The organism is Skermanella stibiiresistens SB22, from assembly GCF_000576635.1.
GTDB classification, from domain to species: Bacteria; Pseudomonadota; Alphaproteobacteria; order Azospirillales; family Azospirillaceae; genus Skermanella; species Skermanella stibiiresistens.
Map to the genome: position 1 here is coordinate 55652 of NZ_AVFL01000003.1, position 56601 is coordinate 112252.

Annotated in this window: 55 protein-coding genes (2 of these 55 only partly in view); 28 read left to right on the forward strand and 27 right to left on the reverse strand. The window is 68.2% G+C overall.

All coding sequences use genetic code 11. The features are described from left to right. The 4 genes in view from N825_RS05400 to N825_RS05415 are tightly spaced (at most 21 nt apart) and all read left to right on the forward strand, a layout consistent with a single transcriptional unit that may run on beyond the window. On the forward strand, nt 1-649 hold the 3' portion of the coding sequence (locus tag N825_RS05400; protein WP_037448626.1) for a 2-keto-3-deoxygluconate permease. 380 nt of this gene lie to the left of the window's left edge; 649 of the gene's 1029 nt are visible here — the last part of the coding sequence; its start codon lies beyond the left edge, outside the window; the stop codon is at nt 647-649. A gap of 1 nt (nt 650) precedes the next feature. Continuing rightward, a complete protein-coding gene (locus N825_RS05405; protein WP_037448056.1) occupies nt 651-1895 on the forward strand; it encodes a four-carbon acid sugar kinase family protein in 1245 nt (414 codons plus the stop codon). Beyond that, complete coding sequence (gene pdxA / locus N825_RS05410; RefSeq protein WP_037448058.1) at nt 1892-2896, forward strand: 4-hydroxythreonine-4-phosphate dehydrogenase PdxA; 1005 nt, start codon at nt 1892-1894, stop codon at nt 2894-2896. Before N825_RS05405 ends, pdxA begins: the two co-directional genes overlap by 4 nt. Nucleotides 2897-2917: 21 nt before the next feature. Further along, the gene (locus N825_RS05415) at nt 2918-3676 is read left to right on the forward strand and encodes a DeoR/GlpR family DNA-binding transcription regulator (RefSeq protein WP_037448062.1); all 759 of its coding nucleotides are present in this window, start codon (nt 2918-2920) and stop codon (nt 3674-3676) included. Nucleotides 3677-3688: 12 nt separating this feature from the next. Here the strand turns inward: N825_RS05415 and N825_RS05420 are convergent, their stop codons facing one another. The 9 genes from N825_RS05420 to N825_RS05460 form a co-directional block, all read right to left on the reverse strand. After that, entirely contained in the window at nt 3689-4651 is a 963-nt protein-coding gene (locus tag N825_RS05420; RefSeq protein WP_037448066.1) for a GlxA family transcriptional regulator, read from the reverse strand. 179 nt (nt 4652-4830) lie between these two features. Continuing rightward, nucleotides 4831-5172 (reverse strand): nitrile hydratase accessory protein, encoded by a 342-nt coding sequence (locus N825_RS05425; protein ID WP_037448067.1) that lies wholly within the window; start codon nt 5170-5172, stop codon nt 4831-4833. Between the two features lie 24 nt (nt 5173-5196). After that, on the reverse strand, nt 5197-5817 hold the full coding sequence (gene nthA / locus N825_RS05430; protein ID WP_037448069.1) for a nitrile hydratase subunit alpha: 621 nt from the start codon (nt 5815-5817) through the stop codon (nt 5197-5199). 38 nt (nt 5818-5855) lie between these two features. Further along, complete coding sequence (gene nthB / locus N825_RS05435) at nt 5856-6605, reverse strand: nitrile hydratase subunit beta (protein WP_037448071.1); 750 nt, start codon at nt 6603-6605, stop codon at nt 5856-5858. Between the two features lie 53 nt (nt 6606-6658). After that, nucleotides 6659-7171, reverse strand: coding sequence for a DUF1097 domain-containing protein (locus N825_RS05440; RefSeq protein ID WP_037448073.1), 513 nt, complete (start codon nt 7169-7171; stop codon nt 6659-6661). Nucleotides 7172-7229: 58 nt separating this feature from the next. Next, on the reverse strand, nt 7230-8207 hold the full coding sequence (locus tag N825_RS05445) for a CobW family GTP-binding protein (protein ID WP_037448076.1): 978 nt from the start codon (nt 8205-8207) through the stop codon (nt 7230-7232). A gap of 345 nt (nt 8208-8552) precedes the next feature. Beyond that, the gene (locus N825_RS05450) at nt 8553-9572 is read right to left on the reverse strand and encodes a DUF808 domain-containing protein (protein ID WP_245613017.1); all 1020 of its coding nucleotides are present in this window, start codon (nt 9570-9572) and stop codon (nt 8553-8555) included. A 148-nt stretch (nt 9573-9720) separates the two neighbouring features. After that, on the reverse strand, nt 9721-10722 hold the full coding sequence (locus tag N825_RS05455; protein ID WP_037448082.1) for a catalase family peroxidase: 1002 nt from the start codon (nt 10720-10722) through the stop codon (nt 9721-9723). A gap of 147 nt (nt 10723-10869) precedes the next feature. Then, the gene (locus N825_RS05460) at nt 10870-11559 is read right to left on the reverse strand and encodes an SDR family oxidoreductase (RefSeq protein ID WP_037448086.1); all 690 of its coding nucleotides are present in this window, start codon (nt 11557-11559) and stop codon (nt 10870-10872) included. 234 nt (nt 11560-11793) lie between these two features. Between N825_RS05460 and N825_RS05465 the strand changes: the two genes are divergently transcribed. The 5 genes from N825_RS05465 to N825_RS05485 all read left to right on the forward strand — a co-directional run bounded on the left by N825_RS05465 (nt 11794) and on the right by N825_RS05485 (nt 19060). Next, on the forward strand, nt 11794-12837 hold the full coding sequence (locus N825_RS05465) for a cytochrome c3 family protein (RefSeq protein WP_198038191.1): 1044 nt from the start codon (nt 11794-11796) through the stop codon (nt 12835-12837). Next, a complete protein-coding gene (locus N825_RS05470) occupies nt 12837-14738 on the forward strand; it encodes an FAD-dependent oxidoreductase (protein WP_051511587.1) in 1902 nt (633 codons plus the stop codon). Before N825_RS05465 ends, N825_RS05470 begins: the two co-directional genes overlap by 1 nt. Nucleotides 14739-14766: 28 nt before the next feature. Beyond that, entirely contained in the window at nt 14767-15726 is a 960-nt protein-coding gene (locus N825_RS05475; protein ID WP_037448092.1) for an ethylbenzene dehydrogenase-related protein, read from the forward strand. Further along, complete coding sequence (locus tag N825_RS05480; RefSeq protein ID WP_051511588.1) at nt 15723-16772, forward strand: DmsE family decaheme c-type cytochrome; 1050 nt, start codon at nt 15723-15725, stop codon at nt 16770-16772. Before N825_RS05475 ends, N825_RS05480 begins: the two co-directional genes overlap by 4 nt. A 74-nt stretch (nt 16773-16846) precedes the next feature. Next, the gene (locus tag N825_RS05485) at nt 16847-19060 is read left to right on the forward strand and encodes an MtrB/PioB family decaheme-associated outer membrane protein (protein WP_037448094.1); all 2214 of its coding nucleotides are present in this window, start codon (nt 16847-16849) and stop codon (nt 19058-19060) included. A 21-nt stretch (nt 19061-19081) separates the two neighbouring features. On the opposite strand, the gene N825_RS05490 is transcribed toward N825_RS05485, so the two are convergent. The 8 genes from N825_RS05490 to N825_RS05525 form a co-directional block, all read right to left on the reverse strand. Then, nucleotides 19082-19831, reverse strand: coding sequence for a class II aldolase/adducin family protein (locus N825_RS05490; protein WP_037448635.1), 750 nt, complete (start codon nt 19829-19831; stop codon nt 19082-19084). A 35-nt stretch (nt 19832-19866) separates the two neighbouring features. After that, on the reverse strand, nt 19867-20649 hold the full coding sequence (locus N825_RS05495; protein ID WP_037448096.1) for an MBL fold metallo-hydrolase: 783 nt from the start codon (nt 20647-20649) through the stop codon (nt 19867-19869). Between the two features lie 37 nt (nt 20650-20686). After that, on the reverse strand, nt 20687-21808 hold the full coding sequence (locus N825_RS05500) for an ABC transporter substrate-binding protein (protein WP_051511589.1): 1122 nt from the start codon (nt 21806-21808) through the stop codon (nt 20687-20689). 42 nt (nt 21809-21850) lie between these two features. Beyond that, on the reverse strand, nt 21851-22306 hold the full coding sequence (locus tag N825_RS05505; protein ID WP_037448098.1) for a hypothetical protein: 456 nt from the start codon (nt 22304-22306) through the stop codon (nt 21851-21853). A gap of 28 nt (nt 22307-22334) precedes the next feature. After that, nucleotides 22335-22787 carry a hypothetical protein gene (locus N825_RS05510; RefSeq protein WP_037448100.1) on the reverse strand — a complete coding sequence of 151 codons (453 nt, stop codon included), beginning with the start codon at nt 22785-22787 and terminating at the stop codon, nt 22335-22337. Nucleotides 22788-22824: 37 nt separating this feature from the next. Beyond that, the gene (locus N825_RS05515) at nt 22825-23829 is read right to left on the reverse strand and encodes a dimethylarginine dimethylaminohydrolase family protein (RefSeq protein ID WP_037448103.1); all 1005 of its coding nucleotides are present in this window, start codon (nt 23827-23829) and stop codon (nt 22825-22827) included. Between the two features lie 61 nt (nt 23830-23890). Next, nucleotides 23891-24634 (reverse strand): SDR family NAD(P)-dependent oxidoreductase, encoded by a 744-nt coding sequence (locus N825_RS05520; protein ID WP_037448106.1) that lies wholly within the window; start codon nt 24632-24634, stop codon nt 23891-23893. Beyond that, nucleotides 24627-25301, reverse strand: coding sequence for a TetR/AcrR family transcriptional regulator (locus N825_RS05525; protein WP_037448107.1), 675 nt, complete (start codon nt 25299-25301; stop codon nt 24627-24629). Before N825_RS05525 ends, N825_RS05520 begins: the two co-directional genes overlap by 8 nt. A gap of 271 nt (nt 25302-25572) precedes the next feature. Between N825_RS05525 and N825_RS05530 the strand changes: the two genes are divergently transcribed. From N825_RS05530 to N825_RS05550, 5 genes are read left to right on the forward strand one after another with little or no spacing between them, the layout of a single operon-like run. Further along, nucleotides 25573-26706 (forward strand): ABC transporter substrate-binding protein, encoded by a 1134-nt coding sequence (locus N825_RS05530; protein ID WP_037448109.1) that lies wholly within the window; start codon nt 25573-25575, stop codon nt 26704-26706. A gap of 14 nt (nt 26707-26720) precedes the next feature. Next, on the forward strand, nt 26721-27566 hold the full coding sequence (locus tag N825_RS05535) for an ABC transporter permease (protein ID WP_063833633.1): 846 nt from the start codon (nt 26721-26723) through the stop codon (nt 27564-27566). 26 nt (nt 27567-27592) lie between these two features. After that, a complete protein-coding gene (locus tag N825_RS05540; protein WP_245613018.1) occupies nt 27593-28363 on the forward strand; it encodes an ABC transporter permease in 771 nt (256 codons plus the stop codon). 36 nt (nt 28364-28399) lie between these two features. After that, nucleotides 28400-29320, forward strand: a complete 921-nt coding sequence (locus N825_RS05545; RefSeq protein WP_198038192.1) for a polysaccharide deacetylase family protein — start codon at nt 28400-28402, stop codon at nt 29318-29320. Nucleotide 29321: 1 nt separating this feature from the next. Continuing rightward, nucleotides 29322-30473 (forward strand): ABC transporter ATP-binding protein, encoded by a 1152-nt coding sequence (locus N825_RS05550; RefSeq protein ID WP_084164386.1) that lies wholly within the window; start codon nt 29322-29324, stop codon nt 30471-30473. 121 nt (nt 30474-30594) lie between these two features. Here N825_RS05550 and N825_RS05555 read toward each other — a convergent pair whose 3' ends face one another. Continuing rightward, entirely contained in the window at nt 30595-31734 is a 1140-nt protein-coding gene (locus tag N825_RS05555; RefSeq protein ID WP_037448114.1) for an ROK family transcriptional regulator, read from the reverse strand. A 264-nt stretch (nt 31735-31998) separates the two neighbouring features. Here N825_RS05555 and N825_RS05560 point away from each other — a divergent pair, with 264 nt between their 5' ends. The 10 genes from N825_RS05560 to N825_RS05605 all read left to right on the forward strand — a co-directional run bounded on the left by N825_RS05560 (nt 31999) and on the right by N825_RS05605 (nt 42796). Next, entirely contained in the window at nt 31999-33231 is a 1233-nt protein-coding gene (locus N825_RS05560; RefSeq protein ID WP_037448647.1) for an urea ABC transporter substrate-binding protein, read from the forward strand. 7 nt (nt 33232-33238) lie between these two features. Then, nucleotides 33239-34861, forward strand: a complete 1623-nt coding sequence (urtB, locus tag N825_RS05565; protein ID WP_198038193.1) for an urea ABC transporter permease subunit UrtB — start codon at nt 33239-33241, stop codon at nt 34859-34861. Beyond that, nucleotides 34858-35958 carry an urea ABC transporter permease subunit UrtC gene (gene urtC, locus N825_RS05570; RefSeq protein ID WP_051511590.1) on the forward strand — a complete coding sequence of 367 codons (1101 nt, stop codon included), beginning with the start codon at nt 34858-34860 and terminating at the stop codon, nt 35956-35958. Before urtB ends, urtC begins: the two co-directional genes overlap by 4 nt. Further along, a complete protein-coding gene (gene urtD / locus N825_RS05575; protein WP_037448121.1) occupies nt 35955-36698 on the forward strand; it encodes an urea ABC transporter ATP-binding protein UrtD in 744 nt (247 codons plus the stop codon). Before urtC ends, urtD begins: the two co-directional genes overlap by 4 nt. Before the next feature lie 3 nt (nt 36699-36701). Then, nucleotides 36702-37418: an urea ABC transporter ATP-binding subunit UrtE gene (gene urtE, locus N825_RS05580; protein ID WP_037448123.1), complete on the forward strand. Its 717-nt coding sequence runs from the start codon at nt 36702-36704 to the stop codon at nt 37416-37418. An 18-nt stretch (nt 37419-37436) separates the two neighbouring features. Further along, nucleotides 37437-38423, forward strand: a complete 987-nt coding sequence (locus tag N825_RS05585; RefSeq protein WP_051511591.1) for an acetamidase/formamidase family protein — start codon at nt 37437-37439, stop codon at nt 38421-38423. A 438-nt stretch (nt 38424-38861) separates the two neighbouring features. Next, nucleotides 38862-40007 carry an ABC transporter ATP-binding protein gene (locus N825_RS05590; protein ID WP_084164388.1) on the forward strand — a complete coding sequence of 382 codons (1146 nt, stop codon included), beginning with the start codon at nt 38862-38864 and terminating at the stop codon, nt 40005-40007. Between the two features lie 31 nt (nt 40008-40038). Further along, a complete protein-coding gene (locus N825_RS05595; RefSeq protein WP_037448127.1) occupies nt 40039-41085 on the forward strand; it encodes an ABC transporter substrate-binding protein in 1047 nt (348 codons plus the stop codon). Nucleotides 41086-41112: 27 nt separating this feature from the next. Further along, nucleotides 41113-41970 carry an ABC transporter permease gene (locus tag N825_RS05600; protein WP_037448130.1) on the forward strand — a complete coding sequence of 286 codons (858 nt, stop codon included), beginning with the start codon at nt 41113-41115 and terminating at the stop codon, nt 41968-41970. 13 nt (nt 41971-41983) lie between these two features. Next, nucleotides 41984-42796, forward strand: coding sequence for an ABC transporter permease (locus N825_RS05605; protein ID WP_037448655.1), 813 nt, complete (start codon nt 41984-41986; stop codon nt 42794-42796). A gap of 20 nt (nt 42797-42816) precedes the next feature. On the opposite strand, the gene N825_RS05610 is transcribed toward N825_RS05605, so the two are convergent. Continuing rightward, a complete protein-coding gene (locus N825_RS05610) occupies nt 42817-43182 on the reverse strand; it encodes a hydroxyisourate hydrolase (RefSeq protein ID WP_037448132.1) in 366 nt (121 codons plus the stop codon). Between the two features lie 47 nt (nt 43183-43229). Between N825_RS05610 and N825_RS05615 the strand changes: the two genes are divergently transcribed. From N825_RS05615 to N825_RS05630, 4 genes are all read left to right on the forward strand, one after another. Beyond that, on the forward strand, nt 43230-44600 hold the full coding sequence (locus tag N825_RS05615) for an amidase (RefSeq protein WP_037448135.1): 1371 nt from the start codon (nt 43230-43232) through the stop codon (nt 44598-44600). After that, nucleotides 44593-45321, forward strand: coding sequence for a GntR family transcriptional regulator (locus N825_RS05620; RefSeq protein ID WP_245613019.1), 729 nt, complete (start codon nt 44593-44595; stop codon nt 45319-45321). Before N825_RS05615 ends, N825_RS05620 begins: the two co-directional genes overlap by 8 nt. Nucleotides 45322-45333: 12 nt before the next feature. After that, on the forward strand, nt 45334-46089 hold the full coding sequence (locus tag N825_RS05625; protein ID WP_051511592.1) for a maleate cis-trans isomerase family protein: 756 nt from the start codon (nt 45334-45336) through the stop codon (nt 46087-46089). A gap of 219 nt (nt 46090-46308) precedes the next feature. Next, nucleotides 46309-47295, forward strand: coding sequence for an NHL repeat-containing protein (locus N825_RS05630; protein WP_198038194.1), 987 nt, complete (start codon nt 46309-46311; stop codon nt 47293-47295). A gap of 142 nt (nt 47296-47437) precedes the next feature. Here the strand turns inward: N825_RS05630 and N825_RS05635 are convergent, their stop codons facing one another. The 8 genes from N825_RS05635 to N825_RS05670 form a co-directional block, all read right to left on the reverse strand. Further along, a complete protein-coding gene (locus tag N825_RS05635) occupies nt 47438-49135 on the reverse strand; it encodes a hypothetical protein (protein ID WP_157618998.1) in 1698 nt (565 codons plus the stop codon). Further along, nucleotides 49128-50246 (reverse strand): protein-glutamate methylesterase/protein-glutamine glutaminase, encoded by a 1119-nt coding sequence (locus N825_RS05640; RefSeq protein ID WP_037448143.1) that lies wholly within the window; start codon nt 50244-50246, stop codon nt 49128-49130. Before N825_RS05640 ends, N825_RS05635 begins: the two co-directional genes overlap by 8 nt. Nucleotides 50247-50254: 8 nt before the next feature. Next, nucleotides 50255-51115 carry a CheR family methyltransferase gene (locus N825_RS05645; RefSeq protein WP_037448147.1) on the reverse strand — a complete coding sequence of 287 codons (861 nt, stop codon included), beginning with the start codon at nt 51113-51115 and terminating at the stop codon, nt 50255-50257. Then, nucleotides 51116-51607: a chemotaxis protein CheW gene (locus tag N825_RS05650; protein WP_245613020.1), complete on the reverse strand. Its 492-nt coding sequence runs from the start codon at nt 51605-51607 to the stop codon at nt 51116-51118. Nucleotides 51608-51640: 33 nt separating this feature from the next. Beyond that, nucleotides 51641-53788, reverse strand: coding sequence for a HAMP domain-containing methyl-accepting chemotaxis protein (locus N825_RS05655; RefSeq protein WP_037448152.1), 2148 nt, complete (start codon nt 53786-53788; stop codon nt 51641-51643). An 88-nt stretch (nt 53789-53876) separates the two neighbouring features. After that, nucleotides 53877-54353, reverse strand: a complete 477-nt coding sequence (locus N825_RS05660; RefSeq protein ID WP_051511593.1) for a chemotaxis protein CheW — start codon at nt 54351-54353, stop codon at nt 53877-53879. Between the two features lie 4 nt (nt 54354-54357). Further along, nucleotides 54358-56340, reverse strand: coding sequence for a chemotaxis protein CheA (locus N825_RS05665; RefSeq protein ID WP_245613028.1), 1983 nt, complete (start codon nt 56338-56340; stop codon nt 54358-54360). A gap of 2 nt (nt 56341-56342) precedes the next feature. Then, nucleotides 56343-56601, reverse strand: the 3' portion of a protein-coding gene (locus tag N825_RS05670; protein ID WP_037448157.1) for a response regulator. It continues 107 nt past the right edge of the window; 259 of the gene's 366 nt are visible here — the last part of the coding sequence; the start codon falls outside the window, past its right edge; the stop codon is at nt 56343-56345.

The window sequence follows — 56601 nt, forward strand, 5'->3', positions numbered from 1 at the left end:
GCTCTACATGGCGCTGATGGGCCAGTACGGCAGCCCGCGCGATGTCGGCGCCTATACCGTCATGTCGCTGGAGTCGGGGCCGTTCCTGACCATGGTGACCTTGGGCGTGGCCGGGCTTTCGGCGTTTCCCTGGCAAACCCTGGTCGGCAGCATCCTGCCGCTGATGGTCGGCATGCTGCTGGGCAACCTGGACCGGGAAATGCGCGACTTCCTCAAACGCGCCATTCCGGTGATGATCCCGTTCTTCGCCTTCGCCCTGGGGACGGGGCTGGACCTCTCCAAGATCTGGCAGGCCGGGTTGCTCGGCCTGGGGCTCGGCGTCGCGGTTGTGGTCGTCACCGGCATCCCGCTGTTCCTGGCCGACCGGCTGACCGGCGGAACGGGAGTGGCCGGCGTGGCGGCCGCCTCGACCGCCGGCAACGCGGCGGCGGTGCCCGCCATCGTGGCGGCCGCCAACCCGGCCTATGCCGAGTCCGCGGCGGCGGCCACCATCCTGGTGGCGGCGACCGTGGTCGTCACCGCCATCCTGGTGCCGCTGGTCACGGCCTGGACCGCGCGCGTCTTCGGCCAGCCGCAGGAGCGCGACAAGGGAACCGAGGAGGCGGAGGCCGACGCCGCTTTCGTCCCCGTCTCTCCGGGGAGCCGGTGATATGGCGGGCCGCTGGCTGATCGTCGCGGACGACCTGACGGGTGCGGCCGACTGCGCCATCGCCTTCGCCAAGCGGGGGCTCGCCTCGACGGTTGGTTGGGGCGACAATGAGGGGGGCTCGCCGGTGGTCTCGTATGACGCGAACAGCCGCGGCATGACCGCGGCGGAGGCGGCGGCGACGCAAGCGGCGGCTTTGGAAAGGTTGCTCGGCGCGGAGCGGGTGCTGTTCAAGAAGATCGACAGCACCCTGCGTGGCCAGCCCGCCGCCGAGACGGCCGCCAGCATCGGCGCGCTGCGGGAGTGGTCGGGTTCGGCCTTCGGCATCCTGGCGCCGGCCTTCCCGGCGACCGGCAGGACGACCGAGGGGGGACGCGTGCTGGTCGGCGGCGCTCCGCTGGAGGAGGCGGAGGTTTGGGGGCGCGACCACAGCTATCCCAGCGCCGATCTGGTCGAGGTGCTGGCCATCGCCGGGGTCGTGGGGGAGACGGTATCGCTGGAGACCATCCGCGGCGGCGAGGCCGGCTTGCGCGCCGCCTTCGCGGCACTGGCCGCCAAGGGTGATGTCGTGGCGGTCTGCGACGCCGTGACGGAAGACGATTTGGACCGCATCGCGGCGGCCAGCCTGCCGGCGGGACCGGGCGTGTTCTTCATCGGCAGCGCCGGGTTGGCGCACGCGCTGGCGGCGGCCACGCCCGGCGAGCGGGCGGAGGCGATCACGCTGCCGGTCACGGCGCATGGCGCGCTGATCGTGGTCGGTTCGTTGGCGGAGGCTTCGCGGGCGGCGGCGCGGGATCTGGCGGCGCTGCCGGGCGTGCTGCATGTTCCGGTGGAGCCGGCGGCGTTGCTCGATCCCGGCGCGGACCGCTCGGCGGTCGGGCGGGTGGTGACCGAGGGGCTGGCTTCCGGCCGCGACGTGCTGGTCGAGATCGTCATGGGCGATGACCCGGATCTTGGGATCGGGCCGCGGCTGGTGGCGGCGCTGGGCGAGACGTTGCGGCCGGCCGCCGCCCATATGAGCGGTCTGGCCGCGACCGGGGGTGAGACCGCCGCGGCGCTGCTCGCCAGCTTCGGGGTGAATGGCATCCGGCTGGTGGATGAGATCGAACCGGGAGTGTCGCTGGGCCTGACGCTCGGCGGGGTATCGCTCCCGGTGGTCACCAAGGCGGGCGCGTTCGGCGACCGGGGCAGCTTGACCCGGATCACCGAGCGCCTGCGACACATTGGACAGAAGGGAATACTGGCATGAGCCGTCCGACCATCGCGATCACCATGGGCGATGCCTCCGGCATCGGTCCCGAAGTCATCATGAAGGCGCTGTCCCATCCGGAGGTGCGCGAGATGTGCGACGCGCTGGTGGTCGGCGACGCCGAGCGCCTGCGGACCGCCGGCGCCATCGTCGGGTCGACGCTGCGGGTCGATGGCCTGGACGACGCTGTTCAGGCGCGCTTCGCGCCGGACGCGGTGCAGTGCGTCGACCTGAAGCTGATCCCGAAGGACCATCCGTTCGGCCAGGTCTCGGCTGTGTCAGGCGAGGGCGCGTTCCGCTACATCGAGCGGGCGGTCCGGATCGTCGAGGCGGGACAGGCCGACGCGATCTGCACGGCACCGCTGAGCAAGGAGGCGCTGCACGCCGCCGGTCACAAGTATCCCGGCCACACCGAGCTGCTGGCGATGCTGACGGGCACGCCGGAGGTGTCGATGATGCTGGTGTCGCCCAAGCTGCGCGTGATCCACGTGACCACCCATATCGGGCTGATCGACGCCATCGCCAAGATCGAGCCGGGGCTGGTCGGGCGGGTGATCGGCCGGGCGCACGACACGCTGGTCAAGGCCGGCGTCGCCAACCCGAAGATCGGCGTCTGCGCGATCAACCCGCATGCCGGCGAGAACGGGTTGTTCGGCCATGGCGAGGAGGCGGAGAAGATCACCCCGGCGGTCGAGGCCTGCAAGGCCAAGGGTTGGGACGTCCACGGGCCACTGCCGGCCGACACGCTGTTCTTCCTGGCTGGGCGCGGCGACTATGACATCGTGGTGGCGATGTACCATGACCAGGGCCATGGTCCGATCAAGGTGCTGGGGCTGGAGTCCGGGGTTAACATCACGGTCGGGCTGCCGGTGATCCGGACCTCGGTCGACCACGGCACGGCGTTCGACATCGCGGGCAAGGGCATCGCGGACGAACGGAGCCTAATCGAGGCGCTGCGCCAGGCGGTCGATCTGGCGCCGAAGACCAAGCGCGCCGCCTGACATGGGCGAGGAAGCCTGACGATGCGCGGCAAGGAACGGCGGGCGCTGCTGCTGGAGACGCTGCGGACGGGGGAGGTCGATGTCGACGATCTGGCGCGGCGCTTCGGCGTCTCCGCCTCGACCGTCCGGCGCGACCTCCAGCACCTGTCGAGCGCCAAGGCCGTGCGGCGCACCTATGGCGGGGCCATGCTGGCGCACCCGGTCGCCGAGGAGAGCCTCAACCAGCGCCAGGCGATCAACGGCGAGAGCAAGGCGGCGATCGCCAGGGCGGCGCTGGAACTGGTCGCCGAGGACGACATCCTGATCCTGGACGCCGGATCGACGGTGTCGGCGTTCGGCGGCCTGCTGAAAGGGCGCCGGCACCGGATCATCACCAACAACCTCGCCTTGCCGCCGATGCTGGCGGATGGGCCGGGGATCGAGCTGGTGGTGCTGGGCGGCGACCTGCGCGCCACCAGCATGGGCACCGTCGGGCCGCTGGCGATGGACGCCCTGCGCAGGATCACGGCGGACAAGGTGTTCCTGAGCGCCGACGGCGTGGTGGCGGGGCGCGGGCTGTGCGAGGCGAGCCTGGATCAGGTGGCGCTGAAGTCGCTGATGATGGAGCAGGCTCGCGAGGTCGTGGTGCTGGCCGACGCCACCAAGCTCCAGCGTTCCACCCAATCCGCCTGGGCGCCGCTGCCGCGGGGATGGACGCTGGTGACCGACTGGCGGGCGACGGACGAGGACATCGGGACCTTCGAGGCGGCGGGCGCCCGCGTCATCGTGGCGGAGCCCTGAGCCGGTGGCTTATCACGCTGTCAGCCAAGCGCTGTGGAAGCGCTTGCGGTAGTCGAGTGGGCCGATCGAGAGCTGGCGGAGGAAGACCCTGCGCATGCTGTTGACGTCGCCGAAGCCGCAGACATGGGCGATCCGCTGGATCGGCATGGTGGTGTCGACCAGCAGCCGGCGGGCCTCGTCCAGGCGGGCGGCCTCGACGAAATCGGCGGGCGTCGAGTTCGCCTCGCGCCGGAAGACGCGCGAGAAGTTGCGCGTGCTCATGCCGGCGCGGACCGCCAGCTCATCGACCGACAAGTCGGCGGCGAGGTTGGCGAGGACGTATTCCTGGATCTTCTGGATGCTGGTCAGGCTGGAGACCTGGGCCGCGAGGTGGGCGCTGAATTGCGACTGCCCGCCCGGCCGCTTGAGGAACATGACCATGTAGCGGGCGACCAGCAGCGCCAGTTCCCGGCCATGGTCCTCCTCGACCAGCGCCAATGCTAGGTCGATCCCGGAGGTGACGCCCGCCGCCGTGCACAGCGCCCCCTCGCGGATGAAGATCTGGTCGGCGTCCACGGTCAGCGAGGGGTATTCCAGCTCCAGCTTGTCGGCGCATTCCCAATGGGTCGTGACGCGCTGGCCGTCGAGCAGTCCGGCGCCGGCCAGCAGGAAGACTCCCGTGCAGATCGAGCCGAAACGGCGGACGGTGGGCACGCGGCGCCGAAGCCAGGCGGTCACGTTGGTGTCGATCACCTCAAAGCTGGGATCGCCGGCCACCAGCAGGGTGTCGATCGGCTGGTCCTCGTCGAAGATGGTGCGGTCCGACAGGAAACGGATGTTTCCGGTGCCGCGGATCGGCCCCTCCTCCGTCCCCATGACTTGGACGTCATAGGCGGCGGGGTCCTCGAGGCGGCGGGCCGCTTCCCAGAACACCTCGGCCGGCCCCACCACATCGAGCGACTGGACACCCGGAGGCGCTAGAATCACGATCCGCATGGCGTGGCCCCATTTCTTCTTGGTCGCGTGAGACAGGAAATGCTGATGGCTCCAAGATCATCAGCAAGGCCCGTGCCAGCGGCCCCGATGGGGAGCGGAGCCGGTCGGCGGGGGCCAGGGGCGGCGGCGATGCCGACAAAGCGTCCGATCGGCCTCTCGTGCCGCCTGTTTCGAAGGCGTTATCCAGAAACGGCGCTGGCGCTGGCGCCGATGGCGAGGTCGTCCGGTGCCGCGAGGCCGGCTTGCACGAGGGTGGCCTCCAGGGCGGTCAGCCAGTGCTCGTAGTAGTTCCAGGCCGGGCGGCCGGGGTCGTCGTCGCGCTCCCAGGCGCCGATCGACGCGATCAGGTTCTGGCGGAAATCCTCCCATTCGAAGTGACCGGCGCGGGCCAGAGCGAGGGCGACACCGAAGGACTGCCGCTCCCAGTCCTCGGCGAAGCACAGGGTGCCGTTGGCGCGCGGCGGGCTGTCGCTGGAGCCCATCATGCTGGTGACGGCGAAGTGTTCGAATTGGGTCAGCATGGCCCCTCCCCCATCCTCATGCCCTCAGGCCGCCGTCGCCACGGCGACGCCCATCATGGATTCCGGCGTGACCAGGGCCGCCAGCTCCTCCTCGCCGAGGCCGTCGGTGCCGTCGGGACGCTCGGGCACCACGAACCAGCGGATCTGCGCGCTGCTGTCCCAGACCTTGACCTCGGTCGAGGTCGGGATGTCGAGCCCGAACTCCTTGAGCACGGCGCGCGGCTCGCGGGCGGCGCGGCTGCGGAAGGTCGGGTCCTTGTACCAGTAGGGCGGCAGGCCCAGGACCGGCCAGGGATAGCAGGAGCATAGGGTGCAGATGATCAGGTTGTGGACGCCGGGACCGTTCGCCACGGCGCGCATGTGCTCGCCCTCGGCGCCGGTCATGACGTCGGGCAGGCCATCGACCTCGGCGACGGCCGCCGTGGTGTCGGTGATCAGGCGCTCCTTGAAGGCAGGGTCGACCCAGGCGCGCGCCACCACCTTGGCACCGTTGAACGGCCCCATCTTGGTCTCGAACACCTGGAGCACGGTGTCGACGGTCGAACTGGTGATGACGCCCTTCTCGATCAGCAAAGCCTGGAGCGCCTTGGCGCGGGCCGCGTTGTGGGCCTCGCGGTCGGTTGGGTAGTTGAAGCGGTTGGTCATGTCGGTGGCTTCCTCCGGTGGCGCGGCTCGCGTGGTGGTCAGGCGGCTTTGACGACAGGCGCCGGGACGGCGTCCGGCTCCGTGACGTAGACGGCGTAGAGGTCGGCGTAGATGGTGAAGTTGGTTTCGGCGTTGCCGGGCCACAGCTGCTGGGGGTCGAACCCGACGCAGTACACCGGCATCGGCGGGCCGGCGCCGTCGGGACCGGTGTCGCAGAGATAGCCGTAGTTGCCGGGATAGACGGTTTCGACCACGCCGGTGTGGTTGCGCAGATAGCCCGGCAGGCGGGTGTGCTCGATGGTCGGGACGTCCTTGACGCCGATGGTGTCGCCCTTGTTGAAGACCGGAGCGGGGCCGGCGTCGCTCTTGGGGGAGTCGCCCTGGGCCAGATACTGCTCGACGCGCTGGTCGATCGCGGGGTCGCCGCCGGCCGGCAGCGGCTTGTCCGGGTCCGCGAGGTATTCGGCGGTCTTGGCGTCCAGCTCGTCCTCGGTGATGTAGCCGTGGGCGATGAAATAGCCGGAGATTCCGCCCAGCCACTTCTCGTAGTAGCGGAATTTGAAGTAGTCGAACGGGTTGAGGGATTCGGCGCCCTTCCGCAGGTCGGCCCAGGTCCAGATCGTGTGGAAAGTGCTGGGCGTGGCCGGCAGGGGAAGCTGCGGGCTGAGCGCCATCATGGCCGTGTGGATGCCGAAGATGCCCTTTTCCCACTCCTCGACGAAGACACGCTTCTCGAACGTCGCGGGGCCGAGGTCTTCGAGGCCGCCTAGATAATGCTGAAGTTTCATCGGCTGGGTCCTTCGCGGGGGGAGGAGGTGCTGGGTCGACGGGCGGTGGCGGATCAGACCGCCGCCGAGCGGGTGGCGTTGGTCCCGCCGGTGAGCAGGGCGGTGCCCTTCTCCGACACGAAGCCGAAGCAGGCGCCGACCAGCATCGCGACGGCGGCGACGAGGGTCGGATGGCCGACGCCCGAGGTCGCCATCGACGTGCCGGTGGCGGCCATGGTCCCGACGGTCGAGGCGAAGCCGAACACGATGGCGGGCGGGAACGACAGCAGCGGGACGGCGGTCGCGGCGATCATCGCCGACGTCCCGAGACCGACGCAGATCGCGGCGAACAAGGGGGCGGCCGGGCCGACATGGATCGCCAGCAGCGTCAGCGAGGCGATGGCGATGCCGGTGAAGTTGGACGCGACCGACTTGACGAAGCCTTGCGTGCCACCGCCGCAGGCGAAGAAGCTGGCCCAGGCGATGAAGGTGACCCAGACGGGCACCGGCAGGAGGGTCGCCGTGAGGTAGGTGTCGATGGCGCCGAGGACTCCGAGGCTGATCATGGCGGCGGTGCGGGGTGGCATGCGGCTCTCCTGGGTCTGGGATTGGGCCTTGGATTGGGGTTGGGATTGGCGGAAACCGTCACTCCGCGGCGTGGAGCGCGGCTTCGGCGAGACAGGAGGTGAAGCCCGCGCGGAGAACCTCGGCGTCGAGGTCGCGGCCGATCAGCACGACTTGGTTGGTCCGCTCCTCGCCGGCCAGCCACGGCCGGCCGGGGCGGCCATCCAGGGTCATGTGGACGCCGTGGAAGACGAAGCGGCGGCTTTCGCCCTCGATATGCAGGATGCCCTTGAGCCGCAGCAGGTCGCGCCCCCGATCCTGCATCAGCCGATTGAGCCAGCGGTTGACGGCGTCGGCGGAGATCGCCCCGTCGAACTGGATGGCGACGCAGCCGATATCCTCGGCGTGCTCGTGTTCGTGGTCGCCCAGTAGGTCGGGGTCCAGGCGCAGCAGGTTCTTGAGGTCGAACGCCCGGATATCCAGCACACTGGCGAGCGGGACCGCGCAGTCGCGGGTCCGGTGGATGCGGGACAGCGGATTGAGCAGGCGGATCCGCCGCTCGGCCGCGTCTAGGCTGTCGGGTGGTTCCAGGTCGGTCTTGTTCAACAGGATGACATCGGCGAAGGCGATCTGCTCCCGCGCCTCGTCGTGCTCGATCTGAAGCGACAGGTGCCGGGCGTCGACAACCGTCACGATGGCGTCGAGCGCGAAGCTGGCGCGCAGCGTGTCGTCGAGGATGAAGGACTGGATGACCGGCGCCGGATCGGCGAGGCCGCTGGTCTCGATGATGACGCGGTCGAAGCGCCGGCCATCCGCGACCAGGGCGCCCAGCGTCTCGATCAGGTCGCCGCGCACGGCGCAGCACAGGCAGCCATTGTTCAGTTCGACCACCGCCTCGGCGGTCTCGGTGACCAGTTGGCCATCGATCCCCAACTCGCCGTATTCATTGACGATGACCGCGGTGTTGGCCCCGCCCCGCTCGGACAGGACGCGGTTGAGCAGGGTCGTCTTGCCGGCGCCGAGGAACCCGGTCAGCACGGTTACTGGAATTGGCACCATGGCGCACCTCCGACAGGCGGTTCATTTCTTGGGGTGGGGGATTACCCCGATCGGCGAATAATCGATATCACGCGGCGATGCCACGCGGACTGGTCCCGCCGTGGCGGGGTCAGCGGAGTTTTGGAGTTTGTTGAATTCGCCGCGCGTTGTTTTTGAACCCGCGTCGGTTTTTATTTATGCGTACCAGCCTGTATATTGCACCGCATCGAAACACGTTCTTCAATACATTGCAGGCGACTGTTTCGGACAAACAGGCGGTCAATTTCGGCCATGGCGGAACCGTGGCTCCCCGTGATCAGCGAGCCTTTTCAAGGCGCGCTGGATGTGGAGCCACGCGACGCCGCGTTACGCCCGCAGCTTCGCCAGGGCCGGCATGGCGACGCCGTGGACCAGGGGGATGATCAGGGCGCCGATCACCAGCCCGAACAGGCCGGACGCGGCGGCGCCGACGAACCAGGTTAACAGACCCGAGATCGCGGAGATGGCGCTGCCGACGGCTTCCGCGATGTCGTGGACGAAGTGTCCGATGGCGGATAGGCCGAACTCTTCCAGACCGTGGATGATGATGCCGCCGCCGACCCAGAGCATCGCGGCGGTGCCGACGATCGCCAGGGCCTTGAGGAAATAGGGCATGCCGATCACGAGGCCGCGGCCTATCGCCTTGGTCACCGAGCGGAGGCCGCGATCGGCGCCGGTGGCGGGGAAGTCGCCGCCGCGCAGGCCGAGCAGACTGGAGGCCGGGCTGTCGTTATTGGCCAGCGACAGGCCGACATCGTCCGCCTTGACGATCAGCGCCACCGATCCGTAGACCACCACGGTGATGCCGATGCCGACGATGGCCAGCACGAAAGCCTGCATCCAGTACGACGAGGTGGTTTCCGCGACGGTGGACAAGGTGATCGCCATGATCTCGGCGGACAGGATCAGGTCGGTCTGGATCGCGCCCTTGACCCGCTGTTCCTCCAGTTCCGCCGGGGTGCCGGCGACCGGCGTCTTGGCGTCGCCATGGCCCGATCCGTGCGGCCGGATGGCTTCGAGTATCTTCTCGGCCCCCTCGTAGCACAGGAAGGCACCTCCCAGCATCAGCAGCGGGGTGATCAGCCAGGGGGCGACCAGACTCAGCACCAGGGCCGCCGGCAGCAGGTAGAGCAGCTTGTTCTTGATGGAGCCGACCGCGATTCGGGCCACGATCGGCAGTTCGCGGTTGGCGGCGAAGCCCACGACGTAGCGCGGCGTCACCGCCGCGTCGTCCACCACGATGCCGGCGGCCTTGACGCCCGCGCGGGACGCCTGCGCGGCGGCATCATCGAGCGAGGCCGCGGCGACTTTCGCCAGTCCGACGACGTCGTCTAGGAGTGCGATCAATCCTGTACTCAAGGCGGCATTCCCATGGTCATGTCTTTGTATTTCCCTCGCCGGTCTCGCGGCTTGGTCACAACACTTTGACAGGACCATCGGTTTCCGTCAGGAGCAAGTCCTTTGCAAAAGTCTCAATTTTGGAGCGGCGGGTTGGCTATTCGCTCCGGCGCGAGAAGGAGACGGCGTAGGCGGCGTCGCGGATCGCGATGAGCGGATCGTCGGAGGGTGCTATCCCATCGGTCACGTTGCCGGGCAGGAACAGCAGTTCCTTGGCCGCCGCCTTGTTGTCGGCCGCCAGCTTGGTGATGGTCAGGGTGCCAAGCTCGACGCGGCGGCGGTCCTCGGGCCAGGGGATGGTGGCGTCGGTGATGGCGTCACCGGGCTCCGCGACCTGGGCCAGCAGGCGGAAGCGCACCGGCTCCCGTGCCAGGCGGGCCGCCAGATCCTCGCTCAGGAAGTCGGGGGCGCGCTTGGCGGCGTCCGCCGGGGCCAGGTGGGAGACGCCGGCCAGCGGTTCGGCGACGTAGCGGATGAACCGGGTCTCGCCCGCCTTGTTGGTGAAGGCGAAGGCGTTGATGCCGAAGTAGTTTTCGGTGGCGAAACTCTCCGGCGTCGCGACGGTCGCCCCGGCCTTGGCGACGGCGGGATGGGCCGCCACGAACTGTTCGAGCTTGGTCGGCTTCGGGCTGTTCGGCCCGCTGGCGGCCACCGCCAGCAGCAGGTCGCGGAACTCGGCCCCGGTGGCGACGGGGAAGAACTTCAGGCTGTTGATGACGATGTCGGTCTCGGCGCCATCGGGCAGGCTGAACTTGACCGCCAAGCCATGGGGATTGGCATTGGGGTCGCCGTCGGGCAGCGTCGGGATGCCGGTGGCGTTGGAGAACCGGACCTTGACCGGCACGGTGGTGCCGGTTTGGAAGTGGGCGGCGGTCGTCAGATCGGCCGCTTGCTGAGCCGCCTGGAACTCGCCCTCGGCGACGATGCCCTTGGCGTGGTTGGTCCGCTCGCCCGCGTGCTTGCCGAAGAGTTGCTGGAACGCGTCGACGATCTGCTCCTCGACCTGGGGCTCCTGGGCCAGTGCCGCGGGGGACACCGCCAGGGTCGTGGTTAGGAAACCCAAGGCGATCAAGGAGACGGAAGTAAGGGAACGGCGCATGATCGCCTCGCGAGTTGATGGTTCAAGTAATGAGGATGGCACCTCGCGCCGGAGACTGCACGGGGTCCAGCTTCGCGGCAAGCCGGAACCCGTGTGTTCACGATTAATTGAGCAGGATCGTTCAAGGACGTTGGATCTGGGTTCCGGTCACTCGACCGGTGGGGTTGGTAGGATGGCGAGTTCGTGCAGGTCGACGCCGGGCGGTTGGGACAGGGCGTAGACGACGCCCCGCGCGATATCCTCGGGCCGCAGGGCGGCGGTGGGCGCGTTGTCGAAGAACGGCGTGTCGACCATGCCCGGTTCGAGCAGGGTGACGCGGACTCCCGTGCCGCGCATCTCCTCGCGCAGGCCATAGCCGATCGCGGTCACCGCCCATTTGGTCGCGGAGTACATCGATCCGGACAGCGTCCGGCGGCCGGCGATGGAACTGGTGATGACGACGTGGCCGCGCGCCTTCTTGACGTGCTCCAGGGTCGCCCGCAGCGTGTAGGCCACGCCCAGGATGTTGACGTCGACCATGGCGCGCCAGCTTTCCGGCGGCGCTCCGGAGAAGCCGCCGGGCTTGCCGCCGATGCCGGCGTTGGCGAAGACGGCGTCGATCCGGCCGAACCGCTGGAGCGCCGCGTCGACCATGCGCCGCTGGTCCTCGTAATCGGTGACGTCGCACGGAATGGCGACGGCGCGGTCCTCCCCGATCTCCTGGACCAGCGCGGTCAGTTTGTCGGTCGAGCGGGCGGCCAGCACGAGGCTCCAGCCGGCCTCGGCGGCGGCGCGGGCGGTGGCGGCGCCGATGCCGCTGGAGGCTCCGGTGATGAGCAGGATCTTGGCGTCGGCCATGGGTGGGTTTCCTCGCGTTCGGACGGATTGGGGCGGTTGGTTGGGGCTGTCGGTGCCCGGTCCTGTCGGAACGTGGAAGACGAGGGAAGGGTTGCGGGAGCTTGGCCCTTGCGCCGGCTGCGGCCGAGGGCGTGCGTCAATGCCGCAGTGCAAATGACTCCTATTTGCATTCTCAATCATTTTAGATATAGCCCATAGAGCCTACATCATTGGTCATACGACACAATGGGCCTCATGAGCGACAAGGATGAGATGGTCCAGTCACGACGCCACCGGAACAGCAGGGAATGGATCGCCGCCGGCGTGGCCGTGTGCCTGTGTTTCCTGACGTTTGCCGCTGGCATCGCGGTGTTTCCCGCTCCGGTGGCGGCGGAGGAGGAGACCGATGATTTCGGCCTGACCGAGGCCGACCCCGACCTGCCGATGAAGATCGCCAAATGGAACGCCGACTGTCTGTCCTGCCATAGTCCCAAGGGTTTGACCGATCCGCCGCGCCAGGGCATGGACTTGGCCCTGCTCGCCAAGCTGCTGATCGGACAGGACCGCTTCGAGCATTCCGACCATGGCAAGATGGCCTGCAAGGACTGCCATCAGGAGGCGTATGTCCCCTACCCCCACCTGGCCAACGCCAAGAAGGGGATCAAGGGCTGCGTCGAATGCCACCAGAATCCGGCCAAGACGATCCAGCCGGAGTTCAAGTCGAGCGGGCATTTCAAGGAGCACAGCGACCGCTTCACCTGCCTGTCCTGTCACGATTCCCACACCATGCGGAAGGCGTCCAGGCTGGAGACCGCCCATCTGGCGGCGGCGCAGGACAACGCCATGTGCCTGACCTGCCATGACGACGACGCCCGCTACAAGGCGCTGAAGCCTGGGGGCACACGGCCGGAGATGACGGCGGTCCACGACTGGCTGCCCCAGTACGATCGCCACCTGGCCGCGACGCGCTGCGTCGATTGCCACAGTCCGGTCGCCGATGTCGGTCCGATCTCGCACGAGGTGCGCGGCAAGGACAAGACTTCGCGGAACTGCGGGACCTGCCACGCGGGAGAGACCGAGCTGGGCCGCCGCCTCTACAAGCGGATGCTGCTGGACAAGCCCGGCGCCGAGGGCGGCTTCGCCAACGCCGCCTTGCTGACGGAGGTCTATGTCGTCGGCGCCAACCGGAACGCGTGGCTGGAATGGGGCGCCGCCGCCGCCCTGGCCCTGACCGCGCTGGGACTGGCGGGCAGCGCCCTGTGGCGCCGATTCAAACGCGTGAAAACAGGGAGCGTGTGATGGCCTTCCAAGCCCTGTGGCCGGAGGAACGGCCCCATCTGGTCGTGGTCGGCAACGGCATGGCCGCCATCCGCACCGTCGAGGACGTGCTGGCGGCTGCCCCCGACCTGTACCGCGTCACCGTGTTCGGCGCCGAACCGCATGGGCATTACAACCGCATCCTGCTGTCGTCGGTGCTGGCCGGCGACGCGGCGGTGACGGAGATCGTCACCCATCCGCCCGCGTGGTACGCCCGCAATGGCATCACCCTGCACACCGGTGACCGCGTGACGGCGATCGACCCGGTGGGCGGGACCGTCCGGTCCGCCAGCGGGCGCGAGTTGGCTTGGGACCGCCTGATCCTCGCCACCGGGGCGGTTCCAGTGGTGCCGGACATCCCCGGCGGCGGACTTGAGGGGGTGAGGACCTTCCGGGACATCGGCGACGTCGAGCGGATGATCGAGGCGTCGGAGCGTCACCGGCGCGCCGTCGTGATCGGCGGCGGCGTGCTGGGGCTGGAGGCGGCCTGGGGCTTGCGGCGGCGGGGCATGGAGGTGTCGGTCGTCCATCTGATGCCGTCGCTGATGGAGCGTCAGCTGGACGACACCGCCGCCGGTCTGCTGCTGCGGGAACTGGATGGGCGCGGCATCGGCTGCGTCACGGGCAGCCAAGCGGTGGCGCTGACCGGGGAGGAGCGCGTTACCGGCGTCCTGCTGTCCGACGGCCGCCGGATCGAGGCGGACCTGGTGGTCTTCACCGTCGGCATCCGGCCCGAGACCACGCTGGCGCGGGCGGCCGGGCTGGCGGTGGGGCGTGGCGTCCTGGTTGGCGACGACATGCGGACGTCGCACCCCGGCATCTACGCCGTCGGCGAATGCGTCGAGCATGACGGCCAGTGCTTCGGACTGGTGGCGCCCTTGTGGGACATGGCGGGCGCGCTGGCCGACCAGTTGACCGACGCCCCGGTGAAGCGCCGCTTCGCGCCGCCGATCGTCCCGACCAGCCTCAAGATCCCCGGCATCGACATCTTCTCCGCAGGCCGCATCCAGGCGGCCAACGACGCCGAGCGGGAGATCGTCCACCACGATCCCGCCAACCGCGTCTATCGGAAGCTGGTGCTGTGCGAAGGCCGGGTGGTCGGCGCGGTGCTCTATGGCGACCTGTGCGGCAGCGGGCGGTTCCTGGGCTGGATGCGGGACGGGACAGATCTGGGGGCTGGCCTGGATCTCCTGGCACCTGATGAGGGGAGCGACGGCGAGGTGGTCTGTCACTGCCATGATGTCACGAGGGGTGCCATCACCGCCGCGGTCGAGGCCCACGGTCTGACCACGCTCGAACAGGTTGGATGCCGCACTCGGGCCGGCACGGGATGCGGTCAATGCCGGGGAGCGGTGACGCGCGTCCTGGCCGACGCCGCCGGTACCGCCGATGGGGCGAAGGCGGTGGATGCCGCGACCCGGCGGGCGGCGCGGATGCGCTTGGGCTTCCGGGTGTGGCACCACGCCAACGCGGCGCTGATGGCGGTGCTGCTGCTGACGGGGATCTCCCTGCACTTTCCCGGCACGCCGGTGGCCGTGGTCGAGTTCGGCTGGTCGCACCGGCTGCATGAATGGTCGGGTCTGGCGCTGTGCGGCGCCTACGCCGTCTTCCTCGGGCTGTGCCTGGTGTTCCGCCGCAAGTTCGGGGCCGACGCGCAAGGCGCCGCCATGTTCGTGGCGTTTCCCCTGGTCGTGGCGAGCGGCCTGACCTTCCTGTGGCCGGGGCTGCTGCCCGACCGCGCCTGGAGCGTCAGCGCGCTGGTGCCGGTGGCGGTGGCGCACAGCCTGCTGGCGGTGTCGGTCGTGATGTTCCTGATCCAGCACCTGAGCCACGCCCCCTGGGCATGGTGGCGGAAACGCGGGTCGCGGCGTCGAGCGCTGTAGGATTATTTTCTTTATTGGGGGATCACGGATGAGATTGGTTTTGTTATTGGGTGGCGTCCTGGCGGTGGCGGTGGCGCCGCCGGCTTGGGCGGTGGATTGGTCGAAGGTGCCCGGCCGCGACGTGGTGATGTTCTATCCCGGCCAGACCTCGTGGGAATGGAACCTGACCGAGGCGGACCACAGCGCCGCCGCCAAGTTCAAGGCCGGCAAGAACTGCATCGAGTGCCACAAGGGCGAGGAGAAGACGCAAGGGGCGCTACTGGCTTCCGGCAAGAAGGCCGAGCCGGCGCCGATCCCGTCGTTCCCCGGCCACGTCGCCGCGAACGTGCGCTTCGCCTACGACGACGACAAGCTGCTGGTGCGCCTCGAGTTCGCCGAGCCGGCCGTGCCCGACGCCAAGATGGACCCCGACTTCGCGACCAAGGTCGCGGTGATCCTGAACGACGCGGCGGTGCCGGAAGGCGTGCGGGCGGGCTGCTGGGCCAGTTGCCACGAGGACAACGCCTCAATGCCAGCGGCGGGTGGGCCGGCGGCAGGGACGTCCACCCGGACCAAATACCTGATGAAGACCCGCGCCAAGCTGAGCCGTCAGGGCGGCGGCGACACGCTGAAGCCGGCCGAGGATCTGACCCGGCTATTGGAGGCGGGCTACGCGCAGGAATGGTGGCAGGTCAAGCTGAACCCGGGATCGCCGCCCCAGATCGCCGACGGCATCATCTTCGACACGCGGCGGGACATGAAACCGGCGATCGTCGCCAGCGAGGCCAGCTTCGCCAAGGGGATCTGGACCGTGGTGCTGAGCCGGCCGCTGAAGGCGGCAGCTCCCTACAAGACGCTGGCGCCTGGAACGACCTACACGATCGGCTTCAGCGTCCATGTCGGCCACACCGCCAAGCGGTTCCACCACACCTCGTATGAATACACCTTGGCCCTGGGTCAGGGAACGTCGGGTCAAGGTGCGGCGGACTTCGTGGCGGTGAGGCAATGACGCCCGGCGCGATCGTCACACTGGGGAGGATCCGCGCCGCCGTGGCGGTGATGGGTTTCCTGCTCCTGGCCTTGGCCGCGGGGGAGGGCCGGGCCGAGAACGGCGTCGTTCAAAACCCTTGGGACATCAACTGGACCCAGGCGCCGGGCTGGCCGCAGATGGCGGAGACGCCGGCCGCCGAGACGCCCCGCTGGGCGGAGAACGGCGAGCAGACCTGCATCAAGTGCCATGACGAGCAACGCGACCGCACGGTCCTGTTCACCGCCCATGGCGTTCGGGGCGACGACAGGACTCCGATGGGCCAGCACGCCTGCGAGAGCTGCCACGGCGCCAGTCCGGCGCACAACAACGCCCGTCCGCCGAAGGGCGAGAAGCGGCCTCCGGTCGATGTCGTGTTCAAGGGGGAGTTCATCTCGCCCGTCGAGAAGCGCGGCGAGGTCTGCGCCACCTGCCACAGGGGCGGCGAGCACATCAACTGGCCGGGCAGCCAGCATCAGGCCAACGACGTCGCCTGCACCGACTGCCACACCAACCATGTCGCCAAGGACCCCGTGCTGAGCAAGAAGACCGAGGCGCAGGTCTGTTTCGGCTGCCACGCCGAACAACGGTCCGAGAGCTTCCAGTTCTCCCACCATCCCGTGCGCGAGGGCAAGGTCGGGTGCAGCGACTGCCACAACACCCATGGGTCCGGCGGGCAATCGTTGCTGAAGGAGTTCACCGTCAACGAGGTTTGCTACACCTGCCACGCCGAGCAGCGCGGACCCTTCCTGTGGGAGCACCAGCCGGTGCGCGAGGACTGCGGCAGTTGCCACCAGCCCCACGGCTCGACCCAAAGCTCGCTGCTCAAGATGCGCTCGCCGTTCCTGTGCCAGACCTGCCACCAGAACAGCAGGGCCGGTCACGAGGGCTTGGTTTCCGGAGGCAAGCAGCTGCCGGGGATGGGCAATCCTGCCCAGTACAACATGCTTTTGGCCCGGGGTTGCCAGACCTGCCACATGAAGGTGCATGGCTCCAACGCGCCGTCAGGCGGCATGCTCACGCACTGACCCGGCCCCCGATTTCAATTTGAACGTGAATGACTTTCATCAACGGCCCCATGGGTGCGGCTGGGAGAGATCGAATGAGCGAAAAGACTTTATTGAGCGTGGCTCTCGCCGCCATTTGCCTGTGCCCGCTGATCGCCTCGGCGGAGGAGGACGGCGGTTTCGATCTCGACGGCCCCGCCGCCGCGACCCCGGCCAGCAAGCCGGTGCTGGTCAACGAGGCCGGCGTCGGGGTGGGTGGCCAGACGGGAGGCGTCGGGCGCTTCGGCCGCTATTCCGGGGGTCCGGAGGATGGTCCGTTCGGCTCGGCCTGGTTCCGGACGCGACAGCGGGCGACCGGCAAGGATGACGGCACCTTCTTCTTCGAGGCGGAGGGCGATGACCTGACGGTCGGCCGGCAGCGGGTGCTGGCCGACCCGACGCTGAGCTTCCGCGCCGGCGAGCAGGGTGTCTGGGACGGCAGGGTGAGCTATGAGGGCATCGCCTTCCGGGAGGCGGCCGACTACCACACGCTGTTCGGCTCGGGCGGCGAGCTGCTGAACGGGCTGACGCCCCGCTCGATCAACACGACGGCCTCCAACGCGGCGGGCGCCGCCCGCGTCAACAAGTACCTGTCGACCGTCGATATCGGGACGCGGCGCAAACGGCTGGACGGCGAGTTCCGTCTGTTCGACGTCGCGGGCTGGACGCCGTCCGCCAAGGTGGAGCACGAGCACAAGGAAGGGACCAAGATCAACTCGCTGTTCTTCTACAACGCCAACGTCTTCGCCTCGATCCCGGAGCCGGTCAGCTACGACACCGACCGCCTGACCGTGATGACCGACTACGCCACCAGCAAGGTGCAGGCCCGGCTGAGCTATGTCTTCTCCAGCTTCACCAACAATCAGGCGTCGTTCAAGACGGTGACGCCGTTCAACGCGGCCACCATCCCGGGCTATCAGGCGTCGGAACTGTCGCTGCCGCCGAGCAACCAGGAACACCGCGTCAAGGCGCAGTTCGGCTTCTCGCCGCTGGCGTCGACCCACATCGCGACCAACCTGAGCTATGGCCTGCAGCTTCAGAACGAGGCCTTCACCGGCAGGATCTACGAGCGCACGCCGAAGCTGACGGACAGCGCCTATGACGGCCTGATCACGACGATGTACGGCAATGTCACGCTGACCTCGCGGCCCTGGACCGACTGGAATTTCCGCGCCGCCTACACCTTCGACGACCGCGACAACGATTCCGCCGCCTACAAGCAGCCGCCGCCGTATCGGGCCGATGGCACAGCGGCCTTCAACGGCAGCGTCGGCGTCCAGTACAATCGGCCCTACTCGTTCCGCAACCAGCGGGCCGACCTGGAGGCGGGCTACAGGCTGACGCGATCGACCAAGGCGACGCTGGACTATGGCTACTCCGTCAAGGAGCGCGACTACTCCGTCACCGACAGGAACCGGGAGATCACCACCGGCGGCCGGCTGAACTCCACCCTGGCGGACGGTGTCATCGGATCGCTGGGCTACTCGCACGCCACCCGCCAAGCGACCGAGTACGACGGCAACGCCGGCTGGGCCAGCCTGGGCCGCAACCTGACGGGCAACAACTCCGAAAAAGATCTCCGGATGTACACCTACGCCGCGCGCGAGCGCGACGAGATCAAGTCCACCCTCACCTGGGACGCGGGGCCCGGCCTATCGGTCGGCGCCACCGGGCGGCTGATCAAGGACGAGTTCCCCGACACCTTTTTCGGCGTCACGGAGAACAAGGCGGCCTCGATCGGCCCCGACATCACCTTCACGCCGATGAAGGGCATGACCGCCCACCTCTATTACACCTACCAAACCAACTTCACCGACATGGTGGTGGCGAACCCGCAGAACGGCAACTCCGTCAATTGGCGGCTGCGGAACACCGACACCGTCCAGACCGTGGGATTCCACACGGACTGGCAGGTCACCGACCGGCTGAAGCTCCAGCTGGAGGACAACCTGTCCTATGGCAACACCGCGTTCGAGGAAGCGAGCTGGGCGCGCGGCACCGGCGCCACCAGCGCCGCCAACTCCGCGACCAGCCTGCCCGACAACAAGTCGATCATCAACAGCCTAAGGGTCACGGGCGAGTACGGCGTCACCGACAACATGTATGTCGGCGTCGTCGGGCTGTGGGAGCGGTTCGTCGGCGAGGATTACCTGAACTGGCAGGCGGCATCGTCCAGCGCCAACCAGACCGGCACGGCGGTGCTCGGCGCCGAGGGCAGCGGCACCTACTCCGCCCACGTCATCATGGCGACCGCCCGTGTCGTCTGGTGAGGCGGGATTGGCCGAACCGGCTCAGTCCCGGTAGTCGGGGTTGAGCCGGTCGAGCTTCCGGAGCAGCGCCGGCCACATCCGCGTTCCCTTGGGAATGGCGCCGGCCTCGAATTGGGTGGCGGCGTGGGCCACCAGCGGTTCGGGCGGAACCGCCAGCTCGGCACCCGTTTGCATCACCGCGACCTGGATACGGCAGCTCATCTCCAGGTAATACATGTGGTAGAAGGCCTCCGCCACCGTGCGGCCGACCGTCAGCAAGCCATGGTTCGCCAGGATCATCGCGGGCTTGCCGCCGAGATCGCGGGCGAGGCGGTCGCGTTCCGACAGGTCGAGCGCCACGCCCTCGTAGGCGTGGTAGGCGACGTCATTGTAAAATTCCATGCTCATCTGATTGAGCATCAAGAGCGGGCTCTTGAGGGCCGCGACCGTCATCCCGGCCAGGGTGTGGGTGTGCATGACGCAGAGCGCGTCCGGCCTGGACATGTGGATCGCGGAATGGATGGTGAAGCCCGCCGGGTTGACCCGCTGGTTCTGGTCCTCCGCGAGGCCGGGCTCGGCTAAATGACCATCCAGGTCAACCGTGACGAGGTCGCTGGCCCGGATCTCGTCGAAGGTCATGCCGTAGGGGTTGATCAGGAAGCGATGCCCCTCCCCCGGCAGCCGCACGGACGTGTGGGTGTAGATCATGTCGTCCATGCCGTAATGGGCCAGCAGCCGGTAGCCGGCCGCCAAGTCGATCCGCAGTTGCCGTTCGTCCGGTTGTCGCATCATGTCGGTGCCATTTCCGATGTTGGGGGCTGGTTGGGTCATTGCCGCCCGGCAATGTAGTGGGAGGCGATCTCCCGCATCCGGTCGCCGCCGAACTCGCCGCGGTGACCGCCATGGACGAGGCGGACCGGCAGGTCGATCAGGCGGCGCATGGTCTCCACATAATCCCCTATGCTGGAGCCAGGCAAGTCATCGATCAGGATGCCGTCGTAGATGACGTCGCCGGCGAACAGCGTTCCCGTGCCCTGTTCCCATAAGGCGATGCCGCCCGGCGAGTGTCCGGGCAGGTGGAGCACCTGGAACTGGCGGTCGCCGATGTCGACCTCGTCACCCTCCCCCACCAGCCGCGTCGGCTCGACCCCTTCGGACCGGCAGCCGGCGATGTCGAAGCCGGGCCACGGCACCGCGTCCACCAGCAGTCCGCCGGTGTCGAACCCGGCCTCGGCCAGCCCGCGCAGGGTGTCGGGGTCGAACTGGTCGAAGGTCAGGCTGCCGACATCGGCGGTGGTCCGGAGCGTCTCGGCCTCCGCCGGGTGGACCAGGATCTCGGCGTCGCGGAACTCCGGGTGGCCGCCCCGGTGATCGACATGGGCGTGGGTGGTGAACAGCACCAGTGGCTTGTCGATCAGCGGCGCGATGGCGTCGCGCAATCGGCCGACGCCCATGCCGCTGTCGATCAGGAGATCGCGCGCCGAGCCCTTGACCAGATGGCAATTGGCCCGGACCAGCCGGTGGCAATGGGGTTCGGTGATCCGGTGGACGCCGGGTTCGACCTCCTCGATCGTGAACCAGGGATCGGCCACCGGCGGCGTTCCGGTCATCGCGGTTTCCTTCAGGGGGGATGAATTCAAACGGGCGTCAGCCCGCGATGGCGTCGATCCACTTGTTGAGGGCGTCGTCGTAATGGTCGGCGTACCACAACTCGTCGCGGATCACCTGCTTGGCGAGGTTTTCCGGATAGCCGGGGTCGATCCGGCGCTGTTCGGCGGTCAGGAGCGCGGACGCCGCCGGATTGGACGGCGAATTGCCCAGCTTGTCCAGCAGCACGATCTGGCGTTCCGGGATCAGGGTCGAGGCGATGAATTGCTGGACCTTGGCGCCGGCCGGGTTGCCCTTGGGAACGACCCAGGCGCCCGGACAGTAGTTGGCCCCTTCCCAGATCCACTTGACCCGGCCGCCGGTGTCGCGCTCCAGCACGCTGGAGCGGGTGCTGTAGATGCAGCCCATCACGATCTCGCCGTCCAGGAACATCTGCTGGGTCTCCGACCCGCTGTCCCAGAAGATCAGGTGGTCCTTGATGGTCCGCATCTTGGCGATGGCCCGGTCCATGTCGAGCGGATAGAGGTCCTCGGGCGCAACACCGTCGGCCAGGAGGGCGCCCTCGGCGGCTCCCATCATGTATTTCCACAGCGTGCGCTTGCCGGGATACTTCTCGACGTCATAGAAGTCGGCCCAGCCGGTCGGAGCCTTGCCACCCATCTTGCTCGCGTCATAGGCGATGACGAAGCTGAAGCCGTAATTGGCGATGCCGTGCTCCCAGGCCCAACCCTCGCGGATCATCGACTTGTCGACGACGGAATAGTCTATCGGCTCCAGGTAGCCCTTGCGTCCGAGATCGATGGCGATGAAGCCGTCGGCGTCGCAGACGTCCCAGATGACGTTTCGTTCGTCGACCTGGGCCCGGATCTTGCCCGGCAGCGGAGCGCCACCGACGATGCTGACCGGAGTGCCGCTGTCCCTGGTGAAGGGCGCGCCCCAGGCTTCCGCCATGAAGGTGGCGGCGTCGCCGCCGAAGTTGGAGACGACGATCTCCTTGGCCTGGGCCAGCGCGTCACCGGCGCCGAGGCCGACGCCCGCCAGCGGCACGGACAGGCCCAGCGCTCCCGCGAGCTTGAGGAAATCGCGGCGCTCGATGCGCCCCGCCTTGAGGTCGTCCAGTCCGATCTGAAGCCTGTCCAGCTTGAAGGCGTTGAGTGACATGGGGCCGGTCTCCTTGTGGTGAGGGGGTTGGGCGTCGGGAGTTCAGCGGTGGTCCTTGGAATCACCGCGGGTGACGTGCGGCACGATGGCGACGGCACCGGCGGCGTCGATCGCGTAGCCGCGCACGCCCGCGAAGGAGATTTCATGCCGGTCGAGCAAGGCGACGGCGGCGTCCTCCTGACCGGCGGGGACGTAGAGGAAGAAGTGGCGCTCGCCCGTCTCCGTCAGGTTGTCCGCCGTCAGCGAGCAGGTCCGCCATTCCGCCACCGGGGCGTCGTCCAGGGTCTCCACGACCTCGCCGATCTCGCGGACCTCGCCCTTTGTGTTGACGATGACGATGTCCGGGAAGTGCTCGGCGCCCTCGAACGGGATCGAGCGGGTCGGACGGTCGACATTGGTCAGCGTGACGTAGTCGGCCGGCCAGTCGGTCTGGTCGTGGAAGGGAAAGCGGGTCCGCGCCACATGGCGGACGACCGCGTCGTGCTGGGGGGTCGGCATGGCTGGCGCAATCCTATTGATGGTCAACCTATTGATGATCGTAGCGGTCGCCGCGGGTCAGGAAGGGTGTCACCCACACGGCCTCGCCATCGACCTCCCACTCGCGCAGGCCGGCGAAGGAGATGGCGTTGCCGTCCAGTTGGCGGAGCGCGTCGGCCGCGGAGCCCTTCGGGACGTAGACGAAGAGGTTCTTGACGCCCGTCTCGTTCAGGGTGTCGGCGATGGCGGAACAGGCGGCCCACCGTGCCACGGCGGCGGCGTCGATCGCGGTCTCGACCTCGCCCAGGCGGCAGGGCTGGCCCCGCTCGTCCAGGATGACGATGTCGGGGGAGATCGGACCGTCCGGGGTGTCGATGACGTGGGAACCGAAATTGGCGATGGTGGTGTAGCCGGCGGGCCAGTCGGTCTGGCCCGGAAACGGAAAGCGGTTGGCGGCGACGAAGCGGACGACGCGGTCGTGGTTCGTGGATGGCGAGGGCATCGGCCCCTCCTTCGAAGTCATGGATGAGCCGGCGGGATCAGACGGGATCGCGGATCAGGGGAGCGGTCGAGCAGTGCGGTCCGCCGCCGCCCGAACACACCAGATCGTACTGGACCGTGATCACCTCGACACCGCGGGACGCGAGGCGGTCGAGCGTGTGACCAGACGCTCCTTCCGTGATGATCACGCGCCGGGGAGCCACCGCGAGGCCGTTGATGATCCAGGGGTTGTCCTCGTGGTGGACCTCGATCGTCTCGATGCCGAGCGCCTTGAGCTTCTGGAGGAAGCTGAAGGGAAGCTGCGCCGGATTGACCAGCGCCAGATCGGGCGCGATCATCAGGAAGACGCCGTCGATGTGCAGCCGGTAGCCGGTCAGGTCGATCCGGATCAGCTCGACGCCTTGGGAGCGCAGCACCTCCTGGATCTGGAGCGCGCCCTCCTCGTTGCCGCGCGACGAGACGCCGAACACGGCGGTCTTGTCGTTGAGCCAGGCGAAGCCGCCGCCCTCGGCCACGGCGGTGCCGGACAGCGTCCGCAGGATGGGACAGCCCAGGGCGGCCAGCGTCCGTGTCGCCGGCACCTCCTCGCCCCGCCGGATGCGCGGCCCGAGCCGCGTCACGATGGCGCCGCCGCCGACGCCGATCACGGCGTCGCGGGTGTAGCAGGACTTCATGCGGCCGGGCGCCGGGCCGTCGAGCATGACGACCTCTACTCCCTCGGCCTTCAGCACCGCGACATAGGCGTCGTGCTGGGCCCGCATCCCAGCGAGGTCGGGGCCTTGGGCGCCGCGCCAGTACCAGCCTTCCTGGATGTCGCCGAAGGCGCCCATCTCCAGGCGCTTGGAGGTGTCGACGATCTCGACCTCCGGGCCGGGCCGGTGCATCAGCACGACGCGCAGGCGCCCGACATCGTTGGTGCAGCCCCACGGCCTGCCCCACCAGCGCGTCAGCTGGTCCGGGGCCTCGAAGGCGGGTTCGGCCTCCGACGGGAACACCTTGATCAGCTGGTTGTAGCGCCAATCGTTCTCGGTCATCACGCTCATGGCACGGGATTCCCCTGTTCGGTCGCTCCGGCGATCCGCACGGAGCCGGATGTGTTGGATGTCAAATGCCGACGATCGGGTCGCCGCCGTTGGGGCAGACGAGCTGCCCGGTCATGAAGCCGCCGCGCGGACCGGTGATGAACAGGATCCAGCCGGCGATCTCGTCCGGCTCGGCCCAGCGCTTGACCAGGTTGAGCTGAGCCTCCTCGTCCAGCGCGTCCTGGCCGTAGCGCAGCGTCATGCCGCTTCGGACGACGCCCGGCGCCAGCGCGTTGACGAGGATGCCGTGTGGCGCGAACTCGCGCGCCCAGGACTTCGCGAAGCCGATGACGGCGGCCTTGGCGGCGGCGTAGTGGCTGGAGCGCTCGAACCCGACCTGACCGCGGTTGGAGGCGATGTTGACGATGCGGCCGTAGCCCTTGGCCTTCATCCCGGGCAGCACGGCGCGGGTCGCCGCCAGCGTGCCCCAGACATGGATCTCGAACAGGCGTTCGTAGGCGGCGCGGTCGATATCCTCGATGACGGCGTTGAAGCCCGGCACGCCCGCGTTGTTGACCAGGATATCCACCCCGCCGGTCTCCTCGACGCTGCGGCGCAGGCTGTCCTCGTCGGCGACGCTGTAGGCGGCCCCGACCGCCTCGCCGCCCACACGCTTTATGGCGGCGACTGTCTTGGCGACACGCTCCGGATCGATGTCCTGGACAATGACGCGGGCCCCGGCGGCGGCGAACAGGCGGGCGGTAGCCTCGCCGATCCCGCTTCCGGCGCCCGTCACCATCGCGACCCGGTCGGCGAATTCACTCATCCCGTTTCTTCCTCTTCGATGCTGGTTTGGACGCCTTGGGTCTGGGCTTGGGTTTGGCGATCACCCCGGCGAAGACGAGGTCGAGGTGCCGTTCCACCGCCTCCTTGAGGTCGTCGATCGTCATCTCGTCGTCGGAGACGAGGCGGCTGAAGTGATAGGTGCCGATGGCGGTCACCAGATCGGCCAGGACCTCGAGGTCGACATCCTTCTTGATGGTGCCGCGCTGCTGGAAGCCGGTCAGCATCAGGACGTAGTGGCGCTTGATCAGCCATTGGAAGCGCAGCGACACCCGGTGGGCGGTGCCGCGCGGCTCCCGATACGGGGCGGACAGGATCGCCCGCCAGCATTCGCGGCTGAGGGTGCGCAGCGCCTGATCCGCCAGCAGCTTCTCGAAGGCGCGGATCGCGTCCATCGGATCGGCGGGCGGATCGCGCACCAGCGCCCGCCGCTCCGGCAGGGACGCCCGGACGTGGCGCACCGCCAGCGTCGTCAGGATGTTCGCCTTGGTCGTGAAGTAATTGTAGACGGTGGCGGGCGCCACCTGGGCCGATTCCGCGATCTCCTCGATCCGCGTCGTCTCGTAGCCTTGGGAGGCGAACAGCTCGGACGCGACGTTCAGGACCTGCTCGACACGGGCTTGCCGGTGCCGCGCCCTTAGACCAGCCATCGGAAAAACCACCCTTGCTTCATCGTCGACACGAGGGATGATACGCCGCTCGAACTTGGAGTCGACTCTTTTTTTAGACTTGACTTCAAATTGCCCGCACCCGAGCATTGGCGCTGAAAACACCCCTCGCGGATCATGACGGGGGGAGCCCGCCGGACGCTCGCGATCCGGTCGGCGCCAAGGAATTGGCACAGGGAACGGGTTCGTCCGTCGGGAACCACGCGCGGGGCGTCGATCAGGGTGGCGTCCGCTGGGAGATGAGGGAATTCACATGACGAGATCCACATTCAACGACGACTTGGTCGAGATCGCCGCCGACGAATTGCGGGCCGGCCGCCTCGCCCGCCGCGACTTCCTGAAGGTGCTGGGCGCCGCCGGCCTCCTGCCGGCGGTGGGCGCCGGCTTGGGAACGCTGCCGTTCGGGTCCAGTCCGGCGGCGGCCAAGGCGGCGGAGCTGGTGCTGTGCAACTTCGGCGGCGACGCCGTGGCCGGCATGGGCGAGGCCTGGGGCAAGCCGTTCACCGCCGACACCGGCATCCCGGTGCGTGTCGATGGCGGCAGTCCGCTGGCCGGCAAGATCAAGGCGATGGTCGAGTCAGGCTCGGTCAGCTGGGACGTCTGCGACGGCGACGGCTTCCTGTGCAACCAGCTGGGCAAGCAGGGCCTGCTGGAGGAGGTCGACTATGGCGTGGTCGACAAGTCGCTGGTGCGGGACGGTTGGGCGTGGCCGCACGGCATCGCCAACTACACCTACAGCTTCGTGCTGGCCTATCGGAAGGACATGTTCCCGGACAAGCCGCCCACATATGCCGACTTCTTCGACACCGCGAAGTATCCCGGCAAGCGGACCATGTGGAAATACCAGATGGGCGCCATGGAGGCCTGCCTGCTGGGCGACGGCGTCAAGCGGGACGCCCTGTACCCGGCCGACCTGGACCGGGCCATCGCCAAGGCGCGCTCGCTGGGCGACGACGTGATCTATTGGGAATCAGGCGCCAGCAGCCAACAGATGTTCCTGGATGGCGAGGTCGTGATGGGCAACATCTGGAACACGCGGGCCAGCATCCTGGAGCGCGACACCAAGGGTGCCGTGACCTGGACCTGGAACGATGGCGTCTTCTGCCCGTCGTCCTTCGTGATCCCCAAGGGCAACCCGGCCGGATCGGAGGCGGCGCAGAAGTTCATGGCGTCGATGCTCGATCCCGCCCGGCAGATCAAGCTGCTCCAGCTGCTCGGCAACGGCCCGTCCAATCCGGCGGCCTCCGCCATGCTGCCGCCCGAACTGCGCCGGATCGATCCCGGTTACGCCGACAACGTCGCGGTCCAGGCGATCCGCAGCGAGGAGTGGTACGAGATGAACTACGACGCGGCCGTGGAACGCTGGATCGACGGCATCTCCGGCTGACGGGGGACGCTGAAGTGGCGAAGAGGCCCTTGTCCGGGGAGCCCTATGTCGGGTTCCTGCTGCCGGCGACGCTGCTGGTCTGCGGGCTGTTCCTGATCCCGATCGGGCAACTGGTGGCGCTGTCGTTCGGCGGGCTGGAGGCGCCGACGCTCCGCTGGTACGAGCAGGTCGCGGCGACCGACAGCATCCACCGCATCCTGCTGACGACCTTCCGGATCGTCGGGCTGACCACGGTGATCGCCGTGGTGCTGGGCTACGCCGTCGCATACGCCATGGCCCACATGGGCGAGCGGCAGCGGCTGGCCCTGCTGCTCTGCGTGCTGGTGCCGTTCTGGCTGTCGGTGCTGGTGCGGGCTCTGGCGTGGCTGATCCTGTTGCGCAACAACGGGATCGTCAACGAGGCGCTGCTGGGATCGGGGCTGATCGCGGCCCCCCTGCCGCTGGTCCGCAACGAGCTTGGGGTCGTGATCGGCATGGTGCACTACTTGGTGCCCTATGCCGTCTTCCCGATCTTCGCCACCATGCGGGGGCTGGACGGCCGCCTGATGATGGCGGCGCGCAGCGTCGGCGCGTCGCCGTTCCGGACATTCACCGACGTCTACCTGCCGCTGACGCTACCAGCCTTGTTCGGGGCCGGATTGCTGGTCTTCGTGTTCGGCCTGGGCTTCTTCGTGACGCCCGCCATCCTGGGAGGTGGCCGGGTCGTCATGCTGAGCGAGTATGTCAGCATCTCCGTGCTCCAGACGCTGCGCTGGGGCTTGGCCGCCGCCTTGTCGGTCGTGCTGCTGGTGGCGACGCTGGCGCTGATCGCGATCGTCAGCCGCGTCACCGGCGTGCGCCGGATGTTGGGAGCCTCGTGATGGATCTCCGGGGATGGGCGAGGCCCATGATCTTCGCGGTGGCCTGGGTGATCGCGCTGTTCCTGCTGCTGCCGGGGCTGGTGACCATCCCGGTCGCCTTCAACGACAGCCGCTTCATCGCGCTGCCCCAGGGGGCGTGGTCGCCGCGCCACTTCGAGACGCTGTTCACCTCGGCGCCGTGGCTGTCCAGCATCGCCGACAGCCTGGGCGTGGCACTGGCCTCCACCGTGCTGGCGGTCTGCCTCGGCACCGCCTGCGCCGTCGGGTTGTGGCGGGTGAGGCCGTGGCTGGCCGGGCTGGTCGGCGCCATCATGCTGGCGCCGATGATCTTCCCGCCGATCGTGAGCGCGCTGGCGCTGTACCGCGCCTGGGTCGCCATCGGGCTCTACGACACCTGGGCCGGCGTCGTGCTGGCCCACACCATCCTCGCGATCCCCTATGTGATCATCGCGGTCACGACGTCGCTGTCCATGCTGGACGGACGGCTGGAGCAGGCCGCCCGCAGCCTGGGCGCCACGCCGCTGCGCACCATGGTCGACGTCATCCTGCCCAACATCCGCACCGGCGTCGCGACCGCCGCCGTCTTCGCCTTCGTCGTGTCATGGGACGAGATCGTCGTCACCATGTTCGTGTCGAGCCGGGCCGTCTACACGCTGCCGCGCCGCATGTGGGACGGCATCCGCGAGAGCGTCGACCCGACGGTGGCGGCGGTCGCCGTGGTATTGATGGCGCTGACCGCGCTGGGCGTCCTCGCCGCGATCGTCGTCACGCTCCGCCGTCCCGCCCGAAACACCTGAGCCCGCAAAGCCCGCCCGAAAGACTTGAAGGACGCCATGCTTCCGCCCCTGATCCAGAACCCGCCGCCCTGGCCCAACGGCGCCCGCTGCGCCGTGTGCTTCTCGTTCGACATGGACGTGGAAAGCCTGCTGCACCTGAACCACCGCGAGGCGGCGCCGTCGCGGCTGGCGACCTCGTCGGCGCTCCGCTACGGGCCGTTCGTGGCGATCCCCCGGATCATCGACATCTTCCGGCATTACGGTCTGAAGCAGACGGTGTTCGTGCCGGGCTGGTGCATCGAGGCCTATCCGCGCGCGGTCGAGGCGTTGGTCGAGGCGGGGCACGAGATCGGCCATCACGGCTGGCTGCACGAGCGGCCCAACACCCTGTCGCCCGGTGACGAGGCGCGCGTACTGGACCGCGCGTTGGAGGCCTTCGACAGGATCGTGGGCTCCCGGCCGACGGGGTACCGGGCACCGGCCTACGCGCTGTCGGAACACACGCCCGACCTGCTGGTCGAACGGGGCTTCACCTATGACGCCTCGCTGGTCGGCGACGATGTGCCGTACCTGCTGAAGTCGTCCAAGGGAACGCTGGTCGAACTGCCCTCCGACTTCGCGCTGGACGACTGGGTGCAGTACGTCAACATGAAGGAATTCGGCTACATGATGCCGATCCAGGCGCCGGAGCGCGCCATGGAGGTGTTCCGCGCCGAGTTCGATGCGGCATGGACCCATGGCGGAATGTGGGTCTCCGTCTGGCACCCGTTCGTCTCGGGCCGGCTGGCGCGGGCCGACGCGATGGCCCGGCTGATCCAGTACATGATGGACAAGGGCGATGTCTGGTTCGCGCCGATGACCGAGATCGCGGCGCATGTCCAAGGCTTGGTGGACCGGGGGGAGTGGACACCCCGGACCGACGAGGTGCCGTTCTGGGCGGCGCCGGTCGATCATCTCGTGACGCCGAGCCGAGGCTGACATGACGGTGACGTCGAGCGTTCCAGGCGCGGTGCCCCCGCCCTCCACCGAGGTCGGACCCCGGATCGAGCCGAGGATCGCGCTGTCGATCCGCGACCTGACGAAGCGGTATGGCTCGGTCGCCGCGATCGATCGGCTGTCGCTGGACATCGCCTCGGGCGAGTTCCTGAGCCTGCTGGGGCCGTCGGGCTCGGGCAAGTCGACCATCCTGATGGCGATCGCCGGCTTCGTCGATCCCGACGGTGGCGACATCCTGCTGGACGGGCAACCGGTCGGCGGGTTGCCGCCGGAGAAGCGCGGCTTCGGCGTGGTGTTCCAGGGCTACGCGCTGTTTCCCCACATGACGGTGCGGGGAAACATCGCCTATCCGCTGAAGCTGCGGGGCATCCGGGGCGCCGAGCTGGATCGGCGGGTCGAGCGCGCGATCGATCTGGTGCATCTCCAGGCCTTCGCCGCGCGGATGCCGCGGCAGTTGTCGGGCGGCCAGCAGCAGCGGGTGGCGCTGGCCCGCGCCCTCGTCTTCGATCCGGCGGTGGTCCTGCTGGACGAGCCGCTGTCCGCCCTGGACAAGAAGCTGCGGGCGGAGCTTCAGTTCGAACTGAAGAGCCTGCACCAGCGGCTGGGCACGACCTTCGTCAATGTCACGCACGACCAGGAGGAGGCGATGACGATGTCCGACCGCATCGTCATCCTGCGCGACGGCCGGGTCCAGCAGACCGGCACGCCCGACGCGCTGTACAACACGCCGGCCACCCGCTTCGTCGCCGATTTCCTCGGCCGGGCGAACTTCCTGGATGGAGTGGCCGGATCGGTTTCCGGCGGTTGCCTGACGATCGACATCGACGGCGCCAGCGTGCGCCACCGCCTGCGGGACGGCGAGCCGCGGATGGGCCGGACGGCGTTGCTGGCGCTCCGCCCGGAAAGGTTGTCGGTGCTGGCGCCGGACGCGGCGGTCGGCGACCGCAACCGGGTGGAAGGCCGCGTGGTGACATCGGCCTTCGTCGGCAGCCAGCACATCCACGTGGTCGAGACGCCGCTCGGCGTGCTGGAGGCGCACACGCCCGCCTTCGGGGCGGGGGTGTTGAGGAAGCCCGGCGAGGCGGTGGCGCTGGCTTGGCCCTGGGATGGTGGCGTTCTGGTCGAGGATCGATGAGCGGGATTTGAGCGGGCGGGCCTGGGGGCCGTAGGTCGGGTAGAGCGGAGCGGCACCCGACATCGACGCGCCTGCTTGTCGGATGCCGCTTCGCCTTATCCGACCTACGGTTGCACCCCACTTATGGGGATTCGGCTTCCTCGGGGATGGCGGCGAAGGCGAAGTGTTCCAGGCCGATCGCTTCCGCCGCCTGGAGGTCGCTGAGGGTCGAGCGGGCGATCACGGCGCCGCCATCGCGGCCGAGCAGGTCGCGGAAGCCGTTCAGGAAGGGGGCGGCCGAGGCGAGCGGTCCCGCCAGCAGCACGCGGGCCGGTCGCAGCATCATGACCAGGGCGGCGATGGCGCCGCCGAGCGCCTCGCCAGCGTCGCGGAACGCCGCGACGGCGCGCGGGTCGCCGGAATTGGCCTGCCGAATGGCGTGGGGCACGCCAAGGCCGAGACCGGTCTCGCCGACGGGACCGTGCTGTTTGACATGGCCGAGCCGGCGGAGGATGGCCCCGGCGGAGGCGATCTCCTCCAAGCGGACCCAGCGCCGGCCGGTATCCTCGAATGACGAGACCGGCGCGTCGTTGAGGTCGCCGCCGATCACCTCGGTGGGCGAGTTCCCGCCGGCGGGGACCATGCTGGCCTCGAGGGCGAAACCGGCGTGGACCAGCACGGTCGGTGCCGGTGGTGTCTCGCGCAGGTTTCGGATCTCGGCGATGTGCAGGGCCTCGGCCAAACCGCGCGAGGCCACCGCGGCACCCAGCCTCCCGCTCAGGCCCACGGCGAAATCGTTCAATTTCCCGGCGGTCCAGGGGCCGGGGAACTCGACGTCCGGCGAGGCGATCAGGCTGATGCCGGAGATCCTCTGGAACCCCAGTTCGGGTCGGGCGCCCAGCCTGGCGATCCGCTCACCGATCCAGTCGAGGCTGGTGTCCGATAAGGTGCCAAGATCGCTCTCGAAGATCCGGCTTCCCCCCAGATCGACCACCGACAGGCGCTGCTCGTAGCGTGACAGCACCATGCACAGGACGTGCAAGCCAGTCGGGTTGAGGAAAAGGCCGACATTGGGCCTGCCCCGCCCCATTGGACGTGTCGAGGCGTCCCGCTCCATCACCAGCCCGCGCGTGATCAGGTCGCGCGTCAGCCGGGACAGGCTGGCGTCGGTGCTGTTCAGGCGGCGCGACAGCTCGCGCCGGGAGATGCCGGGGGAGTTGTGGATTTCCGACAGCACGCGCGACGTGTTGATCCGTTTGAGACGCGACGGGGTGACGATCATGGTTGGGCCGTTCGCTCCGGAATGAAGGTTTTTTGTGCAAATTCGTTCGAATGATAAGAAATTTGGCAGGCCCTGCCGCATTCCCGTGCATGCCGGTCATGCCGCCCGATCGAACCCACCCCAAGGTGGCCGGTCAAATCGGCGCGTTTCCAACGAAAACAATGATCCCAGATAATTTTGCAGTCAGCAAATAAATTGGCATGTCGCTTGCTGCCTTGTGATGGGATAGCGCGGCTGGGGCCGTGGCAGGGTTTGGAGGATCACATGGACCGTAGAGATTTCCTGAAGAATTCCGCGGCGTTGGGTGCCGCCCTGGCGGCTCCCGCCATCATCACGAGCCGAGCCAAGGCGGCGGACAGCCTGAAGCTGGGCTGCCTGTTCTCGTCGTCGGGCACGATGGCGAACATCGAGGGCCGCATGAACGCGGTTGTCCAGATGGCGGCGGCCGAATTGAACGCCAAGGGCGGCGTTCTGGGCAAGCAGGTCGAGGTTCTGGTGACCGATCCGTCGTCGGATTGGCCGCTCTACGCGCAGCTTGGCCGGCAGTTGCTGTTGCAGGACAAGTGCTCCGCCCTGTTCGGCTGCTGGACCTCGGTTTCCCGCAAGTCGGTGCTGCCGGTGGTCGAGCAGAACAACGGCCTGCTCTATTACCCGCTGCACTTCGAGGGCGAGGAGAACTCCAAGAACGTCGTCTACCTCAACTCGCCGCCGGCCAGTTCGGTGCTGCCGGCGCTGGACTACCTGATGGGTCCCGAGGGCGGCGACGCCAAGCGCTTCTACATGCTGGGATCGGACTATGTCTGGCCGCGCACCATCAACAAGATCTGCAAGGGTTATTGGCAGTCGAAGGGCTTCTCGGAGAGCGCCTGGCGCGAGCAATACGTGCCGCTGGGCTTCTCGAACTTCCAGACCATCGTCAACGACATCCGCAAGTTCGCCAGCGAGCCGGGCGGCCAGCCGATCATCGTGCTGACCACGGTCGGATCGTCGATCCCCGACTTCTTCAAGGAGATCATCAACCAGGGCATCGGCGCCACCGACATCCCGGTGCTGGGCCTGGACGTGCTGGAAGCCGATCTGGAAGGGCTGGACACGGCGCCGATGGTCGGGCACCTCAACTGCTGGGCCTATCTCCAGAATGCGGTCGCCCCGGCCAATGACGCCTTCAAGGCGAACTGGAAGGGCTTCGTCGAGAAGAGCAACCTCGCCTATTCGCCGACCACCGTGATCGACCCGATGGTGTCGGCCTATGACGGCGTCCACATGTGGGCCAAGGCGGTAGAGAAGGCCGGGATGGCCGACCCGGATGCGGTGCGCGCGGCCTCGGCCGGCATCAGCTTCGACTGCCCGTCGGGCTACACGATCAAGATGACGGGCGAGAACAACTACGTCTCGCGCGGCGTGTTCATCGGCTCGGTCAACGACAAGCAGGCCTTCGACATCCTCTGGCAGTCCAAGGACACCCCCACTCCGGTGCCCTTCAGCCCTTATGCGTGAACCGGGAATGATGGGATGGCGCCGGCGGCTGGCCGCCGGCGCCCTGTTCCTGCTGACGCTGGCCGCCACGCCAGTCCTGGCGGACGACAGGGCCTTGTCGGAGCTGCTGGCGCCGCTCTGCGCCGGCGCCTCGGCGGAGCGCGTCGCCGCGGTGGACCGGCTGCTCGACGCGGTCGAGACCGGCGCCGCCGAGCCGGCCTGGGCGCTCCGGGCGCTGGAGGCGGTCGGCGGCAGGCGGCTGGTGTGTGCCGAGGGCGGGGTGTTCATCACCTCGGGTACTGGAGTGATCGACGCCGTCACCTCGGCACCCGGCCTGGCGGATGCCGTGAAGGCGCAGGGGGCGTTCGTCGACCTGCGGCTGCGGCCCTACCTGGACATGGGCTCGGCGGTGCTGCGGCTGCTGGCGTCGCCGGGAGGCCCCGCCTCGGGTGCGGCACTCGGCGAGCTTCAGAAACGCGCCAAGATCGTGCCGCCGGGACTGATCGAGCGGGCGGCGGCCGAACCGGCCAACGCGGCGCTGGCGCCGGGGTTGCGCGATGTCATGGCGGTGGCGGCGCTGAACGATCCCGATCCCGCCCTTCGGATCGCCGCGATCGGGCGGCTGGCCGAGGCGCCGTCGGAGCGCAACCGGACCCTGCTGCGCGACCTGTCGGGCGACGCGGCGCTGACATCAGATCCGGTGGTGGCGGCGGCGTTGGCCGATGGCATCACGCGGATCGAGCGCTGGCTGACCCTGGGACAGGTGGCTGCCTCCGTCTATAGCGGCTTGAGCTACGCCAGCATCCTGTTCGTCGCGGCGCTGGGCCTGGCCGTGATCTTCGGCCTGATGGGCGTGATCAACCTGGCGCAGGGCGAACTGATCATGATCGGAGCCTATGCGACCTTCCTGGTCCAGGAGGCGCTGAAGTCGGTGCTGCCCGGGCTGGTCGATTATTATCTGCTGCTGGCGATCCCCTTCGCCTTCGCCGCGTCGGGCGCCGTCGGCATCGCGATGGAGGTGACCGTCATCCGGCACCTGTACAGGAGGCCCCTGATGACGCTGCTGGCGACCTGGGCCATCAGCCTGCTGCTGATCAACCTGGTGCGGGTCACCTTCGGGACCCAGAACCTGCAATTCAACGTGCCGCCCTTCCTGAACGGCGGGACGCATGTCTTCGCCGACTTCATCGTCACCTGGAACCGGCTGTTCGCGATCGGCTTCGCGCTGGCGGTCCTGGCGGCGGCGCTGGTCGTGCTGCGGCGGACCTCGCTCGGCATGTATATCCGGGCGGTGACCGAGAACCGGGACATGGCCGGCTGCGTCGGCGTGTCGGCGCGGCGGATCGACCTGACCGCCTTCGGCATCGGATCGGGACTGGCGGGCGTCGCGGGCTTGGCGTTGTCGCCGATCTACACCGTCAACCCGGCGATGGGCGTCAACTTCATCGTCGACGCCTTCATGGTGGTCGTGCTGGGCGGGGTCGGCAGCATCGCCGGGACGGCGGCCGCGGCGCTGGGAGTCGGGATGATCAACGTCACCATCGAACCGATGTTCGGCGCGGTCGCGGCCAAGGTGATCGTGCTGCTGCTGATCATCGTCTTCATCCAATTCCGGCCCGAGGGGCTGTTCGCCGTGAAGGGGCGCCGATGAGCGGGCTCGACGACGTCCTGATCGGACCCCGGCGGCCGGCGCCGCGCCGGGGCACCGCCCCGATGGTCGCGGCGGTGCTGGCGCTGCTGGGCGTGGGGGTGCTGGCGGCGGGCGCCGGCGGCGCCGGGCCGTCCGCCTATGTCCTGAACCTGATCGGCCAGATCGCGACCTTCGGCATGCTGGCGGTGGCGCTCGACCTGATCTGGGGCTTCGCCGGGGTGCTGAGCCTGGGTCATGGGCTGTTCTTCGCGATCGGCGGCTATCTGGTCGCGATGCACATGGTCAAGGTGACCTTCCTGGCGACCGGCACGCCGCCCGACTTCATGCTGTTCATGGGCTGGGACCGGCTGCCGTTCTACTACGCCGGGTTGGAATCCTTCGCCTACACCTCCGTCCTGGTGGTCGTGGTGGCGGGGCTGGCGGCCTTCGCGATCGGCTACACGGCGTTCCGTTCCCGCGTGGCGGGGGTCTATTTCGCGATCATCACGCAGGCCTTCGTCTATGTCGCGATGCTGCTGATGTTCCGGAACGACACCGGCTTCGGCGGCAACAACGGCATGACCGGCTTCACCGAGATCCTGGGCCAGCCGTTGGCGGACCGGCGGACGGTGGCGTGGCTGAGCGGCGCCTCGATCCTGGCCGCGGCGCTGACGCTGGGCGGCTCCGCCCTGCTGACAGGCTCCCGCTTCGGCCACATGCTGATCGCGATCCGCGACGACGAGGCGCGGCTGCGCTTCCTGGGTCATGACACGCTGTGGATCAAGCTGACGGTCTGGTGCCTGTCGGCGGTCCTGGCGGCGATCGCGGGCATGCTCTACGTGCCGCAGGTCGGGATCATCAACCCGCGGGTGCTGGCGCCCGACCTGTCGATCGAGATCGCGGTCTGGGTCGCGATCGGCGGACGCGGCACCCTGACCGGCGCGTTCCTGGGCGCCGTGCTGGTCAGCGCGCTGAAGTTCCTGCTGACCGCCGTGGCGCCAGACCTGTGGCCCTTCATCCTGTCGGGATTGGTGCTGGTGGTCGTCGTGCTGCTGCCCAACGGCTTGCTGGACATCCGGGCGGTCCTGGCGTCACGCCAACGGAGGGGCACGCCATGAGCGAGGCTTTGCTGATCGACGACGTGACGGTGGCGTTCGGATCGCTGCGCGCGGTCGATGGCCTGACGCTGCGGATCGAGTACGGCGCCGTTCGGGCGATCATCGGCCCCAACGGCGCCGGCAAGACGACGCTGCTGGACGTGATCACCGGCAAGACGCGGGCGACGTCGGGCCGGGTCGTGCTGGACCGGACGACCGACCTGACGCGGCTGGGCGAGGCCGCCATCTCGCTGGCGGGCGTCGGCCGCAAGTTCCAGAAGCCCAGCGTCTTCGAGGCCCTGACCCTGCGGCAGAACCTGGCCTTGGCGCTGCGCTCGCCGGCGCGGGGCGCCCTGGCCGAGATGCTGCATCGGCCGGGACGCGACGAGTTGGACCGGATCGAGCGGGTGCTGGAGATCATCGGCATGGCCGGGAGCGGGGAAAAGCTCGCCGGCATCCTGAGCCACGGGCAGAAGCAATGGCTGGAGATCGGGATGCTGCTGATGCGGGAGCCGCGCGTGCTGCTGCTGGACGAGCCGGTCGCCGGGATGAGCGACGAGGAGACCAGCCGCACGGTCGAGCTGGTGCTGGCCTTGCGGGCGCCCGACCGGGCGGTGGTGGTGATCGAGCATGACATGGACTTCGTCGAACGCATCGCCGACTTGGTCACCGTGCTGGACCAGGGGCGCTTGCTGGTCGAGGGCGGCATGTCGGCGGTCAAGTCGGACCCGAGGGTCGTCGATGTCTATCTGGGGCGCTGAGACATGACCGGAACGGGAACCTCGGCCGGACTGGCCGTCGAGCGGCTGAACCAGCATTACGGCGGCAGCCACACCCTGCGGAACGTCTCGTTCGGCGTCGGCGACAAGGGCTGCACCGCCATCCTCGGGCGGAACGGCGCCGGCAAGACCACGCTGCTGCGCTGCCTGATGGGCGTGCTGCCGATCACCAGCGGGGCGATCGTCTGGAACGGCGCGCCGCTGACCGCCCTACCCTCCCATCGGCGCGTCCGCGCCGGTTTCGGCTATGTGCCGCAGGGACGCGAGATCTTCGCCGGGCTGACCGTTGGGCAGAACCTGGAGATCGCGGCGTCGGCCAGCGGGACCGCCGACGCCGAGGCGGCGGTGGCCGAGGCGGTGGCGCTGTTCCCGGTGATCGGCCAGATGTGGCGGCGGCGCGGCGGCGATCTGTCGGGCGGGCAGCAGCAGCAGCTGAGCATCGCCCGGGCGCTGGTCACCCGCCCGTCGCTGCTGATCCTCGACGAGCCGACCGAGGGCGTGCAGCCCTCCATCGTCAGCCGGATCGAGGAGGTGATCTCCGAACTCAGCGGGCGGCTGTCGATCCTGCTGGTCGAGCAGTATTTCGAATTCGCCCGCTCCATCGCCGACCACTACGTGGTCCTGGCCCGCGGCGAGGTCGCCGTCTCCGGCGGCACCGCCGACATGGACAGCGACGCGGTCAAGCGCTTCCTGGCCATCTGACACCTTGAGAAGAAATCCATGCCTGAGAGGAAACCCATGTACGAGTTGAAAGCCACCCCCGAGACCGTGTTCTGGGGCTATTTCGACGCCGAGACGCCGCCGGCGCTGGAGGTGCCCTCCGGTTCCGTCGTCAAGATCCACACCCTGCCCGCCTGCTTCCGCGAGGACGTTCCCGCCGATGCGTCGCTGGTGACGCCCGACCATCGGCTGGCGCTGGACACCCTGACGCCGGGCGGCCAGGACGGCCGGTTCGTCGCCGGCCCGGTCGGGCCGCACATGCTGACGGGACCGATCAAGGTCGAGGGCGCCATGCCGGGCGATGTCCTGCAGGTCGACATCCTGGAGGCGGTGCCGCGCCAGGACTGGGGCTTCTGCGCGATCCTGCCGCTGCTGGGCACGCTGCCGGAGGAGTTCACCGACTACGAACGCATCCACATCATGATCGACCGGGCCACCCAGATGGCCGAGTTGCCCTGGGGGCTGAAGCTGCCGCTCGATCCGTTCTTCGGCATCCTGGGCGTGGCGCCGCCGAAGGAGTGGGGCCGGGTCGGCTCGCCCGAGCCGCGCGCGTTCGGCGGCAACATGGACAACAAGGACCTGCGGCCGGGGACGACGGTCTACTTCCCGGTGTTCAACGAGGGCGCGCTGTTCAGCGCCGGTGACGGGCATGGCTGCCAGGGTCATGGCGAGGTCTGCATCACCGCCCTGGAGACGGCGCTGGACGGCGTGTTCCGGCTGACGGTGCGGAAGGACATGAGCCTGACCCAACCCTTCGCCGAGACGCCGGACAAGCTGATCTCGATGGGCTTCAACACCGACCTGGACGAGGCCGCCCGGCAGGCGGTGCGCGAGATGATCCAGCTGATCTGCGCCCGTACCAGCCTGACGCGGAACCAAGCCTACATGCTCTGCTCGCTGGCCGCCGACCTGCACGTGACGCAGTTGGTCGACATCAACAAGGGCGTCCACGCGGTGCTGGAGAAGAGCTGCCTCGCGACCTCGTGAGGAGTGATCTTCGCATCTTTGGTTGTGGTTTTCGTAGGTCGGGTAGAGCGGAGCGGCACCCGACGCCGCTCCCGACGCGCCTGCTTGTCGGCTGCCGCTTCGCTCTAGCCGACCTACGGTTGAATTGCTGGTGAGCTTGGGATTGACGGGGAAACGCGGCCAAAGGGCCGCGTTTCCCTTTTGCATGCTAATTTCTAGAACGCATGTTTGCCGAAGCTGCGCTGGACGGCAATGCGGTCGTGGCCGATCATCCGGCATGTCGATTGTCGATTTTTCAAGCATTTGACTTGCGGTGCGGCAGCGAGCGGGGAGTCACGGCTTTCCGCAGGCGCTGGACAAAGCGATCAAGTTGTTGATGAAAAACGAAGTTCCAGAAACCGGCATACGATTTGCAAATTCCTAAGCTGACTTGACGACCCTCAACCCGTGAAAGGTGCCATGATGACGGTCCCGCAGCGCTCCACCGGACAAGCGGCCGGGCAGCCCATCGTCCTGGATGGCATCACGCACCGGTATGGCGGGTCCACGGCGGTGGCGGACGTCAACCTCGACATCAAGGCGGGCGAGCTGATAGCGCTGCTGGGACCGTCGGGCTGCGGCAAGACCACGCTGCTGCGGATCATCGCGGGCTTCGTGGCGCAGACCGAGGGGCGGGTCATCGTCGGCGACGACGTGATCGACGGGTTGCCGCCCAACCGCCGGTCGGTCGGCATCGTCTTCCAGAACTACGCGCTGTTCCCGCACATGACCGTGGCGGAGAACGTCGCCTATGGCCCGGCGGCGCGCGGCGCCGACGCGGCGACGCAGCGGGCCGAGGCGGCGCGGATGCTGGAACTGGTCCAGCTCGGCCACTTGGCCGACCGCTATCCGCGCCAACTGTCGGGCGGGCAGCAGCAGCGGGTGGCGCTGGCCCGCGCGCTGGCCGTCAAGCCGTCGATCCTGCTGCTGGACGAGCCGTTCGCGGCACTCGACAAGAACCTGCGGCTGGACATGCAGATCGAGGTCAAGCGCATCCAACGCCTGTCCGGCATCACCACGCTGCTGGTCACCCACGACCAGGAGGAGGCGCTGTCGATGGCCGACCGCGTCGCGGTGCTGAGCCAGGGGCGGCTGGAGCAGTTCGCCGGGCCGACCGAGATCTATGACAGGCCCGGCTCGCTGTTCGTCAACACCTTCGTCGGCACCGCCAACGTGCTGCCGGGAACCCTGATCGAGAGCGGCCCATCAGGTGCCAGCGTCAAGCTGGACGCCGGCGGCGTCATCCAGGCCAGGCCGCCCGCCGCGGGACTGAGTGCCGGCGGGCGGGTCGTCGTCTGCCTGCGGCCCGAGCACCTGCGCTTCTCCGCCGAGGGCGCCCAATCCCTTGGTGGGGGGCCGGACCAGGGTATCGCCGGCGTGGTCGAGATGGGGCTGCCGCTTGGGCCCACGGTCGTCCACGAGGTCCGCGTCAGCGACGGCACCGCGATCCGCGTCTCCGAACCGCGCATCGAGCGTGCCGCGATCCTGCCGCCGGGGGCTCCCGTCCGGCTTTTCCCGATCCATCCCGGTCTAGCCTCGGTTTTTCCGCCCGCAGCCAGCCGCTGATCCCCCCAGTTCCGCCACAGGAGTTCGACGCATGCAGCTGAACCGCCGCCACCTGCTCCAGACCGCCCTCACCCTGGGCGCCATGCACGCCTTCCCCGGCATCACCTGGGCGCAGGCGCGCCCGCTGGTGTTCGCCACCTTCACCGGCAGCTGGGAGGAGGCGCACAAGGCCGTGCTGGTCCCGGCCTTCCGGAAGGCGACAAGCAACGCCGACATCGTGCTGGACCCGATGCTGTCGGTCGACCAGATCTCCAAGATCAACGCCGCCAAGTCCAACCCGCCGATCGACGTGATGCTGCACGATCCCGGCCCGGCCTTGCAGGCGATCGCGCAGGGGCTGGTCGAGCCGTACCCGGTCGAGCGGAGCGCCCACTTCAAGGATCTGATCCCAGCGGCGCAGGAGGCGACCGGTCCGTCGCCGTTCTTCCAGACGGTCGGCCTGACCTACAACCCCGACACCGTCACGACCCCGCCGACCTCGTGGGCCGACCTGTGGAAGCCGGAGTTCAAGAACCGCGTCGGCATCACCAACCTGAACTCGACCCTGGGCACCGGCTTCCTGGTCGAGATCGCCAAGATGCATGGCGGTTCGGAGTCCAACATCGAACCCGGCTTCAAGGCGCTGGACCAGCTGAAGCCCAACCTGTCCGCCGTCGCGGCCAATCCCGGCCAGCTCGCGACCCTGTTCCAGCAGGGCCAGATCGACATCTCCCCCGGCAACTTCAACGCCATCCAGATCCTGAAGGCGCGCGGCGTGCCGGTCGAATGGGTGGCCCCCAAGGAGGGCGCCATCGCCTTCAAGACGACGATCCACATCGTCAGGAACTCGCCCAACCAGGAGTTGGCGTTCAAGCTGATCGAGGCCGCGCTGTCGCCCGAGGTCCAGGCCCAGCTGATGGAGGAGCCCTACCTGATCGTGCCGACCAACACCAAGGTCCGCATGGGGGGCGAGATCGCCAAGGCCCTGGCGAAGGATCACGCCGACATGCTGTCGAAGTTCGTCTTCCAGGACTGGGCGAAGATCAACGAGCAGCGCTCCGCCTGGATCGAGCGGTTCAACCGCGAAATCCGGATCTGACGCGCCGTATCGGGAAGGAGGGGGACAATGGCGGGTTCCAGACGATCCATCACCAGTTACGAGGTCCGGCTGGCGTTTCCGCTCGCCCTGTTCTTCGTGGTCTTCTTCCTGACGCCGCTGGTGATCCTGTTCATCCTGAGCCTGCGCTCCGATCCGCAGGGGACCAGCCATGGCGTCGGGCAGTACGTCCAGTTCCTGGGCGACGCCTTCAGCCTGGGCGTGTTGGGATCGACCCTGTGGCTGGGGGTCAAGGTGACGGTCCTGGCGCTGGTGCTAGGCTACCCGGTGGCGTGGCTGCATGTCCGCTCCCCTGGTTGGGCCAAGGGCGTCATCATGCTGATCGTGCTGCTGCCGCTGTTGACCAGCGTGGTGGTCAGGACCTTCGCCTGGATCGTCATCCTGGGACGGCAGGGCATCGTAAACACGATGCTGATCGACCTGGGCCTGATCGACACCCCGCTCCGCCTGCTCTACACCGAGACCGGCGTCGTGGTGGCCCTGGCGCAGGTCCAGATGCCGCTGATGGTGCTGCCGCTGATCACGGCGCTGTCCAGGATCGACCCCAACCTGGCCGACGCCTCGTCGATGCTGGGCGCCGGGCATTGGCGGACCTTCCGCAAGGTGCTGCTGCCGCTCTCGCTGCCGGGGATACTCGCCGGCTGCCTGCTGACCTACGCCGCCGCGATCACCGCCTTCATCACCCAGAGCCTGGTGGGAGGCGGGCAGATGCTGTTCATGCCGTCCTACATCTACCAGCAGGCCTCGGCCTTGCAGAACTGGCCGTTCGCCGCCGCCATCTCGATCATCTTCCTGGTCGCGGTCCTGGCGGTGGTGTCGATCTTCAACGTGCTGGGCCGCCTGTCGCGCGGCTACGCCCATGGCTGAGGGAGGGTCGGGCATGAACCGACGCGCCGTCGATTACGAGGCCTTCAGCTTCCGCTTCGTCATGGTGGCGGTGGCGCTGCTGACGCTGGTGCTGCTGGCCGCCCCCACCGTGGTGGTGCTGGTGGTGTCGTTCACCAACGGCTTTTCGCTGCGCTTTCCGCCGCCGGGTTATTCGTTCCGCTGGTATGTCGAGCTGTGGAAAGCCTGGCAACTCCAGTTCGCCATGGTCAACAGCCTGAAGGTGGCGATGTGGACCACGCTGCTGTCGGTCGTGCTGGGTGTCGCGGCGGCGCTGGGCATCGCGCGGTCCGACCGGCTGACCGCGAAGGTGCTGGACAGCCTGTTCATGTCGCCGCTGGTGCTGCCGGCGCTGGCGTTCGGGCTGTCGGCCCTGATGTTCTTCTCCCTGATCGGGCTGCCGGTATCGCCGCTGACGCTGATCCTGGGCCACACGGTCGTGTCGGTGCCCTTCGTCGTCCGCAACACCGTGGCGGCGCTGGCCCAGCTGAACCCGTCGCTGCTGGAGGCGTCGGCCAGCCTGGGCGCCAGCCGGCTGCTGACCTTCCGCAGGATCACCCTGCCGCTGATCCGGCCCGGCATTTTGGCCGGTGGTTTTATCTGCTTCATGGCGTCGTTCGACAACGTGCCGGTCTCGCTGTTCCTGCGCGACGCGGCCACCGACATGCTGCCGATCCGCATGTGGCAGGACCTGGAAGGCAAGCTGGACGTCACCATCGCGGCGCTGTCGGGCGTGCTGATCGTCGCGACCATCGCGCTGATCATGGTGATGGAACGGGTCGCAGGTCTGTCGAAGCGGCTGACTTGAGCAAGTGGGCGTGAACGGTTTCAGCTGCCGCGGAACAGCATGATGCCCCAGGGCGTGAATTTGAGCGGGAGGTGGTAATGGCGCTCGACATCCCCCACCACGAAGCGGAACGGCACGGTGTCGAGGAAACCCAGCTGGTCCTCCGGATAGCCGGTGGCGCGCAGCCAAGCGCCAATGTGGAACAGCGCCTCGTAGGTGCCGCCGGTGATGCCATGACCCAGCTTGCTCGGGTGGTCGAGCACGCCGTCGGAACCCAGGCGGCCCGATGCGACCAGGGTGCGTTCACTCCCCGAGGCGCTTCCCAGGTGGTGCAACTCGACCTCCAGCCCCTCCGCCGGAAGCCCGCGCGCCACATCGACGCCATGTATGGAAATTCCGCCCGCCAAGCCCGTTCTCCCCGCCAGTTGGATGACCCGACCATGCCGGCCCGATCATGAAGACCCAGACTGTCACCGCCATCGCGGCTTCCGTCAACCAGGGCGATGCCGGCGGCGCCCGCGCGGTGACCGAGCGGTTCCTGTCGGCCATATCCTCGCTGAACCCCGGACTCAACGCGATCGTCCAGCATGACTCCGCCGACTGTCTGGCGCAGGCCGACGCGGTGGACCGCCGTATCGCGGCGGGCGAGCGGCTGGCGCTGGCGGGGGTGCCGGTGGCGGTCAAGGACAACATCTGGGTCGCCGACCGCGTGGTCACGCAGGGCTCGCTGCTGTTCGCCGGCTTTCGGCCGCCCGCCGACGCGATCGCGGTGGAACGGCTGCGGGCGGCGGGCGCCGTCATCCTGGGCATGGCGAACACGTCGGAATTCGCCTGCAAGGGCGTCACCACCAACAAGGCGTTCGGCGCCACCCGCCATCCGATGGACCGGTCGCTGACCCCCGGCGGATCGTCGGGCGGTCCGGCGGTCGCGGTCGCCGCCGGTCTGGCTCCCCTGGCGCTGGGCACGGATTCCGGCGGGTCGAGCCGACGCCCTCCCGCCCATGTCGGCGTGGTGGGATTCAAGCCAAGCCTTGGCGCCATCCCCTATGGACCGGGCTTCGCGGAGCCTGTTTCCGGGGTCGGCGTCATGGCGCCCATCACCAGGACGGTGGCGGACGCGGCGCTGGTGTTCGAGACGCTGGCGGGCTTCGACGCGCGCGATCCCGACAGCGCGATGCCGCTGGCCCCGGCGGACGACCGGCCGCTCCGCGTCGGGTATAGCCCGCGCTTCGGCCTGGACGCGGCGGTCGACGCCGATGTGGTGGCCGCCATCGAAGCCGCCGTGGCGGCGCTGGCCGGGGCTGGGGCCTTGATCGTCCGGCGTGATCCGGTGTGGCCGGTGGGTGTCACGGAGACGGCGCTGATGCCGTTGCAGCACGCCGGACTGGCGGCGATCCATGGCGAGGCGTTTAGGCGCCAGCCCGACTTGTTCGACCCCGATATCACCGTGCAGATCGAACAGGGATTGGCCCTGTCCGCCGCCGCGGTTGCCGCCGCCCTGCTGCTGAGCGCCGAACTGGCGAGGCGGGCCGCAGAGAATTTCGTGGACGTCGACCTGCTGATCGGGCCGACCGTGCCCTGCGTGGCGTGGCCTCGCGACCAACTCGGCCCGGCGACGATCGGCGGCGTGCCGGTGGCGCCCCGCGCGCATGCCGTCTTCACGCCGCTGTTCAACCACGCCCGGGTTCCCGCGATCAGCATCCCCTGCGGGACGGGCCGCGCCGGGTTGCCGGTGGGTCTCCAGATCGTCGGGCCACGCGGGCATGACCGACGGGTGCTGGCCTTCGCCGGGTTCGCCGAGGGAGTGCTGGCCGGTGGTGGCTGAGGCGGTTTTATCCCGGTCGGGCGAGCCCCAGCGCCGCGCCGACATTCCGCCGCGGCTGCACGAGGTGGCGTTGGGTACGCTGCGCCGGATGATCGTCCATGGCGAGTTGGCTCCCGGCCAGAGGCTGTCGGAGCCGGAGCTTTGCGACCTGCTCGGCCTGTCCCGCACGCCGCTGCGGGAGGCGCTGAAACTGCTGGCGAGCGAGGGGCTGGTCATGCTCCGGCGCAACCGATCCTCCATCGTGGCGCCGCTCGACCCGGCGGCGCTGCATGGACTGTTCGAGGCTGAAAGCTGCATCGAGGCCTTCGCGGCGGGGCTCGCCGCCACGCGGATGACGGCGGCCGACCTGAAACGCCTGCGCGCCTTACAGGAGCGGATGGAGCTGCTGCGGGAGCGGGGCGACCTGAAGGGCTATTTCGACCTCAACCAACGGATCCACCGCGCGATCGTCGCAGGGGCCAAGAACCCCGCCCTTCTGGAGGCCCATGACCTGCTGATCGGCCGTCTGGCGCGGGCGCGCTATCTGGCGCTCGCCATCCAAGGACGCTGGGAGCAATCCATCGAGGAGCACCGCAACCTGCTGGCGGCACTGGAGGCGCGCGACGCGGAGCGGGCGCGCCACGTCTTCGCCCAACACATCGGCAGGACGGGCGACGCGATCGCCGCCTTCGCCGCGGCCAGGGCCAAGCCCAAGCCAACACCGATTTCTCCCCAACCTTGAAGAGCCACGTCCATGGAACACTCCCCTCCTTCGGTCTCCCTCCAGGATCGCGTGCTGCTGGGCATGCTGACCCCCTCGTCCAACACCGTGGTGGAGCCGGTCACCTCGGCCATGCTGAGCGGGCTGCCAGAAGTCACCGGCCATTTCGGGCGCTTTCCGGTGACCGAGATCTCCTTGCTGCCGGCCGCCCTCAACCAGTTCGACGAGGAGCCGTTCCTAGCGGCGGCCCGGCTGCTGGCCGACGCCAAACCCCATGTGATCGGCTGGAACGGCACCTCGGCCGGCTGGCTCGGGTTCGACGCCGACGAGCGGCTGTGCGACCGGCTGCTGGCGGAGACCGGCATCCCGGCCTGCACCTCGATGCTGGCGCTGAACGAAATCCTGGACGCGACGGAACGCAAGCGGATCGCCATCGTCAGTCCGTACCTCGACGAGATCCAGGAGAAGATGATCGCCAACTACCGCGCGGCTGGCTTCGACGTGGTGGCCGAGCGGCACCTGAACGACCGGGGCAACTTCTCGTTCTCGGAGGTCACCGAGGAACGGATCGAGAGCCTGTGCGCCGAGGTCGCCAAGGCCAAGCCGCAAGCCATCGCGATCATCTGCACCAACATGCGCGGCGCCCCGGTCGCCGAGCGGGTGGAGAAGGCGTTGGGCATCCCCGTCTACGACACCATCACCACGGTGGTGTGGAAGGCGCTTCGGATGACCGGGGTGGACACGAGGCGGGTCCAGGGCTGGGGGAGCCTGTTCCAGGAACTCGCCTGACGGCGTGACGAGGGGGAGAAGCGATCAGTCACTCCCGCTCGTTATTGACTAAACCAAATGTCTGGCGGACTATTCCCAAGAAACCGGTCGGCTAGTGCCGAATCGAGCGCGCGATCATGATTACAACAGTGCGTGCGACTCGTTCGGCCCAAGTAAACGGTTCCACGCCTATTCGATCACATCCACCTAAAATACTAAAAATAATCTTGGGAGGAAATCTTGGTCAGCAATCCGCTCAGCCTTCTCGCCGGAGGCCGATGGTCATTGGCCGCCCGCGCGCTGGCTTTGACGCTCGCGACGACCACAAGTTTTTCCGGGGGCACGGCCTTGGCCGACCAGCCCACCGTGACGCTCCCGGAAAGCTCGCCCTTTCCGGAGAACGTGACATCGACGGCCGACGGCACGCTCTATGTCAGCAGCATCAGCCATGGCGGCATCACCCGCGCCAAGCCTGGTGCTTCGACCGCCGAGGTCTGGATCGAACCGGGAGCTTTCGAGACGCGCTCCACCTTCGGCCTGCTGGCCGACGAGCGCTCGGGCATGCTGTGGGTCTGCTCCAACGACGCGTCGGCGATTGGGCAGAAGGGACCAAGCCAAGTCGAGGGCGGTTGGGTCAAGGGCTTCGACCTCGCGACGGGGCAAGGCAAGGTCAGCGCCAAGCTGCCGGGAGCCCCCGCGATCTGCAATGATTTCGCGATCGGGGCGGACGGCTCCGTCTACGCCACAAACACGATGGCCGCGCAGATCCTGCGGCTCAAGCCGGGCGCCACGGAACTGGAAAGCTGGCTGGTCGACGACACCCTGAAGGGCGGTGTGGACGGGATCGCCTTCGGCGAGGATGGCAACCTCTACGTCAACACGTTCCTGAGCGGCGAGTTGTTCCAGATCGGCGTCAAGGACGGCGCGCCGGGCAAGGTGACGAAGCTCAAGACATCGCGCCCCTTGAAAAACCCGGATGGCATCCGGCCGGTCAACGGCGGTTTCCTGATGGTCGAAGGCGATGGACCGTTGGATTTCGTGACCGTTTCGGGGGATGTGGCGAACATCGAGACGCTTGAACGGTTCAAGGGTCCGACTGGCGTCACGATCGCCGGTGACACGGTCTGGATCGCCGAGGGCCAGTTGGATCACATCTTCGATCCAGCGAAGAAGGACCTGCCGCTGCCGACCTTCCAGATCCGCGCGACGCCGCTGGTCAAGCGTTAAGCGGGCGTCACTCAGGATCTCAACCGTAGGTCGGCTAGAGCGAAGCGGCAGCCGACAAGCGGGTGCGTCGGGAGTGGTGTCGGCTGCCGCTTCGCTCTAGCCGACCTACGCAGGCACAAGTTTTAGTAGCAACATGAGGGCGTTAGAAGAAGATGTCGGCTAGGGCGTCCTCGGTCTCGATCGGCGCGGTCGAGGGCGAGAAGCGTTCGTGGATCTTCCGCTCGCTGGCCATGGTGTAGCGGGCGGCGATCTGGGCGAGGATGCGGTTCTCGCGGTCGGGAACCGAGGTGGGCAGCGCCCTCGCGACCCGTTCCAGCTGATCGACGGTGGCGCGCAGGGGCTGGTCCAGGCGCGTCTCGGTGATGATCCGCCGCGCGTTGTCGGCGAGCGACGCCGAGACGTGGCGGCCTTCCCCGGCGAGCGCCGCCATGGCCGACGAGAGACGGTCGCCACCATGCCCGAGCTTGGAGACGGACAACCCGATACGCGCTTCCAGCATCGAGATCGAGCGGGCGCTCTGTTCACGCCTTTGGCGGTCCAGGATGTCGCTGTCGGACATGACATCCTTGAGGACGACCTTGAGAAGCCGGGCGTCCTCGACGATCTGGCTGGCGTAGCCGCGGAGTTCGTGCGCGATGGCGCTCAAGGTTCGACCCTCGTCGCCCAGGCGTCCGCATTTGAAGGCGGCGTTCAGGCCGATCAGTCGCATGTCGGTCTCGATCGCCCGGACCGCTTCGGCCCGCCTGACCAGATCGCCAAGGGTCCGCGACAGGCTTTCCGTCACGTGGTCGACCTTGCCCCGGGCGGTCTGGCACTCGGTCATCAAGGCGCTGACGGTGGCGATCCGGTCACGGAGCCTGTCCAGGAACGAGCCGCCGGACCCACCGTCGCTCCCCAGCATGTCGGCTCCCAGATCGACCAATGCCGCGGCGTCCAGCGACAGTCGGCGCAAGGCCTCGGAAGTTCGGCGCGTCTCGTCGGCGAACTCGTCGGCGGCCTGACCGACCTGCGCCGCCTGGAGCAGGCAGACCGTCGTTCCCGCTCCATACCACGGGTCGTCCTCCATCAGGAGGTCAAGCGCCTGGGCGACATGGTCCAGGCGCTGCCTTGTCCGGTCGCCGATCTGCAAGGACATGACCGCCGCTCCGATCTGGCTGGCGATCTGTCCGGATCGTTCGCCGATCGTCGATGCCAGGGTGGCCGATCGGGCGCGATGGGCGCGGAACAGGCGAAGCTCCGTGTCCAGGCGCTCGGCGACCGCCGCCAGCGACTGCCCGTACCGGCGCCGGAACGTGTCCTGTTCGGCCTGGGCGGAGCGCAGGAGGAGATCCAGGCCGACATGGTCGCGGTCGAGATCGCCGACCGTCCTCTCCACAGTCTTTGCGAGGCGCGTGACCTGCTGGGTGAAGACGCCGAAGTCCTCGCCACCGTTCGACAGATGGGCCGCCGCGATCCGCGCGTTGACCGACAGCAGCGCTATGACGCCGACCGTGCTCCGAAGCTTGGTGACGGACGAGCCGACCTGTCCGATCGAGCCGCGCAGCCGGGCGAGCACCCTCTCCTCGTCGGCGAGGGATGCCGCCATGGAAGCCGCCGCGGCGGCGACTTCGGTCAGGTGTTCACAGGCTTGGCGCAGATCCTCGCCGTCCAGCTCGCCCGGCAACGCTTCGAACGCCTCGGTCAGTCGGCCGAAGACATCGACGGCGATCGAGAGGCCGTCTCCCACGCCGAGCAGGACGCCATCGGCGGTTTCGAGCGGTTCGCGGAACAGACCGGCGATGACGGACAGTTCCTGGGCGGGTTCCGCCGCCAACATGGGCGATGGGAAAGGCTCAGTCATCGATGTCGGACCCTGAAAGGCTGGAGCGGTATGAAGCGGTTCCGGCCCGCGCCCGCGTGATCTCGGCGGCGATGTGATCGAGCGGCACGACCCGGTCGACGGCACCGAGAGCCATCGCCTCTTTCGGCATGCCGAACACGACGCAGGTCTCCTCGTCCTGGGCGAGCGTGGTGGCGCCCGCCTTACGCATCTCCAGCAGGCCATGGGCGCCATCATCGCCCATGCCGGTCATGATGATGCCGACCGCGTTGGCCCCGGCGTATTGTGCCGCGGACCGGAACAGCACGTCGACGGACGGGCGGTGCCGGGAGACCAGGGGGCCGTCCTTGATCGCCACGTTGTAACGGGCGCCGCCGCGGTGGAGCAGCATGTGGCTGTTGCCTGGAGCGATTAGGACCAGACCGGGCAGCACGGCGTCGCCATCCCTGGCCTCCCGGACCTCGACTTGGCAAATCCCATCCAGGCGGCGCGCGAAGGCGGCGGTGAACATCTCCGGCATGTGCTGCACGATCACGACGCCCGGACTGTCGACGGGCAGCGCCTCCAGAACCCGCCGCAGCGCCTCGGTGCCCCCGGTGGACGCTCCGACGCAGACGACCCGCTCGGTCGTCCGCGCCATGGCCTTCGCGGCGACGGGCGGCGGCAGGATGACATCGGCGCTCAGCTTCGCCTCGACCGTCCGCGAGGGACGGCCGCTCCGGCTCCATTTGGCGCGGGCGGCGCCTTTGATCGCGTCGCGGATGCGGACGCTGGATTCCAGTAGGAACTGCTTGGTGTCGGTCCTGGGCTTGCAAATCACGTCAAGCGCCCCCGCCTCCATGGCGTGGACCAGCGTTTCCGAGTTCTCCTCGGTCAGCGACGAGCACATGACGACCGGGATCGGTCGCTGGGCCATGATCTTCCGCAGGAAGGTGATGCCGTCCATCCTCGGCATCTCGACATCCAGGATGATGACGTCGGGAACCTCCTTCTGGATGCGGGCCGCCGCGACGAAGGGGTCGGTCGCGGTGCCCATCACCTCGAGATCGGGATCGCCGCCGATGATATCCGCCAGCGTTTGCCGGATGGACGCGCTGTCGTCGACGATCAGGACGCGGATCTTCGGGCGCATGGCAGCTCCTATCGCCTGCGGAAGATCGTCGGCGCGATCTGGACCAAGTCCAAGCCGAGCCCGACCGTGGATTCGGAATGGCCGAGAAACAGGAAGCCGCCGGGCTGGAGATGGCGGCTCAGGCGCTCGACGACCGCGCGCTGGGTCGGCTTGTCGAAATAGATCAGCACGTTGCGGCAGAAGATGACGTCGATGTCGGCATCCACCGGATAGTCGCGGTCCATCAGGTTGAGCCGCTGGAAGCGCGCCATCCGCCGCAGTTCGGGCACGACGCGGAACTCCCGGCGGTTCGGATCACGCGCGCGCATGACGTAGCGCCGCATCCCGGCCGGGATTTGCGCCAGCATGTCGTCGGGATATATGGCCGCGACCGCCTGCTCCAGGACCTCGCCGCAGATGTCCGTTCCCAGGATCGCGACGTTGCGGTTGCCGATCCTCCTGAACAGGTCGGCCAGCGTCATGGCCATGGTGTAGGCCTCGGCGCCGGTGGAACAAGCGGCGCTCCACAGCTTGAGTTTCCGGTCGCTGGCGCGGCGGTCGGCCAGCAAGGCCGGCACCGCCTGGTCGCACAGGTACCGGAAATGGTCGGGTTCGCGGAAGAAGTCGGTCTTGTTGGTGGTGACCGCGTCGACCAGATGGTCGAATTCGGCGTCCAAGCCGCCGTGCTGGAACAGGTAGTCGCAATATTCGACGATGCCGTCGAATCCCAGGACGCGGACCCGCTTCCGCAACCGCCCCTCGATCATGGTGAGCTTGCCCGGCGGCAGCTGGATGCCGGTGTAGGATTGGAAGATGTCGGCCAGCCGCCCATAGTCGTCCGTCCCGAGCCGGTCCACCTTTGGCCGGTCGCCGTATGGATTTGGAGCCATTCAAGCGGCCACTCCGGACGCCAGCGGGTCCTCGTCGGCGAACAGCTTCTCCAGGTCGAAGACGATGACGAAGCCATCGCCCCGGCGTCCGACGCCGACGACGCAGCGGGCTTCCCACCGCGCGCCGATGTCTGGCGGCGGGTCCATCCGGTCGCCATCCATCGCCGTGACCTCGAACACCCGATCCGCCAGCAAGCCGAGGACCAGGACGCGGCCCGCCGCGGCGAGTTCCGTCACGATGATCCTGCTGTCGGGGGTGGCCGGCACAGCCGGCATGCCCAGCTTCACCCTGAGGTCGATCACCGGGATGCTCCGTCCCCGGACATCGATGATGCCCAGCAGGTAGGCCGGCGCGTGCGGCAAGCTGGAGATCGCCCGGACGTCGAGGATCTCCCGCACCTTGCCGACGGGAACGGCGAACACCTCGCGGTCCAAGCCAAGTGTCACGTACTGGTCCCTGTCCGCCATGCCCTTACCCGTCCCGATCCCCATGTTTCCCGCTCCCCGGCGTTCCGGTCCAGACACTCAGTTCCGCTGGAACTCGGCGTCGACCGCATCCCCGGCGTCGGCCAGATCGAAGGCGAAGCCGCCCTCCGACTGCCGGCTCCCGCCGACGCTCCGCCCGCCGGAGGCCGCGCGTCCGCCGAAGCCCTTGTGTCGCGCCGCGGCACCAGCGGGTTTGGCGCCGGCGATCCTGGACGCGGGTCCCGGCCGGAACGCGGAGGCCGGACGGGCCAGCGGCCGGGCGCCGGCCGTCTTGTAGGGAGCGGCCACGACGGAGGCCGGCCGCTCCTCGGCGCGGAAGTAGCCGATCGAGGCTTGCAGCTGTTCCGACTGGGCGGCCAGTTCCTCCGATGTGGCGGAGACTTGTTCCGACGCGCTGGCGTTCTGCTGGGTGACCTTGTCCAATTGCTGGATCGCCTGGTTGATCTGCTCCGCCCCGATATCCTGCTCGCGGCAGGCGGCGGTGATCTCCTCCACCAGTTCGGCGGTCCGCTTGATGTCCGGCACCAGCCGGGTCAGCATGTCGCCGGCCTCGCGGGCCACCTTGACCGTGTCGGTCGACAGCGTGCCGATCTCCGCGGCGGCGGCTTGGCTGCGCTCGGCCAACTTGCGGACCTCCGACGCCACCACCGCGAACCCCTTGCCGTGCTCGCCGGCGCGGGCCGCCTCGACGGCGGCGTTGAGGGCCAGCAGGTCGGTCTGACGGGCGATCTCCTGGACGATGGTGATCTTCTCGGCGATCGTCTGCATCGCGTCGACGGCGCGGCCCACCGCCTCGCCGCTGGCCTGGGCGTTGCTGGCGGACTGGTGCGCGATCTTCTCGGTCTGCCCGGCGTTCTCGGCGTTCTGCTTGATGTTGGCGGCCATCTCCTCCATCGAGGACGAGGCTTGTTCGGTCGCCGAAGCCTGTTCGGTGGCGCCTTGGGACAGTTGCTCGGCGCTGGCCGAAAGCTCCTGGCTGCCGGCGGAGACGTTGGAGACCGCCGTCGTGACCTCGCCCACCACCGTGCGCAGACGTCCGACCATGTCGTTGATGTGGCCCAGCAGGTCGCCGATCTCGTCGTTGGACGACACGGTTGCGGTCTGGGTCAAGTCGCCGGACGCCACCGTCTTGGCGAGTTCGCCGGCCCGCGCCAGTCCCCTGCCGATCGTGACCGAGATCCAGACCGCCGCCATGATGGCGACCGCGAGCGAGGCGAGGATGACCGAGACCAGCAGGAACCGGGCGTCCTCATAGTTCGCCACCGCGTTGGCCTTGGCCTCCGCCATCTGGTTCTTGATGCGCTCCAGGTAGGCCGTGGCCGCGTCGTCCGCCTCCAGCAGGGCCTTCCTGCTGTCACCGACCGACAGTTGGAGCGCTTGGATGCCGCCACCCTCGCGGTTGATGGCGATGACCTGTTCCTCCAGCTTGATCCACTGATCGAACCGCGCGCCGAACTGATCGAAGGTGTCGATGGCGGCACCGTCGGAGAAGTAGCCGCGCAAGGCGGTCTTCTGGCGGCGGAGCGCTTCGATCCGCTCGGTCAGCGCCTTCGCCTGACGATCCATCTCGGTCATGGTGTCAATGGTAAGGAAACCCTGGGTGTCGCCGGCGACGCCAGCCATCTCGATCCGCAGCCGATCGGCGGCGTCGGAGGCCGCCTCCGGATCGCGCGACAGGCCGCCATTTTCCAGTTGCGCCGTGATCCGGCCCAACGCTCCCGACGCCGACTCGAACGCCGGCTTGCCCTCGCGGTTCGTCAGGTCGCGGGCGCGTTGGGACGATCCCAGCCGGGCCAGATGGGCGGCCTTGTCCTGAACCTCGGCCTGCCGGTTGAAGCTGGCCGTGAACTTGTCGAGGATCCGCTTGCCCTCGTCGGACGCCATCGCGTAGGTGGTGTCGCGGGTCCGCCTGACCTCTTCCCGCGCCTTCAGCATCTCGCCCTGGAACCGCGCCATGTCCTCGTCATTGGTGGCCAGCAGCATGTTCTTCTCGCCGCGCACCGAGTTGACCAGCCCGATCGACAGCTCCTGGGCCAACTCCAGCCGCTTGGCGTCGATGTTGATGACGTGCTCGACCGTGTCGTTGAGGGCGGACAGCTTGGAATAGGCGAGCCCGCCGGAAATCATCGACAGGCCGATGACGGCGCCGAAAGCGATCCCCAGCTTGAGCTTGATGGAAAATCTCATAGTCTGCTCCATGCGAATAGCCGACGGCGCGGGGGGCGGCGGTTGGCGGGTGGTTGCGGTGGTCACGGAAGGATTGGTCCGGGCGGCTTCAGGCGAAGATCCGCTCCAGATCGGGGATGATGACGAAGTCGTCGGATCGCTTGCCGATGCAGCGGACGAATTCCGGCTGCCAGCGCATCCCGATCCTGGGGGCCGGTTCGATCGATGCCGCTGGGATCGCCGTGACCTCGAAGACCTTGTCGGCGAGGATGCCGACGATGATCGGCTCGCCATCCAGCGGGATTTCGATCACGACGATGCGGGTGTCGATCGTCCGAGGCGTCGGCTCCATCCCGAAACGGGAGCGGAGGTCGGCCAGCGGCACGACCTTGCCGCGGACATTGATCATGCCGCGCACGAAGGACCGGGCGCCGGGCACCTCGGTGACCGGGACCGGATCGAGGATTTCCCGGACGACACCCGCCTCGATCGCGAACACCTCGCCATCCAGGCTGAGCGTCAGCACCTCGAGGGCGGTGGGTGTCCCACCAGGGGAGGTGGTGGGGAGGAAAAGCGGTTCGGCCATGACGCTACGCGACCTCCAGCCGGCGGGCGCCTTGCCGTTCTTCCCGGGCGCGGCCCAGTTCGACCAGCTGCGCCACGTCCAGGATCAGAGCGAGCGTGCCGTCTCCCAGGATGGTGGCGCCCGAGAAGGTCTCGACATCGGCGTGCAGCCGGGACAGCGACTTGATCACCGTCTGGTGGCTGCCGATGATCTGATCGACCACCAGCCCGACGCGGAAGTCCCCCGACGCGACGATCACCACCCGCTGATGCGGGTCGGGCGCCAGGTTGGTCATGAACAGGTCGCGCAGCCTCATGAAGGGAACGAGATCGTCGCGGATGTTGAGGAAGCTGCGCCCCTTGGACCGGGTGTCGTCGGCCAGCGTCAGGGCCACGCATTCCTCCACCGCCGAGAGCGGGATGACGTAGCGGCCCTGCCCGACCCGGACGAGCAGCCCATCGATGATGGCGAGCGTCAGCGGCAGCCGGAGAGTCACCACCGTGCCACGCCCCGGCGTGGTCGCGATGTCGATGCCGCCGTGCAGCCCCTCGACCGTCCGCTTGACCACGTCCATGCCGACTCCCCGGCCGGACACGGCGGAGATTTCCCGCGCGGTCGAGAAGCCGGGATGGAACAGGAACTGGAACAGGTCGCCGTCGGCGATCTCGGTTCCAGGAGCCAGCAACCCGCGCTCCTCGGCCTTGGCCCGGATCCGGTCGCGGTCGAGGCCGCGGCCATCGTCGATGATCGAGACCAGGACCTCGGCCCCGGCGTGCCGCGCCACCAGACGGAGGGTTCCGGTCGCGGGCTTGCCCCGGTCGGCGCGCTCGTCCGGTCCTTCAAGGCCATGGTCGATCGCGTTGCGGATGAGGTGGACGACGGGTTCGGCCAGCCGCTCGATCATGGTCTTGTCGAGCTCGGTTCCCTCCCCCGCCGTGATCAGGTCGACCCGCTTGCCGAGGCTGCGCGACAGGTCGTGGACGAGACGGCGGAAGCGGCCGAACAGCGAGCCGATCGGCACCATCCGGATGCCCATGGTGGTGTCGCGCAAGCCGGAGGTCAGCCGCTCCAACTCCTCCGCCACCGATTTGACGTTGGGATCGGCGCTGACGGCGGCGAGCTGGGTCAGCCGCGCCTGGGCGATGACGAGTTCACCCACCCTGTCCATCAGCTCGTCCAGCCGCTCGGCGGCCACACGCAGGCTCATGCCGGGTTTGGCGGCGTCCCGCTCGGGGCGCGGCTCATCGGCTTCGGGGCTCGCGATGGGGGCGGCGATTGGGGCGATGACCGGAGAGGCCACCGGCGCCGTAGGTTCGGGGCTTCGCGCGGTTTCCTCGACGCGCTCGATCCGGAGCTCCATGTCGTCGATGACGAACATGAAGACTTCCTTGATCGTGGATTTCGGATGGGCGGTGTCGAGGGTGACGTCCCAGCCCAGATGGCAGTCGTCCGCCTCCATCTCGTCCAGCGGGGGGATGGTGTCGGTCAAGGCTGCGACGGTGGCGTTCCCCAGCGAACGTAGCTCGTCCAGCAGCAGGAGCGGGTTCGTGCCGGTGGCCATCGCGTCCTTGGCGAGACGGAAACGCACCCGCCACGTCACCGCGTCCGGAGCGTCGGGCGCCGCGGTCGCCGTCACGTCGGTCCCATCGACCACGTGGCGCAAATCGCCGAGTATCCGCTCGCTCTCCGCCGGGTCGACCCGATCGGGCGTCTCGATCAGCGCGCGGATGTGGTCCTTGGCGGCGAGCGACACGGCGATCAGGTCGGGACTGACCGGAACCAGTCCGTTGCGGACCCGGTCGAAGGCCGTCTCGAAGTCGTGGGTGAAATCGGCGACGCTGCCGTAGCCCATCATCGCGCCCGATCCCTTGATCGTGTGCAGGGCGCGGAACACGGTGTCGACCAGATCGCGCCCATCCGACGCGCCGTCGAGATCGAGAAGCGACGCCTCCAGCTGCTCAAGCAGCTCCTGAGCCTCCTGGCGGAAGATCTCGATCGGGTCGGTCATGGTCACGGGCCGACGACCTTGCGGACGACGGTGACGAGCTGCTCCTGCTGGAACGGCTTGACGATCCAGGCGGTGGCACCGGCCTCCTTGGCCTGCCGCTTGATGTCGCCATCCGACTCCGTGGTCAGGAAGACGATCGGGATGCCGCGGTGGGTCGGGAGTTTCCGCAGTTCGCGGATGAAGGTGAGCCCGTCCATCACCGGCATGTTCAAGTCGGTGATGACCATGTGGATCGGCGTCGATTTGGCCTTCGCCAATCCC

Coding starts and splice junctions, on each gene's coding strand:
- N825_RS05405 (WP_037448056.1), top strand. CDS start 651: ATGGCGGGCCGCTGGCTGATCGTCGCGGACGACCTGACGGGTGCGGCC.
- pdxA (WP_037448058.1), top strand. CDS start 1,892: ATGAGCCGTCCGACCATCGCGATCACCATGGGCGATGCCTCCGGCATC.
- N825_RS05415 (WP_037448062.1), top strand. CDS start 2,918: ATGCGCGGCAAGGAACGGCGGGCGCTGCTGCTGGAGACGCTGCGGACG.
- N825_RS05420 (WP_037448066.1), bottom strand. CDS start 4,651: ATGCGGATCGTGATTCTAGCGCCTCCGGGTGTCCAGTCGCTCGATGTG.
- N825_RS05425 (WP_037448067.1), bottom strand. CDS start 5,172: ATGCTGACCCAATTCGAACACTTCGCCGTCACCAGCATGATGGGCTCC.
- nthA (WP_037448069.1), bottom strand. CDS start 5,817: ATGACCAACCGCTTCAACTACCCAACCGACCGCGAGGCCCACAACGCG.
- nthB (WP_037448071.1), bottom strand. CDS start 6,605: ATGAAACTTCAGCATTATCTAGGCGGCCTCGAAGACCTCGGCCCCGCG.
- N825_RS05440 (WP_037448073.1), bottom strand. CDS start 7,171: ATGCCACCCCGCACCGCCGCCATGATCAGCCTCGGAGTCCTCGGCGCC.
- N825_RS05445 (WP_037448076.1), bottom strand. CDS start 8,207: ATGGTGCCAATTCCAGTAACCGTGCTGACCGGGTTCCTCGGCGCCGGC.
- N825_RS05455 (WP_037448082.1), bottom strand. CDS start 10,722: ATGCGCCGTTCCCTTACTTCCGTCTCCTTGATCGCCTTGGGTTTCCTA.
- N825_RS05460 (WP_037448086.1), bottom strand. CDS start 11,559: ATGGCCGACGCCAAGATCCTGCTCATCACCGGAGCCTCCAGCGGCATC.
- N825_RS05465 (WP_198038191.1), top strand. CDS start 11,794: ATGAGCGACAAGGATGAGATGGTCCAGTCACGACGCCACCGGAACAGC.
- N825_RS05470 (WP_051511587.1), top strand. CDS start 12,837: ATGGCCTTCCAAGCCCTGTGGCCGGAGGAACGGCCCCATCTGGTCGTG.
- N825_RS05475 (WP_037448092.1), top strand. CDS start 14,767: ATGAGATTGGTTTTGTTATTGGGTGGCGTCCTGGCGGTGGCGGTGGCG.
- N825_RS05480 (WP_051511588.1), top strand. CDS start 15,723: ATGACGCCCGGCGCGATCGTCACACTGGGGAGGATCCGCGCCGCCGTG.
- N825_RS05485 (WP_037448094.1), top strand. CDS start 16,847: ATGAGCGAAAAGACTTTATTGAGCGTGGCTCTCGCCGCCATTTGCCTG.
- N825_RS05490 (WP_037448635.1), bottom strand. CDS start 19,831: ATGATGCGACAACCGGACGAACGGCAACTGCGGATCGACTTGGCGGCC.
- N825_RS05495 (WP_037448096.1), bottom strand. CDS start 20,649: ATGACCGGAACGCCGCCGGTGGCCGATCCCTGGTTCACGATCGAGGAG.
- N825_RS05500 (WP_051511589.1), bottom strand. CDS start 21,808: ATGTCACTCAACGCCTTCAAGCTGGACAGGCTTCAGATCGGACTGGAC.
- N825_RS05505 (WP_037448098.1), bottom strand. CDS start 22,306: ATGCCGACCCCCCAGCACGACGCGGTCGTCCGCCATGTGGCGCGGACC.
- N825_RS05510 (WP_037448100.1), bottom strand. CDS start 22,787: ATGCCCTCGCCATCCACGAACCACGACCGCGTCGTCCGCTTCGTCGCC.
- N825_RS05515 (WP_037448103.1), bottom strand. CDS start 23,829: ATGAGCGTGATGACCGAGAACGATTGGCGCTACAACCAGCTGATCAAG.
- N825_RS05520 (WP_037448106.1), bottom strand. CDS start 24,634: ATGAGTGAATTCGCCGACCGGGTCGCGATGGTGACGGGCGCCGGAAGC.
- N825_RS05525 (WP_037448107.1), bottom strand. CDS start 25,301: ATGGCTGGTCTAAGGGCGCGGCACCGGCAAGCCCGTGTCGAGCAGGTC.
- N825_RS05530 (WP_037448109.1), top strand. CDS start 25,573: ATGACGAGATCCACATTCAACGACGACTTGGTCGAGATCGCCGCCGAC.
- N825_RS05540 (WP_245613018.1), top strand. CDS start 27,593: ATGATCTTCGCGGTGGCCTGGGTGATCGCGCTGTTCCTGCTGCTGCCG.
- N825_RS05545 (WP_198038192.1), top strand. CDS start 28,400: ATGCTTCCGCCCCTGATCCAGAACCCGCCGCCCTGGCCCAACGGCGCC.
- N825_RS05550 (WP_084164386.1), top strand. CDS start 29,322: ATGACGGTGACGTCGAGCGTTCCAGGCGCGGTGCCCCCGCCCTCCACC.
- N825_RS05555 (WP_037448114.1), bottom strand. CDS start 31,734: ATGATCGTCACCCCGTCGCGTCTCAAACGGATCAACACGTCGCGCGTG.
- N825_RS05560 (WP_037448647.1), top strand. CDS start 31,999: ATGGACCGTAGAGATTTCCTGAAGAATTCCGCGGCGTTGGGTGCCGCC.
- urtB (WP_198038193.1), top strand. CDS start 33,239: ATGATGGGATGGCGCCGGCGGCTGGCCGCCGGCGCCCTGTTCCTGCTG.
- urtC (WP_051511590.1), top strand. CDS start 34,858: ATGAGCGGGCTCGACGACGTCCTGATCGGACCCCGGCGGCCGGCGCCG.
- urtD (WP_037448121.1), top strand. CDS start 35,955: ATGAGCGAGGCTTTGCTGATCGACGACGTGACGGTGGCGTTCGGATCG.
- urtE (WP_037448123.1), top strand. CDS start 36,702: ATGACCGGAACGGGAACCTCGGCCGGACTGGCCGTCGAGCGGCTGAAC.
- N825_RS05585 (WP_051511591.1), top strand. CDS start 37,437: ATGCCTGAGAGGAAACCCATGTACGAGTTGAAAGCCACCCCCGAGACC.
- N825_RS05590 (WP_084164388.1), top strand. CDS start 38,862: ATGATGACGGTCCCGCAGCGCTCCACCGGACAAGCGGCCGGGCAGCCC.
- N825_RS05595 (WP_037448127.1), top strand. CDS start 40,039: ATGCAGCTGAACCGCCGCCACCTGCTCCAGACCGCCCTCACCCTGGGC.
- N825_RS05600 (WP_037448130.1), top strand. CDS start 41,113: ATGGCGGGTTCCAGACGATCCATCACCAGTTACGAGGTCCGGCTGGCG.
- N825_RS05605 (WP_037448655.1), top strand. CDS start 41,984: ATGAACCGACGCGCCGTCGATTACGAGGCCTTCAGCTTCCGCTTCGTC.
- N825_RS05615 (WP_037448135.1), top strand. CDS start 43,230: ATGAAGACCCAGACTGTCACCGCCATCGCGGCTTCCGTCAACCAGGGC.
- N825_RS05625 (WP_051511592.1), top strand. CDS start 45,334: ATGGAACACTCCCCTCCTTCGGTCTCCCTCCAGGATCGCGTGCTGCTG.
- N825_RS05635 (WP_157618998.1), bottom strand. CDS start 49,135: ATGACTGAGCCTTTCCCATCGCCCATGTTGGCGGCGGAACCCGCCCAG.
- N825_RS05640 (WP_037448143.1), bottom strand. CDS start 50,246: ATGCGCCCGAAGATCCGCGTCCTGATCGTCGACGACAGCGCGTCCATC.
- N825_RS05645 (WP_037448147.1), bottom strand. CDS start 51,115: ATGGCTCCAAATCCATACGGCGACCGGCCAAAGGTGGACCGGCTCGGG.
- N825_RS05650 (WP_245613020.1), bottom strand. CDS start 51,607: ATGGGGATCGGGACGGGTAAGGGCATGGCGGACAGGGACCAGTACGTG.
- N825_RS05655 (WP_037448152.1), bottom strand. CDS start 53,788: ATGAGATTTTCCATCAAGCTCAAGCTGGGGATCGCTTTCGGCGCCGTC.
- N825_RS05660 (WP_051511593.1), bottom strand. CDS start 54,353: ATGGCCGAACCGCTTTTCCTCCCCACCACCTCCCCTGGTGGGACACCC.
- N825_RS05665 (WP_245613028.1), bottom strand. CDS start 56,340: ATGACCGACCCGATCGAGATCTTCCGCCAGGAGGCTCAGGAGCTGCTT.